Annotated in this window: 53 protein-coding genes and 1 riboswitch (2 of these 54 cut by a window edge); of the genes, 12 read left to right on the top strand and 41 right to left on the bottom strand. The window is 42.1% G+C overall.

The genetic code is table 11. The features are described 5' to 3' along the window. The 21 genes from metG to H8Z82_RS04205 all read right to left on the bottom strand — a co-directional run. Window positions 1-536, bottom strand: the 5' portion of a protein-coding gene (metG, locus tag H8Z82_RS04105; protein ID WP_019163238.1) for a methionine--tRNA ligase. It extends 1,420 nt beyond the left edge of the window; only the first 536 of its 1,956 coding nucleotides appear in the window; the start codon lies at window positions 534-536; its stop codon lies beyond the left edge, outside the window. A gap of 93 nt (window positions 537-629) precedes the next feature. Further along, window positions 630-1,085 (bottom strand): threonine/serine exporter family protein, encoded by a 456-nt coding sequence (locus H8Z82_RS04110; RefSeq protein ID WP_019163239.1) that lies wholly within the window; start codon window positions 1,083-1,085, stop codon window positions 630-632. Window positions 1,086-1,100: 15 nt separating this feature from the next. After that, the gene (locus H8Z82_RS04115) at window positions 1,101-1,859 is read right to left on the bottom strand and encodes a threonine/serine exporter family protein (protein ID WP_186994350.1); all 759 of its coding nucleotides are present in this window, start codon (window positions 1,857-1,859) and stop codon (window positions 1,101-1,103) included. Window positions 1,860-2,144: 285 nt separating this feature from the next. Further along, window positions 2,145-2,687 (bottom strand): NADH peroxidase, encoded by a 543-nt coding sequence (locus H8Z82_RS04120; protein ID WP_186994351.1) that lies wholly within the window; start codon window positions 2,685-2,687, stop codon window positions 2,145-2,147. A 219-nt stretch (window positions 2,688-2,906) separates the two neighbouring features. Next, window positions 2,907-3,335, bottom strand: a complete 429-nt coding sequence (locus H8Z82_RS04125; protein ID WP_186994352.1) for a Fur family transcriptional regulator — start codon at window positions 3,333-3,335, stop codon at window positions 2,907-2,909. Between the two features lie 277 nt (window positions 3,336-3,612). Next, window positions 3,613-4,023 carry a hypothetical protein gene (locus tag H8Z82_RS04130; RefSeq protein ID WP_186994353.1) on the bottom strand — a complete coding sequence of 137 codons (411 nt, stop codon included), beginning with the start codon at window positions 4,021-4,023 and terminating at the stop codon, window positions 3,613-3,615. 84 nt (window positions 4,024-4,107) lie between these two features. Then, a complete protein-coding gene (locus tag H8Z82_RS04135) occupies window positions 4,108-5,037 on the bottom strand; it encodes a D-alanyl-D-alanine carboxypeptidase family protein (RefSeq protein ID WP_330607848.1) in 930 nt (309 codons plus the stop codon). Window positions 5,038-5,701: 664 nt separating this feature from the next. After that, complete coding sequence (rplA, locus tag H8Z82_RS04140) at window positions 5,702-6,397, bottom strand: 50S ribosomal protein L1 (protein ID WP_019163247.1); 696 nt, start codon at window positions 6,395-6,397, stop codon at window positions 5,702-5,704. A 61-nt stretch (window positions 6,398-6,458) separates the two neighbouring features. Further along, window positions 6,459-6,884, bottom strand: a complete 426-nt coding sequence (gene rplK / locus H8Z82_RS04145; RefSeq protein WP_015540664.1) for a 50S ribosomal protein L11 — start codon at window positions 6,882-6,884, stop codon at window positions 6,459-6,461. Between the two features lie 70 nt (window positions 6,885-6,954). Then, window positions 6,955-7,470: a transcription termination/antitermination protein NusG gene (nusG, locus tag H8Z82_RS04150; RefSeq protein WP_019163248.1), complete on the bottom strand. Its 516-nt coding sequence runs from the start codon at window positions 7,468-7,470 to the stop codon at window positions 6,955-6,957. A gap of 15 nt (window positions 7,471-7,485) precedes the next feature. Then, on the bottom strand, window positions 7,486-7,695 hold the full coding sequence (gene secE, locus H8Z82_RS04155) for a preprotein translocase subunit SecE (RefSeq protein WP_019163249.1): 210 nt from the start codon (window positions 7,693-7,695) through the stop codon (window positions 7,486-7,488). A gap of 53 nt (window positions 7,696-7,748) precedes the next feature. Next, a complete protein-coding gene (gene rpmG / locus H8Z82_RS04160) occupies window positions 7,749-7,898 on the bottom strand; it encodes a 50S ribosomal protein L33 (protein WP_025578252.1) in 150 nt (49 codons plus the stop codon). A gap of 188 nt (window positions 7,899-8,086) precedes the next feature. Further along, entirely contained in the window at window positions 8,087-9,898 is a 1,812-nt protein-coding gene (locus H8Z82_RS17695; RefSeq protein WP_186994354.1) for a sensor domain-containing diguanylate cyclase, read from the bottom strand. A gap of 41 nt (window positions 9,899-9,939) precedes the next feature. Beyond that, window positions 9,940-10,677 (bottom strand): SDR family NAD(P)-dependent oxidoreductase, encoded by a 738-nt coding sequence (locus tag H8Z82_RS04170; RefSeq protein WP_019163252.1) that lies wholly within the window; start codon window positions 10,675-10,677, stop codon window positions 9,940-9,942. A 75-nt stretch (window positions 10,678-10,752) separates the two neighbouring features. Then, complete coding sequence (locus tag H8Z82_RS04175; protein ID WP_243176389.1) at window positions 10,753-12,561, bottom strand: thiamine pyrophosphate-binding protein; 1,809 nt, start codon at window positions 12,559-12,561, stop codon at window positions 10,753-10,755. Between the two features lie 9 nt (window positions 12,562-12,570). Next, window positions 12,571-13,731: a LicD family protein gene (locus H8Z82_RS04180; RefSeq protein WP_186994355.1), complete on the bottom strand. Its 1,161-nt coding sequence runs from the start codon at window positions 13,729-13,731 to the stop codon at window positions 12,571-12,573. Between the two features lie 54 nt (window positions 13,732-13,785). After that, window positions 13,786-16,056 carry a LicD family protein gene (locus H8Z82_RS04185; protein WP_186994356.1) on the bottom strand — a complete coding sequence of 757 codons (2,271 nt, stop codon included), beginning with the start codon at window positions 16,054-16,056 and terminating at the stop codon, window positions 13,786-13,788. 3 nt (window positions 16,057-16,059) lie between these two features. After that, on the bottom strand, window positions 16,060-17,361 hold the full coding sequence (locus tag H8Z82_RS04190; protein ID WP_186994357.1) for an adenylyltransferase/cytidyltransferase family protein: 1,302 nt from the start codon (window positions 17,359-17,361) through the stop codon (window positions 16,060-16,062). 211 nt (window positions 17,362-17,572) lie between these two features. Beyond that, window positions 17,573-18,967: an acyltransferase family protein gene (locus H8Z82_RS04195; RefSeq protein WP_186994358.1), complete on the bottom strand. Its 1,395-nt coding sequence runs from the start codon at window positions 18,965-18,967 to the stop codon at window positions 17,573-17,575. Window positions 18,968-19,231: 264 nt separating this feature from the next. After that, the gene (locus H8Z82_RS04200) at window positions 19,232-19,975 is read right to left on the bottom strand and encodes a glycosyltransferase family 2 protein (protein WP_186994359.1); all 744 of its coding nucleotides are present in this window, start codon (window positions 19,973-19,975) and stop codon (window positions 19,232-19,234) included. After that, a complete protein-coding gene (locus tag H8Z82_RS04205; RefSeq protein ID WP_186994360.1) occupies window positions 19,968-21,410 on the bottom strand; it encodes a sugar transferase in 1,443 nt (480 codons plus the stop codon). Before H8Z82_RS04205 ends, H8Z82_RS04200 begins: the two co-directional genes overlap by 8 nt. A 312-nt stretch (window positions 21,411-21,722) precedes the next feature. Here H8Z82_RS04205 and H8Z82_RS04210 point away from each other — a divergent pair, with 312 nt between their 5' ends. From H8Z82_RS04210 to H8Z82_RS04220, 3 genes are all read left to right on the top strand, one after another. Beyond that, on the top strand, window positions 21,723-22,862 hold the full coding sequence (locus H8Z82_RS04210) for a glucose-1-phosphate adenylyltransferase (protein ID WP_026077102.1): 1,140 nt from the start codon (window positions 21,723-21,725) through the stop codon (window positions 22,860-22,862). A gap of 1 nt (window position 22,863) precedes the next feature. Continuing rightward, a complete protein-coding gene (gene glgD / locus H8Z82_RS04215; protein ID WP_186994361.1) occupies window positions 22,864-23,979 on the top strand; it encodes a glucose-1-phosphate adenylyltransferase subunit GlgD in 1,116 nt (371 codons plus the stop codon). Between the two features lie 198 nt (window positions 23,980-24,177). Then, window positions 24,178-24,774, top strand: a complete 597-nt coding sequence (locus H8Z82_RS04220; RefSeq protein ID WP_019163262.1) for a 50S ribosomal protein L25 — start codon at window positions 24,178-24,180, stop codon at window positions 24,772-24,774. 117 nt (window positions 24,775-24,891) lie between these two features. On the opposite strand, the gene H8Z82_RS04225 is transcribed toward H8Z82_RS04220, so the two are convergent. From H8Z82_RS04225 to H8Z82_RS04255, 7 genes are all read right to left on the bottom strand, one after another. After that, window positions 24,892-26,295: an MATE family efflux transporter gene (locus tag H8Z82_RS04225; RefSeq protein WP_334298248.1), complete on the bottom strand. Its 1,404-nt coding sequence runs from the start codon at window positions 26,293-26,295 to the stop codon at window positions 24,892-24,894. 25 nt (window positions 26,296-26,320) lie between these two features. Further along, a complete protein-coding gene (locus H8Z82_RS04230; RefSeq protein ID WP_186994363.1) occupies window positions 26,321-27,607 on the bottom strand; it encodes a chloride channel protein in 1,287 nt (428 codons plus the stop codon). A gap of 153 nt (window positions 27,608-27,760) precedes the next feature. Further along, window positions 27,761-28,435: an HAD family hydrolase gene (locus H8Z82_RS04235; RefSeq protein ID WP_186994364.1), complete on the bottom strand. Its 675-nt coding sequence runs from the start codon at window positions 28,433-28,435 to the stop codon at window positions 27,761-27,763. A 7-nt stretch (window positions 28,436-28,442) separates the two neighbouring features. Next, the gene (locus H8Z82_RS04240; protein WP_019163266.1) at window positions 28,443-28,793 is read right to left on the bottom strand and encodes an Hpt domain-containing protein; all 351 of its coding nucleotides are present in this window, start codon (window positions 28,791-28,793) and stop codon (window positions 28,443-28,445) included. Between the two features lie 292 nt (window positions 28,794-29,085). Further along, window positions 29,086-30,588 carry a S1C family serine protease gene (locus H8Z82_RS04245; RefSeq protein WP_186994365.1) on the bottom strand — a complete coding sequence of 501 codons (1,503 nt, stop codon included), beginning with the start codon at window positions 30,586-30,588 and terminating at the stop codon, window positions 29,086-29,088. A gap of 213 nt (window positions 30,589-30,801) precedes the next feature. Then, window positions 30,802-31,668 (bottom strand): shikimate dehydrogenase, encoded by an 867-nt coding sequence (gene aroE, locus H8Z82_RS04250; protein WP_186994366.1) that lies wholly within the window; start codon window positions 31,666-31,668, stop codon window positions 30,802-30,804. Window positions 31,669-31,752: 84 nt separating this feature from the next. Continuing rightward, window positions 31,753-32,400, bottom strand: coding sequence for an L-rhamnose mutarotase (locus H8Z82_RS04255; RefSeq protein WP_186994367.1), 648 nt, complete (start codon window positions 32,398-32,400; stop codon window positions 31,753-31,755). Window positions 32,401-32,746: 346 nt separating this feature from the next. Between H8Z82_RS04255 and H8Z82_RS04260 the strand changes: the two genes are divergently transcribed. The 6 genes from H8Z82_RS04260 (at window position 32,747) to H8Z82_RS04285 (ending at window position 40,225) form a co-directional block, all read left to right on the top strand. Continuing rightward, window positions 32,747-34,048: an ABC transporter substrate-binding protein gene (locus tag H8Z82_RS04260; protein ID WP_186994368.1), complete on the top strand. Its 1,302-nt coding sequence runs from the start codon at window positions 32,747-32,749 to the stop codon at window positions 34,046-34,048. A 91-nt stretch (window positions 34,049-34,139) separates the two neighbouring features. Beyond that, a complete protein-coding gene (locus H8Z82_RS04265) occupies window positions 34,140-35,018 on the top strand; it encodes a carbohydrate ABC transporter permease (protein WP_186994369.1) in 879 nt (292 codons plus the stop codon). Continuing rightward, on the top strand, window positions 35,015-35,836 hold the full coding sequence (locus tag H8Z82_RS04270) for a carbohydrate ABC transporter permease (protein WP_186994370.1): 822 nt from the start codon (window positions 35,015-35,017) through the stop codon (window positions 35,834-35,836). The genes H8Z82_RS04265 and H8Z82_RS04270 overlap by 4 nt, the downstream gene beginning before the upstream one ends. An 11-nt stretch (window positions 35,837-35,847) precedes the next feature. Further along, window positions 35,848-36,918 (top strand): Gfo/Idh/MocA family protein, encoded by a 1,071-nt coding sequence (locus H8Z82_RS04275; protein ID WP_186994371.1) that lies wholly within the window; start codon window positions 35,848-35,850, stop codon window positions 36,916-36,918. Window positions 36,919-36,939: 21 nt separating this feature from the next. After that, window positions 36,940-38,751, top strand: a complete 1,812-nt coding sequence (locus H8Z82_RS04280) for a sensor histidine kinase (RefSeq protein WP_186994372.1) — start codon at window positions 36,940-36,942, stop codon at window positions 38,749-38,751. After that, window positions 38,720-40,225 (top strand): response regulator transcription factor, encoded by a 1,506-nt coding sequence (locus H8Z82_RS04285; RefSeq protein WP_186994373.1) that lies wholly within the window; start codon window positions 38,720-38,722, stop codon window positions 40,223-40,225. Before H8Z82_RS04280 ends, H8Z82_RS04285 begins: the two co-directional genes overlap by 32 nt. A 110-nt stretch (window positions 40,226-40,335) precedes the next feature. On the opposite strand, the gene lepB is transcribed toward H8Z82_RS04285, so the two are convergent. From lepB to H8Z82_RS04320, 7 genes are all read right to left on the bottom strand, one after another. Continuing rightward, entirely contained in the window at window positions 40,336-40,908 is a 573-nt protein-coding gene (gene lepB / locus H8Z82_RS04290) for a signal peptidase I (RefSeq protein WP_186994374.1), read from the bottom strand. 164 nt (window positions 40,909-41,072) lie between these two features. Continuing rightward, window positions 41,073-42,638: an aminotransferase class I/II-fold pyridoxal phosphate-dependent enzyme gene (locus tag H8Z82_RS04295; protein WP_279289711.1), complete on the bottom strand. Its 1,566-nt coding sequence runs from the start codon at window positions 42,636-42,638 to the stop codon at window positions 41,073-41,075. A 419-nt stretch (window positions 42,639-43,057) separates the two neighbouring features. Further along, the gene (locus H8Z82_RS04300) at window positions 43,058-44,311 is read right to left on the bottom strand and encodes a 3-isopropylmalate dehydratase large subunit (RefSeq protein WP_186994375.1); all 1,254 of its coding nucleotides are present in this window, start codon (window positions 44,309-44,311) and stop codon (window positions 43,058-43,060) included. A gap of 17 nt (window positions 44,312-44,328) precedes the next feature. Continuing rightward, the gene (locus H8Z82_RS04305; protein WP_019163280.1) at window positions 44,329-44,820 is read right to left on the bottom strand and encodes a LeuD/DmdB family oxidoreductase small subunit; all 492 of its coding nucleotides are present in this window, start codon (window positions 44,818-44,820) and stop codon (window positions 44,329-44,331) included. Window positions 44,821-44,916: 96 nt separating this feature from the next. Next, window positions 44,917-46,170 (bottom strand): 3-isopropylmalate dehydratase large subunit, encoded by a 1,254-nt coding sequence (locus H8Z82_RS04310; RefSeq protein WP_173743121.1) that lies wholly within the window; start codon window positions 46,168-46,170, stop codon window positions 44,917-44,919. Between the two features lies 1 nt (window position 46,171). After that, window positions 46,172-46,657: a LeuD/DmdB family oxidoreductase small subunit gene (locus H8Z82_RS04315; protein WP_019163282.1), complete on the bottom strand. Its 486-nt coding sequence runs from the start codon at window positions 46,655-46,657 to the stop codon at window positions 46,172-46,174. A 130-nt stretch (window positions 46,658-46,787) separates the two neighbouring features. Beyond that, complete coding sequence (locus tag H8Z82_RS04320; protein ID WP_186994376.1) at window positions 46,788-47,324, bottom strand: hypothetical protein; 537 nt, start codon at window positions 47,322-47,324, stop codon at window positions 46,788-46,790. Between the two features lie 269 nt (window positions 47,325-47,593). Here H8Z82_RS04320 and eutJ point away from each other — a divergent pair, with 269 nt between their 5' ends. Then, a complete protein-coding gene (gene eutJ, locus H8Z82_RS04325; protein ID WP_173743120.1) occupies window positions 47,594-48,430 on the top strand; it encodes an ethanolamine utilization protein EutJ in 837 nt (278 codons plus the stop codon). 133 nt (window positions 48,431-48,563) lie between these two features. Here eutJ and H8Z82_RS04330 read toward each other — a convergent pair whose 3' ends face one another. Together H8Z82_RS04330 and H8Z82_RS04335 are read right to left on the bottom strand one after the other, a co-directional pair. Continuing rightward, window positions 48,564-50,087: a transposase gene (locus H8Z82_RS04330; protein WP_207724616.1), complete on the bottom strand. Its 1,524-nt coding sequence runs from the start codon at window positions 50,085-50,087 to the stop codon at window positions 48,564-48,566. Between the two features lie 151 nt (window positions 50,088-50,238). Next, window positions 50,239-51,246 (bottom strand): aldo/keto reductase, encoded by a 1,008-nt coding sequence (locus H8Z82_RS04335; RefSeq protein ID WP_186994378.1) that lies wholly within the window; start codon window positions 51,244-51,246, stop codon window positions 50,239-50,241. 375 nt (window positions 51,247-51,621) lie between these two features. On the opposite strand from H8Z82_RS04335, the gene H8Z82_RS04340 reads away from it, so the two are divergent. Further along, window positions 51,622-52,335 carry a TraX family protein gene (locus H8Z82_RS04340; protein ID WP_117675050.1) on the top strand — a complete coding sequence of 238 codons (714 nt, stop codon included), beginning with the start codon at window positions 51,622-51,624 and terminating at the stop codon, window positions 52,333-52,335. A 92-nt stretch (window positions 52,336-52,427) separates the two neighbouring features. Here the strand turns inward: H8Z82_RS04340 and H8Z82_RS04345 are convergent, their stop codons facing one another. From H8Z82_RS04345 to glpK, 4 genes are read right to left on the bottom strand one after another with little or no spacing between them, the layout of a single operon-like run. After that, on the bottom strand, window positions 52,428-52,787 hold the full coding sequence (locus H8Z82_RS04345) for a DUF1667 domain-containing protein (RefSeq protein WP_186994379.1): 360 nt from the start codon (window positions 52,785-52,787) through the stop codon (window positions 52,428-52,430). A 3-nt stretch (window positions 52,788-52,790) separates the two neighbouring features. Further along, complete coding sequence (locus tag H8Z82_RS04350) at window positions 52,791-54,059, bottom strand: NAD(P)/FAD-dependent oxidoreductase (RefSeq protein WP_186994380.1); 1,269 nt, start codon at window positions 54,057-54,059, stop codon at window positions 52,791-52,793. Between the two features lie 17 nt (window positions 54,060-54,076). Next, the gene (locus tag H8Z82_RS04355; protein ID WP_186994381.1) at window positions 54,077-55,513 is read right to left on the bottom strand and encodes an NAD(P)/FAD-dependent oxidoreductase; all 1,437 of its coding nucleotides are present in this window, start codon (window positions 55,511-55,513) and stop codon (window positions 54,077-54,079) included. Between the two features lie 21 nt (window positions 55,514-55,534). Then, window positions 55,535-57,031, bottom strand: coding sequence for a glycerol kinase GlpK (gene glpK, locus H8Z82_RS04360; RefSeq protein ID WP_186994382.1), 1,497 nt, complete (start codon window positions 57,029-57,031; stop codon window positions 55,535-55,537). A 239-nt stretch (window positions 57,032-57,270) separates the two neighbouring features. Then, a riboswitch (glycine riboswitch) is annotated at window positions 57,271-57,348 on the top strand. Between the two features lie 146 nt (window positions 57,349-57,494). On the opposite strand from glpK, the gene gcvT reads away from it, so the two are divergent. Continuing rightward, a protein-coding gene (gene gcvT, locus H8Z82_RS04365) for a glycine cleavage system aminomethyltransferase GcvT (protein WP_186994383.1) crosses the window boundary here: on the top strand, window positions 57,495-57,671 show its beginning. It continues 918 nt past the right edge of the window; 177 of the gene's 1,095 nt are visible here — the first part of the coding sequence; the start codon lies at window positions 57,495-57,497; its stop codon lies off the right edge, out of view.

Here is a 57,671-nt window from a genome sequence, read left to right on the forward strand (position 1 = left end):
GGATGTGTGTTGATATAGTCGATCAGCTTGTCTGCATATTTGCTCATTTTAAAGAAGTATGCTTCCTCTTTTGCAGGCACACAGGGACGTCCACAGTCCGGACATTTGCCGTCTACCAGCTGAGATTCTGTGAAGAAGGATTCACAGGGAGTACAGTACATACCTTCGTAATGTCCCTTGTAGATATCTCCCTTTGCATACATTTTTTTGAAAATTTTCTTAACCTGTTTTTCATGGTCTTCATCTGTGGTACGGATGAATTTATCATAGGAAGTATTCATCAGATCCCAGATCCGTCTAATCTCTGTAGATACGTTGTCTACGAATTCCTTTGGAGTGATTCCTGCTTCTTCTGCTTTTAATTCGATTTTCTGGCCATGCTCATCAGTTCCTGTCTGGAAGAATACATCATAGCCCTGCTGACGTTTATAGCGGGCAATGGCATCGGCAAGAACAACCTCATAGGTATTGCCGATGTGCGGCTTGCCGGAAGTATAAGCTATGGCAGTGGTAATATAATATTTCTGTTTTTCCATTGATCAGTTTCTCCTTTATTTTCAGTACAAATTACAAATCATCATTCTTATTGTATTATAGCGGTTTATGCAGAGATTGTAAACCTCAGTTTTTCAGCGGATATGTATGCTTCTGCTGCTGTAGAGCTGACGCCAGATCATGCGGAAAACCACGGTGGTAAAAGTAATTCCGGCAGACATGCTGGCAGCGAAGAGAAGGGTATAGGTTCCTTCTTTGGAAAAGCCGGCATAGTTTCTGTGCATGAGACAGTTCATGGCACGGTAGAGGGCAGCCCCGGGAATCAGGGGTATGGTGGCAGATACCAGGAATACGGTAACCGGTGTTTTGACTATACGGGCCATCACTTCTGCATAGAGAGTTGTCAGTACCGTGGAAATAAATCCGCAGAAATAGGGGTTTGCATTGATACAGGCAGCTGCCAGATAGGTTGCCCATGACAGAAAACCACCGATAGTGGCAAATATTAATTTTTTCCCTCTGATGTTAAACAGGGCAGCAAAGCCCAGGGAGCCAAAGAGCGCTGCCATTAACTGGATAAATTCCTTCATTGTCTTAGTCCTCTTTTATCCCAATATAAATCCTGCAAAAGTAAAGCCCAGAGCGATCACCAGAGCCAGCAGTATAGATTCCATAAAGCGTATCAGTCCTGTGATAGTGTCCCCGGAAAACATATCCCTCAGGGAATTGGTAAAGGCGATTCCGGGAATCAGAAGCATAATGTTTCCGATGCTGATCAGATCTGCATGATCACCGATTCCGCTGTACACAGCCAGATTTGCCAGAAATCCTCCCACAGTGGAGCAGATCAGGGCTGTGATCAGAGAATTAACGGAACCTTTTTTCACGAAAGCTTCTATAAATTTCAGTAATACGCCGATGATCGCTGAGGCTGCCATATCCTTCCAGTCTCCGCCGAAAAACACAGAAAAGGAGCCTGATACCAAAGCATAGATCAAAAGCTGTATTCCAAAGGAATAATGTGGTCTGTTCTGTATCTGTATCAGCTTTTCCTTTATCGCCTCATGAGTGGGCTTTTCCTGACAGATCTCTCTGGAAAGCTGATTCAGCTGGTCTACCCTGTCCAGATCATTAACCATACCGGAGACCCTGCGAGTCTGGGTGCAGACCCCGAAATCAGCTCCATATATGGTGGTAACAATACTGGAGGTGATGGAAAATACATCTGCCCTCTCCGCCCCGTATGCCAGGCAGATTCTGCGAATGGTATCCTCCACCCTTCCTACCTCTGCACCGCTGACCAGCAGCTGTTCACCAATAGACATGGCACAATATAAATATTCTTCTGCTTCCCTTCGATTCATAGCTCATGCTCTCCTGATTTCTTAGACATCCCCACCCACTGCTTATTGCTTTTCGCAATTGAAGCAGAGGACTTACTTGATTCGGGTCAAGCGGATATTCGCAATCCGCTTCCCTACTTGCTCATAACCGAACTGCTCCGCAGTTCGGTTAAATCATCACAAGCTTCATTATAATAAATCCTCTGGAACAGGTCAAACGGATATTCACAGTAACGCAGCAAAAAGAAATGCCCTTGCAGGAAAAATCCTGCAGGGCATTTTTTACTGTTTTATATAGCCTTCAGATTAGCCGAAGTATCTCTTAAGCAGACCAGCGAATGCTTTTCCGTGTCTAGCCTCATCGCGAGCCATTTCGTGTACTGTATCGTGGATTGCATCCAGATTAGCAGCTTTTGCACGTTTTGCAAGATCTGTCTTTCCTGCTGTTGCACCGTTCTCAGCTTCTACTCTCATTTCCAGGTTCTTCTTTGTGCTGTCTGTAACTACTTCGCCAAGTAATTCAGCGAATTTTGCAGCATGCTCTGCTTCCTCATAAGCAGCTTTCTCATAGTACATACCTACTTCAGGATATCCTTCTCTGTGAGCAACTCTTGCCATTGCCAGATACATACCTACTTCAGAGCACTCACCCTGGAAGTTTGCTCTTAAATCAGCCATGATGTCTTCGCTGGATCCCTGAGCTACGCCTACTACATGCTCTGCAGCCCATGACATTTCAGCATCCTGTTTCACGAATTTGGAAGCCGGTGCTTTACATACTGGACAGGCTTCCGGAGCCTGCTCGCCTTCATAAACATATCCACATACACTACATACCCATTTTGTCATAATTAAGATCTCCTTTTCTTATTTTAATTTGTTTTGGTTACTGTCTTATAGATCACAGTAATATTTATTGTTTCAGAACCTGTCCCCAAAAAATTCAGGCCAGTTCCGGCATTGCCTTCTGTCTTATAAAAAACAGGTGATTTTTACTTTCGTTTTCTTTAATAATAGTAATTGTTACTGTTTTCTATGCACTTAGATTAACATACTCGATAATAAAAGTCAAGTTTTATTTTTATTTTTTTCTTCCGCCGTTTCCTTTTGCATTTCTTTCAGACAATCCTCACAGAGTCCAAAAAATCTGGCGCTGTAGTCTGTGATTTTCCCTCCAAAGTTCTCACCGGCATTGTCCATAATATGATGAATCCCCTCACTTTCCAGATCCATAATCCGGTTGCAGCGGGTACACATAAAATGGCAGTGTCGCTCCGTACATCCGTCGAAATGATCCGCACCGGCAAAGGAGGACAGCTTCTTGATCTCTCCCAGATCTGCCAGCAAAGACAGATTTCTGTACACAGTTCCCAGACTGATATTGGGATAAATCAGCTTCATATTCTCATAAACTACATCAGCCGTAGGATGGTCTGTCCTGGTTTGCAGAAATTCCTTAATAGATTCTCTCTGGCGGCTGTATTTCAAAGTAGCCACAATCTTCCTCCTTTCTGATTATTTACTGTACCAGATAACCAGCACATCATTTACGAAATAAATATATACTAATACACCATTTTCGAAATAACTGCTACCATCCTGTCCGACTGTATCTTTTACAGAAAACAGGATTTTATCTGTTCAATATTAATAATCATTACTGATATTGTTATCATATAATATCGGAGCCTTTTTGTCAAGTTATTTATAAAAAAAGAAACGGAGCCTTTTTTGACTCCGTTTTTTTATCTGCACGTACTTTATTTTGGGAAGCTTAACTGTGTTTCAACTGAAGTCGATTAACCTGATCTGCCAGAGTATTAATTTTGACCTCATTGATCATTATCCTGTTCATCCATGTAGCCGATACGTCCATCTTATTAATAAGGTTCAGATGATTCTCTGCGAGAATAGAAAGATTCCGGTCTGTTATGTTTTCCAGATGCAGCCTGAGATCCGCAAAATTATCTCTGGTCTCTTCCTCAAACCGCTCCTGGCGCTTCTCCATTCTCTCCATCCGAGAATCCAGCCCGTCCATCCTGGCATCCAATCCGTCCATTCGGGAATCCAACCCATCCATACGGGAATCCAGCCCATCCATACGGCTTTCAAGTCCATCCATACGAGTCCCAAGACCTCTGACTTCTGCCAGCACAGCTTCCAGTATTTCTCTATCTGTCACCATTTTTCACCTCCTTATAGCCCGTATCGTTCTTTTGTATAAAAATGATTATACCATCGTCCTCCCAATCCGTCCAGCAAAATCCCCTCATTCTTTACTGTCGTTCATTTTTTCCTCAATGGCCGCACCGACCCGGTTATAAACGGTCACCGCATCCTGAATATGAGGAATATTATTCACTTCACTCCCAGGTGCTCCTGCAGTGACAAAAATATATTCCCTGCCCTCAATCTCCGCAAAGCTTGCCAGACAATGTCCTGCCTCACTGGTATACCCAGTCTTACCGCCAAGTATTTTTCCACCTGTAACCGTGGAATCTGACAGATTTTTAAACATTGTACTGTAGTAAGTAATGCCATCCGGGTGGACATTGGTAATCCCCGTAGAATGCCTGGCAGTCTCAATAATCTCCCGGAACGTATCATTCTTAATACAGTATTTCATCAACACTGCAATATCCTTCACCGTACTGTAATGATCCGGATCATGCAGCCCCGTAGAATCACAGAAATGAGTATCAACCATCCCCAGCTTCTTCGCCTTCTTATTCATCAGCTCCGCAAAATCCGCCTCCGATCCACTGATGGTATCCGCCAACGCAATACAGCACTCCGCACCAGAAGGAAGCATAGCCCCATAAAGCAGATCCATAACCCGAACCTCCTCCCCCGGCTGAAACCCGGCCTGAGTAGCCCCTTCCTCATACAAACCCGCAAACATATCATCCGTCAGCGTAATCTTCTCCTCCAGATCATCCAACTCCTCAATCCCCAGGATCACCGTCATAATCTTCGTCATAGAAGCCGGATAAATCCGCTCCTCCCCATTAATCTCCCCCAGGATCTTCCCACCCCGCGCCTGCATCAAAACAGCATCAGGACTATTGATCCCGGTAATATCCACCTCCCTCAAAACCGGCTGTTCAAACTGCGCAAACCACTCCTTCACACCCTTATCCCAGCCAACCATAATCACCATGGCACAGATCACAATAACCTCCACAAACACGCAAAGCACAATCCTCCCCAGATTCGTCCCCCTGCGACTCCGGCCACTCCCAGATCTCCTCTTCCGACTCCGCTTCCTGTCTCTCACTACCAACACACTCCCCTCCCAACATTCCAAATATTACTGTTCGCTCCATTCCCAGCAACACGCTTCGCGATGCAGGAAATATGAACCTCCTTATGCAAAGCCCAAGGAGTATCGTTTGCTTCGCAAACTTAATACTTGTATAACTATACCACACCACCCCCACCCCCTGTAACCCCATATTACTACATCTCTTCCCCCATCCACACCTATTCCCCTCTATCCCATCCACATTATCTCCCCCATACCCGCCCCAACAAACTCACGATGGCGCAGCCAAAGCTGCGCCGAGCCCTCCCCCTTCATGCCCTTTGTGATGCGCAGCGCGGGGAAATGTTTGTGTCCGGACATATCTGCAGGCGTCGTCGTAACTCTTAGCTCTCGGAAATTTGCGTTATGGCAGAAAAATTCACTGTCTGAGCCCAAAAGGCGAGTTTGAATTTTTCTGCCATGCTTTTAGCAAATTCCCGAGAGCTAAGAGTTACAGACACCGAAGCCGTGTCCGGACACAAACATTTCCCCGCGCGTCCCCTTCACCAAAAAAATCCCCCCAGAGTCTTAAACTCCGAGGGGATTTCCCAAAATACATTTATTGTGCTAACTTTATAGGATTGATCTTCACACCAGGTCCCATAGTAGGAGCAATAACAACGCTCTTTAAATACTGACCCTTCAGTGTGCTAGGTCTAGCCTTAACGATAGCATCGATCAGCGTCTGGAAGTTGTCGCTTAACTGTTCTTCTGTAAAGGATGCTTTACCAACCGGAACATGAATAATGTTGGTTTTATCAAGACGGTACTCAATCTTACCAGCTTTGATATCGTGAACTGCTTTAGTAACATCCATAGTTACTGTACCAGCTTTAGGGTTAGGCATTAAACCTTTCGGTCCAAGTACACGACCAAGACGACCTACAACACCCATCATATCTGGAGTTGCAACAACAACGTCAAAGTCTAACCATCCTTCGTTCTGGATCTTCGGAATCAGGTCCTCAGCTCCAACGAATTCAGCACCTGCTGCTTTTGCTTCTTCAGCTTTAGCATCTTTAGCGAATACTAAAACACGAACCTTCTTACCAGTACCATGAGGCAGAACAACTGCACCACGGATCTGCTGGTCTGCATGACGTCCATCGCAGCCTGTACGGATATGAACTTCGATAGTTTCGTCAAATTTAGCAACTGCAGCTTTTTTAACTAAGCTGATAGCTTCTGCGGTATCATATAATGTAGCGCGGTCTACTGCTTTCGCAGCTTCCACGTATTTCTTTCCTCGTTTCATTTCTATAACCTCCTGTGGTATTTGCGGGGAATGCCCTCCCACTTACTATTTAATATTAAAATTAATCAACTACTTCGATTCCCATACTTCTTGCAGTACCAGCGATCATGCTCATAGCTGCTTCGAGGGATGCTGCATTTAAGTCTTTCATCTTAAGTTCAGCGATTTCCTGAACCTGAGCCTTGGTAACCTTAGCAACTTTTGTTTTGTTCGGTACGCCGGAACCGGATTTGATGTTTGCAGCTTTCTTAAGAAGAACTGCAGCCGGCGGAGTTTTGGTTATGAAGCTGAAACTTCTGTCTGCATAAACAGTGATAACTACAGGAATGATTAAATCTCCCTGATCTGCTGTTCTTGCATTGAACTCTTTTGTAAACTGAACGATATTAACACCGTGCTGTCCAAGAGCCGGACCTACAGGTGGTGCTGGAGTTGCTTTACCAGCCGGAATCTGTAATTTGATATATCCTGTTACTTTCTTTGCCATTTTCGGCACCTCCTATGTGGTATTGGCGGGGGTTATGTCCCTCCCACGATATTGTGTTACCTTTAATTTGTTACATCTGTTTGATTTCTGCGAAACTAATTTCTACCGGCGTTTCGCGGCCAAAAAGTTCAACATTGATTGTTGCTGTCTGCTTCTGCATATTCATGCCAGTGATGACACCAACAGTATCCTTCCAGGCACCGCCGGTGACAACAACTGTATCGCCTTCAGCGAAATCCACCTGGACATTGTCCTTCTGAATTCCAAGAGGAAGCATTTCCTCCTCTGTTAACGGTACCGGCTTGGATCCCGGTCCAACGAAGCCCGTCACACCTCTGGTGTTGCGGACAACATACCATGTATCGTCATTCATCACCATATTGAGAAGCACATAGCCCGGAAACATCTTTCTCTGCACCTGTTTCATGACGCCGTTCTTCAGCTCTGAAACCTCTTCCAGCGGAACACGAACTTCAAGGATCTGATCCTCCAGGTGTCTGTTTTCGATGGTTTTTTCAATATCGACTTTAACTTTGTTCTCATACCCGGAATAGGTATGAACAACATACCATTTCGCTTCTGACATACAATCACCTTATCCTTATTTCATTAAAAGATTAATGCCTTCGAGAATAAACGAATCCATTACGCTGATCAGTACGCAAAGCACGATTGAAACACAAACTACTACAATAGTCTGCTTGATCAGTTCATTGCGGTCTGTCCAGACAATCTTTTTGAATTCTGATTGAAGTCCCTGAAACCAACTCTTCTTCTGACTTTTGTCAGCAGATTTTCCATTTCCTTGCATAGTCTGACCTCACAATTCTCTGTGAGTAACTGTGTCATCCAGTTACCTGTGGATTACTTTGTTTCCTTATGCAGAGTGTGTTTGCGGCAGAACTTACAATATTTCTGAGTTTCCATTCTCTCAGGATGGTTCTTTTTCTCCTTAGTCATATTGTAGTTACGCTGCTTGCACTCGGTACATGCTAATGTAATCTTAACGCGCACAACTTCCACCTCCAGTGTTTTCATTTGCATGGTCATTTCTCTATTCCCCAAACCGCTGAGGACGCGGTTTTATAATGTATCCGTCATCACTTTCGGGCATAAAAAAAAGACCTAACTTCCATGTCGCTCGTCAAGTTTATCACATAATGGGCATGGAAGTCAAGCCTTTTTCATAAATTAATCCTTGATTATTCCTTAATATGCCAGGTTCCTTTTCCTGTTCTTTTTACCTCATAAAGCTCCTTATCTGCTCTGGCATACAGTTCTTGAAACGAGGTCTCACTCCTGCCTGCCAGGATGATTCCCATAGATGCAGTGATGGACACAGACTGGATGCCATCGCTGTAGGTCAGATGCAGACGCCCGGAAAGCCCCTCTGCAAAGGACTCTACTTCCCGTTCCGGCAGATTCTGGAGGAACAGAACGAACTCATCTCCTCCCAGGCGGCAAATCACATCCCGGGGTCTGCAGTCGTTCTTCATAATCTTTGCCACATCCTGGAGTGCTTTATCCCCCCACATATGTCCCAGCTTATCATTCAGGCTTTTAAAATTATCCAGATCCACGATCATAAACGCATGCACCCGCCCCACTCCCGGGGAAGTCAGCAGAATCTGCTCAATCTGCTCAATACCGGCAGCCCGGCGCAGTACTCCTGTAAGAGGATCCGACTCATTCATGGTAATATCTTCAATAGAACCTACCATACGGGCCACATTTCCCGTATTATCAAAAATATTGGTGGTCAGTACATGCAGATACCGTTTTCTGCCCCCTGACCACAGAACAAACTTATGCTCAAAGTTAGGCAGTTTATCATCAATGCTTTTTATTATCACTTCAATCTCTGCACAGGTACTTGGATTGATCTCCTGGATTTTCTTCATCAGCACAGGAATACTCAGCTGTGCCTGTCCCAGTCCCAGCTCCTTATATTTTTCATTAAGAAACTGTATCAGTCCGGTTTCCACATCATAAGTAAAGATGCAGACGTCATTATTCCTTGCTGTAACTCTGTAAGTCTCCTCACTAAGCTCCAGACGCTTGTTCAGATTCTTGATGTAGATCCTGTCATCACGGATCATCCGCAGATATATCCACACAACCACCAGAACCGCCATGATCAGCTGAAAAATCAGAAGGTACAGATATTTCTGATAATAGGTACTGGTCTCCAGAACTGTTTTCTCCTTCATGACAGTGACCACATTCAGCTTCTGGCCATTGGCCTGGACAATGGCATATTCCCTTGCCACATCATCCTCTGTTTTCGCTGCACTGAAACACACCTTCATATTCTGACTAACCCTGAATCTGATATTTTTCAGTTTTACACTGAGCTCTCTGCCGGAAAGATCCGTATACAGGTTATCACCGGAAACTCCTTCATAATCCTGCTTTACAATATAGGTACCATCCTTATCTGTCACATAGAGATCTCTGCGCTCCCTATCCTCTTCAGAATCTGTAAAAATATTCAGGCTGTCCGGAGATAAAACTCCACAGATCACACCCTTGATCTGATCACTGTTGTCATAAACCGGAACTGACAGAACCACACCGCTTTTATAAGTAGAACCATTTTTTCCGATTCCACGGTTTCCTGCCAGGCTGTCCTTAAAATACTGCTGGTTCTTCCAGCTACCGGTAAATTCAGGATTTTTCCCCTCCAGATTCAATGCACGGATATAAATAAAGTTTGTATCTTTTGTTGGGAAATTCCGTCCGATCTTTTTCTGGGTTTCCTGGCTGTTCATGGGAAGATTCTGTACAAACCTGGCTACATTCTCCAAGGTATCATAATATCTGTCCATTTTATATTGAAGCAGCCGGGCATTCTGCTGTGTCCATTCAGCTACGGACTCTCTGGTCTTATTCTTCTCCCCCCGTTTCAACGTTGCATTAAAGCAGGCCAGAGCACCGGTGCAGACTGCTATTGCCAGCAAAATAGCCACCAACAGCACCCTTGCTCTTTTTTTCTTGTTATACGGCTTCTTCACAATGCTTCCTTTCCTTCACACTCTGTGAGATAAGTATGCCCTTAAAAATAATCATAGCCTCCATGGATGTCTACAATACTTCCATTCATATAATGATTTGTCAGGATACTGTAAGCCATATCCGCCACATCCTTAATCTCGCCAAAACGGTGAAGCGCGATCTTGCGGTTAATGCGGTCGTAGCTCTCCTGGGTACGGTTCTCATGCCATGGCGTCTGAATAAATCCCGGTGCTATGGCATTGACCGTGATTCCTTTTGGCTCAAATTCCTTTACCAGTGATTTAGTAAGGAAATGAATGGCTGCCTTGGTCACTCCATATACTACAGATGAAGAATATGCCTGCCGTCCTGCGTAAGAACCCATAAAAAGGACACTACCGCCCTCTGTCATCACCGGCATAAATTCCTTGATCATAAATACCGGTATAGACAGATTGGTATTTACAATATGGTTCCATTCTTCAAAGGTATAGTCCTGAAATTTGTCATAGGTGCTGATTCCCGCATTGCTGATGAGCCAGTCTACATGTCCTGCACGGTTCTTCACCTCCTGCACGAAAGCCATCATATCCTCATAGGAAGACATATCAGCCTTCAAAATGATCAGTTTTTCCTGATCCTCCGGGCTCAAGCTCTCCCAGAATGCATTAGCCTTCCCGGCATTATGGGCATATGTGGCAAAGATCAGATCATCCCTGTCAGCATTTGCCAGTACCTTTTCCACAATCCCCCGTCCAATCCCGGAGGTACCTCCTGTAATTACAGTTACTCTATTCATAACGTATCTATCCTCTATTCTAACTCTGTCAATCTGATTGACACCCGTGCCGTTATATCCCCGGATTCCGGCAGCTTACAGTGCCATCAGATGATCATACACACTTTTCGGCGCATATGGCTGCTGGTTATGGATCGGCTCACCCAGACAGGTCTTTGGATAAGCGAAGGTTCCGTGCTCCAGCATAACTTCCAGAAGCTTTGGTCCCGGTCCCTCCATAAACTGCAGGGCCTCCTCTTTTACATCCTCACAATGCATACGGCAGGAAGGGATTCCATATGCTGCTGCCACCTTTGAAAAATCGCAGGATGCAAATCCGCATCCATCTGTAGTTCCTGCAAAAAGACAGTCAAAGTAATCTCTCTGAAGATGGCGTATCATACCAAGTGCTTCATTATTCATCACCATAATTTTCACCGGCAGATTTTCACGTTTTACCCATTCCAGCTCCTGGATATTCATCTGAAAAGCTCCGTCCCCACAGATGCAGGCAGTTGGTTTCCCGGTGGCATAGTAAGCTCCGATGGCTGCTGGAAGAGCATAGCCCATGGCTCCATGTCCGCCGGAAAAAAGCAATTTCTGGCCTTCACGGTTTTTGAAGGACTGATAACTCCACACCATATGCTGTCCTACATCCACTGCGATGGCACCTGTGTCACTGAGCATATCACTGAGCTCCCCAATCATGCGGTTAGGATATCTCTCAGGAAGGGCATCATCCACTGCCTGGAGATTCTCCTTGATCTCACTGCATACCACCATCCAGTCGCTGATACCCTCCTGCTCCCTGCAGGGCACTTTATCCAATGCCTGGATCAGGGTACCTGTTTCCGCCAGGATCTTGATCTCATTTTCTCCATTTTCGTGAATATTCCTCTGAAGATTGTAGGGGTCAAGGTCTACACGGATGATCTTGGCGCCTTTTGCAAATTCATTCACTTTGGTACCAATCTGCCTGGTACACAGAGAAATGCCGAAACACAGAAGCAGATCACTCTTGGCATTGGCGATCATGTTTGCATATCTGTGGCCATAGGCCCCTCCGATACACCCAAAATTCTGGGGATCATCATAAGCCAGAACCGACTTGGCAAGTACACTGGTAATAATCGGGATCTGACGGCTTCTTGCAAAACGGATCAGCTTTTGCTGGCTGACAGCACTGTCTACCCCATGTCCCAGCATGATCACCGGCCGTCTGGCCTGTTCCAGTTCATCACAGATTACACGAACTGCCTCATCTGTACCATGCAGAATGTGTGCAGAAGCAGTTTCCACTTCCTCTTCCATCCCAACACCACAGATATCCTCTTCAAACTCCATGTCATAAACAGGATTCTCCACTTCTCCTCGCTGGATATTCATAGGCAGATCAATAAGCACCGGTCCTCTCCGTCCCGTAGTCGCAATATGATAGGCCTTGTTCAGCTCTGTCACAATATCCTCCGCATTGCGGATCTGTACTGCATATTTTGTAATAGGCTTTGCCATAGCTACAATATCTGTCTCCTGGAACCCCTGCTGACGCAGACCCTTGATTCCGGAATATTCATAGGTATTCAGCTGTCCTGTAAGGAAAATCACAGGAAGAGAATCATAATAAGCATCCGCCACACCACTGAGGAGATTCACGGCACCCGGGCCGCTGGTAGCGTAAGCACAGGCACATTCCTCCTTTGCCTGGGCATAACCACAGGCTGCAAAAGCAGCTCCCTGCTCATTGTAGCTGGAATGGTTCTCTGTATCCGGATTTCTCTCTATAGAATCCACCAGATGGGCGATCATTGTTCCCTGATAGCCGAAAAAATGACGGATTCCTTTTTTCTGTAAAAATGCAACAACATAATCTGAAAGCTTCATAGTTTCCTCCGTTATCTGCTTCAATCTTCTGCTTTATATGATCATTCCGATCTCTTCTCTCTGAACATTCCTGCCTGTTTTCTCCAGTACATCCGTATAAATATCCAGTATCTCTATATCCTCTGCACAGATTTCACCCTTCTCCAGGCTTTTCTGCATCATCTGATAGTATGGACGGAATACCTTCTCCAGAGTCATATAATCCTCATTCTTGTATAGATTTCTGATGTAATCCTTTCGCTTCACATAAGAAAGTCCCAGGTTCATCCTTTCTCCGCAAAATTCTACATAATCCCAGCACTGATTAAAATATGCTTTCATGCCTTTGCTTTTACCCAGTCTGGAGAGATTTTTCTGCCGTTCCCTGCAGTATTTCTCAAAATCCGTACTGTCCTTCCAGAACTGCATATAGCTGACTCTGGCGCTGACTACCAGACGGGCAGGAACCATATAACGGGGTTCTGTCATATTTCGCCAGCCTTTTCCATAACTTATATTCAGATAGGTCTCCACATCCCCGGGAGCAGGAAAGGATTCCCCCTCCAGCACAACCTGACGGGTATTTTCAAAAACAGCAGAGGGATAACTGTGACTTTTTCTGCCATTCATCAAGGTATATACCTCTGTGGGATTCTCCTGCTGCTTCTTGCATAAACCATTGTAGATTCCTGCTGCCACCTGATTTCTGCCCTCAATTGCACACAGAAATTTCATCCAGGCCTTGCTCCAGGTAAATTCCCTATCCCCGACTGCATTGCCCGGTGCATGGAGCTGGCGCCACTCTGCTTCTTTTTTTATCAGACGGTTCTCCCTGTGCTCAGAAGCTGCCGGGATCCGCAGAGGCAGAATATTGATTCCCAATCCCAGATAAGCATAATCTCTGGTTCTGTCCAGATCAATGCATACTGTACTGGTGTTCTCATATCTCAGATAAAAGCCCGGAAAATATTTGTGGGTTTTCATAGATTCCAGCGCCCGGTGTTCTGCCGGATCCTCTTCCACCACCTGACAGAACCGCTCCATATCCGGAACCCGCATAAGCACAGCTCCTGACTGGGGATTCTGAGGAAAATTACCTCCCTGCACAGCGCACCAGGTAAGGCGAGGGGAAAGATAGTATTTTATATTATGCTTCCGGCAGATCTCATCTACCTCTTTCAACAGCGAAAAAATCACTTTTTGCTTTTTGTTCAACTTTATACAGCCTTTCTTTTATGGATTAATAATGTATTCAGCAGCCCCTGTTATCTACACCAGACGGGCTGCCAGTGCCTGTATCTCCTCCAAGCTTCCGTATTTACCCAGCCAGCTGTTCATTGCAGGCAGCATGTCTGCATTCTTTCCAAAATTACGGATCTGGCGGCTTCCATTATCCAGATCACTGATAATGATCCGGTACAGCTCTGTTTTCAGATAAGGCGGAACTGTATATTCCAATGCTTTCCTATAATTTTCAAAAGCTTCTCTGGTCTGTCCCTGTTTGCTGCGGATATCTCCCACCAGCTTATACACATAAGGCTTTTCCTCCTTATGAATCTGGCGGCTCCGCACCTTCTCAGCCAGCCATTCCAGCTCACTTTCCTCGCTGATGCATGCCAAATCTGCCCTGAGTGTAGCAAGCTCTCCTGGATACCCCAGACGTTTCCAGGCTTTCGCCAATGCTTTCCTGTACCCTGGATTCTGCTCTTTTTTATCACCGGTACCCATAGGCACCTCTGTTTTTTCCAGGATTTCCCTGATCAGCTTCTCAATCTGGCTCTGGGTACGGACACAGGAAATCTTTGCCAGATACCAGCCGGCACGGATATCTTCATCCTCAGGCATGATCTTCTGCCACATTTCCATGGTCTGCAGAGCTTCTGTCCGCTGTCTGCTGCCGATCATTTCCTCACAATTCCTGAGTATCTTCCCTTTATAAGGCCGGAACAATTTGTCCATTTCCAGCCACACAAATCCGTTGGCAGTATTCTCCTTCACTCTGGCATAAAGCTGTAAAGCCTTCTGTCCGTTTCCCTTCATCCACAGGATGTCTGCCAGATACTTCATAAAATATCCATCCTCCGGAAAAAACCGCAAGGCTTTCTCCAGAAACTGCTCTGCCTCCTGCAGGTTCTCCCCTGTCTTTTCCATCAGAAGCCTGCATTTAAGCTTCATCAGACCGGGATGACCGGGATATTTTTCCAGAAGCTCCTCACAAAGCTTCCTGCATTCATCCATATGCCCTACTTCATAATGCTCCAGACCTTTGCGAAACAGGAGGATATCTGTTTTCAGACTCTCCATCTCTCCTGTGAGATGGTCTGCCTTTTCCCTGATTTCCAGCATACGAAAGGCTTTGGAAATCCGTTCTGTATAAAAGAGGGTTTTTACTGCTGCCAGGAACACCTCATCCGGAATATCCACCAGCACCGGATGATAATATGCATAAATATGGTCAAAATCCTCCCTGCCAATAAAATCAGGGCTAAGCTGTGCCTTATAATATGCAACAAAAAGATTTCCCAGTTTCCGATAGGCACCCTTTTCCATCAGTTCCTGCAGATTCAGTCCGGATTCCCGGATGGCTTCCCCGAGATCTGCTGCCACACAGCCAGCCTTGTATTCCAGACCTTTGTGGCTGACCCTGTGATTCTCTCTGGCAATACGCATATTGTACAGCTTCTGTCTGATAGCATTTCTGTTCAGTCTACCCCTGTTCACACCAGACATGTAATCCTCCCGGAATTCCTTATAGGTAGCCCCTTCCACGCACACAGTCCGGTGTCCCTCACGTTCTGCATATGCCGGCATATAAGACCACTCATCTCCATAATACTGAGTCAGATATTCACTGCAGTGATTGGGGATCATTACCTTCAGCCCCTGAAAAGTCCCCTCTTTTGCCGGAAAAAAGGTCTCTTTGTCAAAGAGAGAGGGACAGCCTGCCCAACCCATGGCATAACGGTCGCAATCCTCCTCTTTGTAGGAAAACATAAGCTTCTCCAGCTTGCTCAGTGTTCTGTCTTTGCCCAGAAAAAGATAGGCATACAAATATTTCCGATACAAGGAAACAGGGATCTCCCATCTGTCACTATAGCTTGCCGAAATATTCAAAAGATCTGAATAGATCATAAAATATGTCCGGTATTTCTCATATTCTCTGTCATCGGAAGGGATAGGATCCAGTGTAAATACATCGATCACCTCTCCCGCCACATCTTTGCCTGCGATCTGGCTTCTGTGGATCGCACAGGTATCTGCCGATGCATATCTGGAATAGGAATTGGTATAATGTCTGTCTGCCTGTGAGCACTGGATGGCTCTCTCCGGCGGCAGATCTCTTTTACAGATCTCTACAAATTTCTCCCAGTCCGGTCTGGGCATATACAGATCTATGGCATCGTCCCAGGGCACAAATCCCTCATGGCGCAGGGCTCCGATCAGGGAACCTCCTGCCAGAACATACCTCAGATCATGTTCTCTGCAGATTTCATCAACCTCCTGAAGAAGCTTCAGGAGATATTTTTGTTTTTCTGTCATGAATTATCCTTTCTGATTGATCGTCTCCAGTATTTCCATCAATTTCACTGACTCATCATAAAAAAGTCTGGTGCATTCTGTTCTCTTGTCTCTGATCATAATCATCAGCTCCTGAAGGAGATAACGGAAACCATTTCCCTCGAAGTTAAAGCTATATCGTTTCAGGAATTCCTTTCCTGCAATATTTGCCTCAAAATATCCCGTATTCCACCAGTCATTGGGTACAGTAACTCTTCCGTTACTTCCAATGATCACCAGTTCATCCTCCACATCCACAGTGGTTCCGATCTCAATGGTAGCCAGCGCTGTTTTATATTTCATGGTGATCATATCATATACAAAATCTCCATTCCTGTCAGTCACTGCATTGGTATTGACCTCCAGACAATCCTTTCCCAACAGCTTGACCACTACACAGATTGCATGGATCACAGTCTCATTAAAAGGCTTTCCTCCCTCAAAATCATCCTGGGAAATGGCACATTTCACACTGACCAGATCACCCACCAGGTTACTGTGTACCAGCCATACCAGCTGATTGAATGCCCTAAGATATACTAAGGTCAGCCGTTCGATCAACACCACATGATTATCTCTTGCCATCTGGAAAAGGGTACGCAGCTTATCCGGTGAAAGAACAGCCGGACTGTCACTGATCACATATTTTCCTTTCTCAATGGCTTTCCTGATATATTCTTCCCTGTCTTTCTGCCTGCATTTGATATACACAATATCCACATCTGACAGGAACTCCTCATAATCATTCCACCAGGAGTCCAGTTCATACTTATCACAAAAATCCCTGGCAACCTCCTCTGTCTCTGAGAATACTCTCTCTACATGGACACCACTGACATATTTGGACTCCTGTACAAAGCCATTGTCCTGAATATCATCGGTGACAATTCCCATATTAAAGATGATCCCTTCACTTCTCAGCTTGGTACTGGAAATATTCTTGGTACGCTCTAGGTATACCACATCGCAGTAATTTTTCAGATAATCGAATTTTCCTCTCCAGTCAGAACCAACTACCAGAACATCAATATCATATTTAATGATGTCGCTGACCTTCTGGCCCTGATATTCTTCAATAATAATCTCATCAGCCAGGCCGGTCCTGCGTACATTTTCGATTCTCTTGATCAGACTGTCCCTCACATTAAGCTTCCCTCGCTCAATATCAAAGCTCTCGCTGGTAACACCTACGATCAGGTAATCCCCCAAAGCCTTCGCTCTTTTGATAATATTGTAATGACCCTTGTGAAACAGATCAAAGGTACCATATGTGATTACTTTTTTCATAATATAACCCCGCACTCTCCCTGTTATGCCTCTTCCGGCACTGTCCATCCGGAGGCAAACCATACTAATTTAACTCTAACATCTTTTTTGATTATAGCATAGATGAAGCAATATGTCATTCGTATGTTACAGACACCATTTATTTTTATAAAAGTATAAAAGCCCCAAAAGCGGACAATCTCTACCGCCTTCAGAGCTTATTTTCTGCATTTTATAAATGTTTATCCAGATCGTTTCCTGTACTTTCCAGGAGATCATTACTTTTAATTTTCCTTGTGGTAGCTTCCAGCTCCTCGATCAGTTCCTCCAGAGACATTTCTCTTTCAGCTTCTTCAAGTTCCTCAGCCGGCATGTCGTCCATGTTATCCTCTTCAATATCCAGTTCATAGCCAGCCACCTGACTGAAGCCCTCCTGTCTGTCTGTATCTGTGCTTCCGTTCTCCTCATCCAGGTCAATGGTCTGTGTATGTGACTTCTGCTGCTCATTACCTGTCTCCAGAGTTGCAGCTAATTCCTCAATAGCCCTTTTCCTGCGGAGCATTTCATATTTATCATCATCACTGTCATACTCCTCTTCCAGACCTTCATCCTTAACTGTTTTATCCTTCTTAAACAGGATAAAGGCAATCAGGTTCAGAATGCCTGTATAAGCCAGATCCACCGGAAGACTTCCCAGAACCAACAGGAATACCAGAGAGACCCCCAGCAGAGCCCACACATTGGTCAGTGCAGGAATCTGCAAAATAAACAATCCGTTCATCAGGATCATGATAGGATAATGGAAGAAATAAATTCCCATTGTGTGACGCCCGATATAGGTCAGGATCAGTTTCCTGTCCGGCATGATCGCCAGCATTGTATAAATAATAATAAAAGATACCAGATACATCAGCAGACGGATCACAATTCCTTCCGGATCCTCCAGCCCGCAAAGCTTATAGCTGTGATTAGCACGGAAAATGGCAACTCCCATTTCATTTGTGATCATATAATTGGGTATTGCCCACAAAAGAACTGCCGAAATAGGAATCAACAGCCATTTTTGTCTGAAACGGCGCACTGCTGTGATATATTCACTCTTCCACAGATATCCGGCTACAAAGAACGGGAAAAATACCACAATCCTGGATGCGGATAAAAAGGTGGAAAACTCCGGCCTGGTACCTGCCCATAGAGCAAAAATAATACTCAAGGGTACGATAAACCGAATCTGTCCAAATCCCTCCACTGTCAGTCTGTATACAAAAAGCGCAAGCACATACCACATAACTGTACCGGTAGGCCTGAGGATCTCATAATCTACAGACCTTCCCAGCCATATCTGTGAATACCAGGTCAGACTGTATCCCAGAATATAGGGAATCAGCAGATTCTTAACATTTTTCATAACATTCTGCGGCTTCTTGGATAGATAGCCGGATATAAAAATAAATGCAGGCATGTGGAAAATCGTAATTGCATACCAGATATACCTTACCACAATGTCTACTTTTACAAGATTAAATGCAATAATGTGATTGAATACTACCAGAAAAATAAGTAATACCTTTACATTATCTATCAGGTAGGAATACGGCACAGCCGCCCTGTCTGCTTTCAGTTTCATAATTTTATAAACTTTCCTTCTTTTTTCTGACTTTTTATTCTGTGCACATCATAACATAATTTTATAAACTTTGGAATAGAAATTTAAGGAAAGTGTTATATATGATATAACACCGTTACTGTTCACACACCACTATCCCGCGAGGTGTTTTGGCATGAATATGCCAAAATCCCGAGACATACAAGCCAAAATTCCATTGCCGCAGGCAATCTGGAATGAATTTTGGCGTTACTGTGAACGGAGTGAACAGTAACATAACACCGGTTAAAAATATTTCAGGATTCCATGAACTGCATAGGAAACAAAAAACAGGCAGCTTTTCACATGTCCATAACCGGCATAGCGGTAGACCCTGTATGTCATAGCTGCTGATTTCAGCTTGTTTCTGGATTTTCCCCCTTCACTGAGACGGTATTTCAGATAGGGCAGGTTGATCCCTCCTGCACAGCCATATTTTCGCAGGACCTTCAGCCAGGTAATATAGTCCTCATGGCTGTCATCATGCTCCATAGGAAATTCCAGGGCAGCTTCCCTCCGGATCACCACAGAAGAACAGTTGATACTGTTGTGCTTCAGCAGATCTCTGTACAGGATTTTTTCTTTTACAGGTATATACCGGCCGGTGTCTGTACCGTCTGCCTTCATCAGTTCCCTGCCTGTGGAGCATAATACATACCCTGTTTTCTCCAAAAGCTCCAGCTGAGCTGTCAGCTTTCCCTTTTCCCACCAGTCATCTGCATCCAGAAAAGCAATGTATTCCCCTCTGGCTTCCTGCACTCCACGATTCCTGGACCTGGCCGCTCCCATATTTTCTTTATTCTTTAGATACCGAAAGTCCTCTCTGCCCTTATAGGCAGACAGGACTTTCTCTGTATGATCTGTGGAACCGTCATCTATGACCAGAAGCTCTGTAGAAACTTCCTGGGCAAAGACTGATTCCACAGCCTGTTTAATATATTTTTCTCCGTTATAAACCGGCATGATCACAGATACCTGTGGTTTATTCATATTTTTTCTCCCCTCTGCTGTCCGGATCCTTCATCAGTTCCGGAACCTCTGCTGTATCTGAGATTTTTTCTGCTCCGGATGTTTTCAGGGCATTGATCTGTCTGTCATCCACGCCCTCAGAAACCTCTTTCTGGAAAAAGATTTTCACTGTCATGAAAATCAGCTTAATATCCAGCAGAAAAGAATAGTTCTCAATATAAAACAGATCCAGCTTCAGTTTATCATATGGCGTCGTATTATATTTACCGTAAACCTGGGCATATCCGGTAAGTCCGGCCTTTACCTTCAGGCGGTAATAAAACTCCGGAAGTTCTTTCTCATACTCCTCCATAATGGTCTTACGCTCAGGGCGGGGACCAACCAGGGACATATCACCTTTAAATACATTGAAAAGCTGTGGCAGTTCATCCAGGTGAAGATTTCGCAGTACATTTCCCACAGGTGTAATACGGGAATCATGTTTGGAAGCCAGCCGGGCACCGTTTTTCTCTGAGTCTACGCACATACTGCGGAATTTACAGATTTTGAATTCCTTTCCATGCAGGGTGAGACGATCCTGAAAATAGAATACCGGTCCTCTGTCGTATGCCTTCACCGCAATGGCAATGATAAGCATGATCGGAGAGGTAATAATAATTCCTATACCGGAGATCAGAATATCCAACAGCCTCTTGGCAGCCCTCTGATCTATGGAAAGGCCCATGTTTCTAGACATAAGAAGAGGGGTATCAAACAGATGTATCCTGTCACTGCCCATCAATATAATATCTGAAATCTTTGGACTGATATAGCATCGGATGGAATGGGAAAAACAATATTTCAGATAGCGGTTTCTCACTGCTGAAGGAAGATCCCAGATGATCACTCCATCATAATTTGCCATCATCCGGTGGATTTCTTCCTCACCCACACTGGCATGTACTTTTCCGCTGATATCATATTTATCTCTTCTTGAATTCATTTTGTGGATCAGGTCATCCCCCGGATCCCTGTCTCCGTAGATAACCAGTAGCTTTCTGGCACGGTACAGCCTGGAATAAATATAACGGGAGCCCCAGATCCATACAATGCAAACGATAAGCTGGATCCCTGTCATCTCTATCATTGGCCATGCTTCCAGAAACCATCTGTTGATCAAAGTAATCTGCAGATATTCCACCACATTGGTACACAGAAGTGCCAACGTCAGGGAATAAAATACATCGATCCGCTTCAGGTATCCAACCTTCAGTCCTCCGTATAACTTGGAAAACAGTCCAAACAGCAAACCATAAATAGCGATCAATACCCAGTTACCTTTACGCCAAAAAGGCTTATTGATCTGTCCTCTGTAGATGTTGTACCAGACATAGGCAAAAATTGCCATCTGAGCCAGCACAACCAGGCTGGCCAGTAAAAATATAATAAAACGTTTATAATCTTCTCTCTTACTCACAAAATACCTCTAATCATTTTTTGTACAGATTTTATAACTTTTCAGGTACCGGACCATATATTATGGCCGTCACTTTGCCCTACATTATAGCCCAAGATATATATTACGTCCACCTGTTTTTATTAATTTTGTGCATACTTACAAATCCTGATTTTTTCACTTTTCCCGGGTTATTTGTGTATAATGCATAATTTTTCTTCGAATTTTCACTTTTTCTACCGAAAATTTTACATATTTTTTTCATAAACCTCTGGTAATGTTAATTAAAAAATTGTATAATGTGTTTAGTAAAAGAAAGCGAGGGTTACTATTATGAAACAAAATAGTATGTTGGCTATGATTTTGGCCGGCGGACGTGGCAGCCGTCTCCATGATTTAACCAATAAAGTAGCAAAGCCAGCTGTAGCTTACGGCGGTAAATATCGTATCGTAGACTTTCCATTAAGTAACTGTGCCAATAGTGGTATTGATGTAGTAGGTGTGCTTACACAGTATGAATCCATTCAGCTGAACAGCTATGTTGCAGCCGGCGGACGTTGGGGTCTGGATGCCAAAGACAGTGGTGTCTATGTTCTTCCTCCCCGTGAAAAGGCTGACGAAAATCTGAATGTATATCGTGGAACCGCAGATGCGATTTCCCAGAATATCGATTTCATCGATAAATTTGATCCTGAATATGTTCTGGTTCTTTCCGGAGACCATATTTACAAAATGAACTATGACAAAATGCTGGCAGCTCATAAGGAAGCCAAAGCTGACGCGACAATCGCAGTTATTGAGGTTCCTATGAAGGAGGCCAGCCGTTTTGGTATTATGAACACAGATGAATCCGGACGTATTGTAGAATTTGAGGAAAAACCGGAGCATCCAAAGAGTAATCTTGCATCTATGGGTATTTATATTTTTACATGGAAGCTTCTTCGCAAAATGCTCATGGCAGATATCAAGAATCCTGATTCCAACCATGACTTTGGTAAAGATATCATCCCTACTATGCTTAACGATGGAAAGACACTTTATGCATATAAATTTAAAGGTTACTGGAAAGATGTAGGAACCATCGATTCTCTCTGGGAAGCTAATATGGATCTGTTAAGTTCCAAGAATGAACTTGACCTGGGTGATCCATCCTGGAAAATTTATACTGAGGATGTTACTGCTCTTCCACAGTACATCAGTGCAGAAGCAGATGTAAAGGATGCATATATCACACAGGGCTGCGCGATTCAGGGTGAAGTAAAACACTCTGTTCTCTTTACAGGTGTTAAAGTCGGTGTCGGTGCAAAGGTTATCGACAGCGTACTGATGCCAGGTGCTGTAGTAGAAGAAGGTGCTGTAGTTCAGCGTGCACTGGTAGCAGGTGGTATCCGTATCGGTAAGGGAGCTGTTGTGGGTGATTCAGGCAGCGAAAACATTGCGCTTATCGCAAAACGTGTAAAGGGGGCAGAATAATATGTATGAGGCATTTGGAATCGTAAGTTCTTCCGGGAGAAATATTTATGTAGATGGAATGCAGGATTTCCGCCCCATCGGCGCATTTTCCTTCCTTGGCAGATACAGAGTCATTGACTTTCCTATCTCCAATATGACTAACAGTAACATTGACCGTATCCAGGTTTATATTAACAATAAACCACGTTCCATTGTAGAGCACGTTGGAACAGGCCGTCATTATAACATTAACTCAAAGAGCGGCAGACTTCAGCTTCTGTTCTCTGAGCACAATAACAATAATGATATTTATAATACCGATATTTCCTGCTATATGGATAATATGGAATCTCTGAGCAGAATGAACCAGCCATATGTTGTTGTTGCTCCCAGCTATATGGTTTATTCTATTGATTTTGACCAGTTTATACATACACATATCGAATCCGGTGCAGATGTTACCATGCTTTATCACGCAGTTGATAATGCAAAGGAAGCATATCTCACCTGTAATATTCTGGAGCTGAACCGTCAGAAGGGTGTTGAATCCATCGGTGCCAACCATGGTAATAAGAAAAACCAGAATATTTATATGGATACCTGCGTTATGAAAACAGAGCTTTTCATCAGCCTGATCAAAGAAGCCAAGAAGCTTTCTTCCATGTATACTCTGGCAGATATCCTGAAAGCAAATTGCGGTACTCTGGATATCCGCGGCGTTGCACATAAGGGCTTCTTCGCAAGTATCACAGATTTCCCAAGTTACTATGATGCAAACATGAATCTTCTGGATTACAAAGCAGCTCAGGAGCTTTTCCATGAAAACTGGCCAATCTATACACGTACCAATGACTCCTGCCCGACTCAGTATTTCGATACAGCAGAAGTAAAGAATTCAGTAATCTCCAACGGATGTCAGATTGAAGGTACTGTTGAAAATTCAGTAATCGGACGTGGCTGCGTGATCAAAAAAGGCGCTGTTGTCAAAAACAGTGTTGTTCTCGCTGAAGTTACAGTTGGCGAGGGTGTTCACGTAGAAAATGAAGTAGTTGATAAATGGGCTCGACTTGTTCATGAAAAAGAAATTGTTTCCCCGGCTGACCAGCCTGGTTATATCCGTAGAGGGGATATCCTCTAAAAGGAACTTCACGGAATTTTCACAATTTAGGGATTGATTTTGAGAAATTGGGTGTTATAATACAGGTGTAACAAAGATAAGAAAGAAACAACTGAATACTTAAAAATACTTAACACCACCTGGAGCATATAGAAATGCTCATGAATGAAAGATAGTGTCAAGCGTGTCACCTCAGCTGTAAAATGGAGGAAAAGTCAAATGAATACTTTAAAAGCTGAAACAAGAACAATGGACACAAAGGCCAAGAGATTAAGAAGAGAAGGATACGTTACAGGTAATGTATTTGGCAAGGAGATTGAGGGTTCTCTTCCTGTTAAGATTGAAAGATCTAACGTAGAAAAGCTTCTCAAGACTAGCAACAAGGGCAGTCAGATTATGCTGGATGTGGATGGTCAGTCTTATGATGTACTGATCAAGGAGATTCAGTTCAATCCGTTAAAGGGACAGGTGGATGAAATAGATTTCCAGGCACTGGTAAGCAACGAGAAGGTACATTCCGTAGCTGAGGTCGTACTTGTAAACCATGATAAACTGATTGCTGGTGTATTACAGCAGCATCTGGAAGAGATTTCTTTCAAGGCTCTGCCATCTGCACTGGTTGACAAGGTTATGGTTGATGTTGGTGATATGAAGATCGGTGATGTGATCAAGGTCAGAGATCTTGCTATCGCTCAGGACAAAGATGTAGACTTGAAGACAGATCTTGATGCCGCAGTCGTATCCGTATCTGCAGTTCACGTAGATCCGGCTCTGGAAGCTGAAGAGGAAGCTGCTGCTGAGGAAGAAGCTAAGTAAATTACAAAATTATGTATTTTTAAAGGGACTTCACATTTTCATGTGGAGTCCCTTTATTGTTATCTATCTGGCAAATAATCACAATCTGTCAGATAATCACAGCTATTATACTTCTGCTTACTTCATCTTCATCAGCTCTCTTCTGGCAAAAATAATAGCCAGCGCAAATGCTGCTGCATCTGCGATCGGTCCTGCATACATAACACCGTCAATTCCCATAAACAGGGGGAAGATCACGATCAATGGCAGAAGGAATATCACCTGTCTGGTAAGAGACATAACAACACCCAGCTTTGCTTTTCCTATAGAAGTAAAAAATCCGGATGACATTGGCTGGATTCCGTTTGCAAAAGTCATAAACATATAAATCTTCAGATAGCGCTCTGCAAACTGGAAATACAGATCACTTCCTGTGCCAAAGATTCCCACGATCTGATGGGGAAACAGCTGGAAACACAGGAAAAAGCCGGTGGCAATAACTGTACAGGCAGTTACAGAATACCTATAGGTCTGACGCACCCTGGAATATTTTTCTGCCCCATAGTTAAATCCCCAGATTGGCTGACAGCCCTGGGAAATTCCGATACAGATGGCCATAAATACCTGATTTACTTTGGAAATAACACCAACACAGGCAATGGGAATATCACTTCCATATATAGAAGCTGCCCCATAATACCGCAGAATATTATTCAGAACGATCTGCACCAGAGCCATTGCAATCTGATTGATACAGGATGCCAGACCCAAGGCGGTAATAGCTTTCAGATAATGTAACCGTGGCTTCAACATGGATTTTTCCAGGTACATTTTCCTGAATTTCCAGAAGTACACTACAACCAGAATTCCGGATACAACCTGCCCGATCACTGTAGCCCAGGCAGCTCCCTTAATTCCCCATCCAAATCCAAAGATAAACAGAGGATCCAGGATGGTATTGATCACTGCACCTGCTGTTACGCAGGCCATAGAATAGGTGGGACTTCTGTCTGCCCTGACAACATGATTTCCTCCCACAGATAAAATATAGAACGGAAGCCCCAATGCTGTGATTCCTGTATAATCCACAGCATAAGGCATAACATCCTTCGTTGCACCGAACAATGTAAGAAGGGGCTTCAGAAACAGCACCACGATCACACATAAAACTGCACCACTGATCGCCAGAGAAGAAAGAGCAGTCCCGGCAATACCACTGGCCTTTTTTTCCCGTCCTGCCCCCATTTCCAGATTATAATTGGAAGCTCCGCCGATACCCAGGAGCAGTGCCATGGCTGTGGCAATGGTAGTCACCGGAAATGCCACATTGGTAGCTGCGTTTCCCAGCATTCCCACTCCCTGTCCGATAAAAATCTGATCCACAATATTATACATTGCACTGACCAGCATACTGATGATCGCCGGAATGGCAAATTTTCTGATCAGGCCCCCTACCGGCGCTGTGCCCAGAGGATTTTCAGCCTGTATATTTTCCTTGTCCTTTTCCAAGTAAATTCCTCCTATTCCAGCGGATAAAATCATCCGCTTCGATACTTGCTTGATTCGGTTAGAACCTTGTGTGCCTGTTCACATATTTCGCTTTATATTTTGAGTACACAATGGTCTGATCCTTATACAGTCCATAATATCCGGAAGCAGCATAGCTTATGGACACCGCAATCAGGTAAAAAGACACTCCACGGAAACCAAACATCTCAAAAGCAATCAATATAGAAGTAATCGGACAGTTTGTTACCCCACAGAATACTGCTGCCATACCACAGGCTGCACAGATTGAGGGAGAAAGTCCCAGCAGGTTTCCCATCACACATCCAAAAGTAGCCCCCACACAGAAAGAGGGAACAATCTCCCCTCCCCGGAAACCTGCACGCATGGTCAACGCTGTAAGAATGATTTTCCACAAAAATGCAAATGTATCTGTCTGTCCGGTCTCTACTGCCTTAGCGATCAGCTCTGCACCGGAACCCATATATTCATCTGTTCTCAGAAGCAGAGTAACTGCAATCACCAGACACGCTCCCACAACTACACGGATGTATGGATTTTTCAGCCATTTTGCATACAGACCTGCCACAGCATTCAGCACCATACAGAATATAATGCTTACAACCGCACATCCCACAGCTACTATCACCATTTTCAGTCCTGTTTCCAAAGACAAGGCCGGAATATCCACCACATGAAAGGATTCCGGTGTAACACCCATGCCCGCTGCAAACTGAGAGGCAATCAGAGAAGCAATCATACAGGGCATAAGAGCTGTATAATACATAACACCCACACTGACTACCTCCAGTGCAAACACAGCTGCAGCCATAGGTGTACCAAATAATGCAGAGAAAGCCGCACTCATACCACACATAACGATCACATGGCGATCTTCCTCATCCAGATGAATCCACCGTCCCAGCTGATTGGCAATACTTCCTCCCAGCTGGATCGCAGCTCCCTCTCTTCCTGCGGAACCGCCTGCCAGATGTGTCAGCGCTGTAGATATAAAAATCAAAGGTGCTGATAAAAGAGGCACATCATCCTGAGACCGGACTGTAGACAGCACCTGGTTGGTTCCTCCGTCCTCCTTACCAATTTTCTCATACAAGAATACAATGATCAGACCCATCACCGGAAGCAGAAGAAAAATCCATTCATTTGCTTTCCTGTAGGCAGTTACCCCTTTCAAAGCAAAGGAGAATAATGTACTTGCTGCCCCTGTGACACAGCCAACCACTGCCGCCAGAAGCAACCATTTCACCAGATTCCCCACATCCCGTTTTATCTCCTGACCATAATATGACAGTTTTTCTTTTACCTTCTGTTCTTTTTCTTCTTCCATTTTCCTCAATACCTTTCCGCATACTGTTTACTTCCTATTTTACTATAGTTCAGCAAAAAATCCTATAGAATTCGCAAGTCTTCCTGCTATTGCCGTGGACAGAATGTATCTACTTTTCAAACGAACAGCAGGAAAAAACGGCATTTACAGATTTTATTCTCTGTAAATACCGTCTGTATTTAAGAATTCTATGCATTCCTCTATCTGGTCACAGTAACAGATACACTGCTCCTGCATCTGATGAACAAATCGCCGGTTGCTTTCATCATACACTCCGATCACAGGAAAACCAGCTTCACGTGCTGTACAAGCCGCATAAAATGCATCCTCAAATACCAGCGTCTCTTCTGGTTTACACCCAAGAGCCTGTGCCGCCTGCAGATAAATCTCAGGCTCATCCTTTCCCGCACCGATCTCCGAACAGGTAAGCACTGTCTGAAAATACTCTGCAGCCCCTGTCCTCTCCAGAGCTGCCAGCGCAAGTTCTCTGTTTCCGGATGTAGCAACTGCCATTGGAATCCCATGATTTCTGAACCAATCCAAAATCTTCCTTACTCCAGGCTTCAAAGGCGCTTCCAATCTGTAAAAATCATCTACGATTTTCAACACCTCATGAATAATCTCAGACTCTGATTTCTCCAGATGATATTCTTTGCGCAGATAAGACGCACCCTGCTCCAGACTCATGGCATATATTTTATCACCCAGACCCTTTTCACAGGTAATTCCCAGACTTTCCAGATAAAGCTCTCCAATATTATGCCATACCGGCATGGAGTCCAGAAGTGTACCATCTACATCAAAAATCGCACCCTTACTTTTCATCATCTGTAAATCAGTCTCCCAACATGCGGATTGCTTCTGCAGTCTTATTGTACTGCTCTTCTACTTTTGCAAAAAGCTCCTCACAGCCCTCTGTATCTCTGCCTCTAAGCTTCTCTGTAATATCAAAGCTTGGCTCATATAAATTATCAAATCCCAGATTCTGACATACTCCCTTCAGAGTATGGGCTGCACGGAAAGCCATTTCTCCGTCCTTCTTTGCCAAACCATCCTTCAGCATCTGAAAGCTTCCATCTTCCAGAAACTTCTTTGCAAACTTCCTGATCAGTGCTTCATTTCTCAATCTGCCCAGCACATCTTCGTAATCTGCCCCCATCTGTTCATAACACTCTTTGATTGTCATTTGAATTTCTCCTTAATACTTATTAACCCATTCCGAGTTATACATTTGTTATAATGTCCTTAAAACATCTTTGTTATTTTATCAGTTGTCTTATTTTATCACACCATATATTCCTTCACAAGTACAGCGCCTCCAAAAGTATGCAAAAACATGTTAAAAATATGTAAAAAATCAGCAAAGAGACATCTGTACATACATATCCTACATACAAATGCCTCTTCTATGTTCTTATTCAGAATCATATTTCTACAGGTCTGCACTCACAGCCTTACCTGTCCTGAACAATTATATTTTATCTGAAAAGTCCCTGCTCCATAAAATATTTGATAAATGGATTTTCATCCTCCTCAGAGCCTTCCTCTTCCTGGTCTTCAGAGTCTTCATCCTCTGAACCGCCAAATGCATCTTCTATGGATTCTTCATCCTTACTGTTCTTCTTGCTATTCTTCGTTCCGTCCTTATTATCACTGTCTTCATCAGTGGTATTCTTATCCAGGGTTACTTTCACAGTATTTTCCTCATATCCGGAACCTCCAGGAACCTGCACGGTAAGTTCAACCTCCTCGCCTGGTTCATAGTAAGCCAGATAAGAAATCAGCTGTTCAATGCTGCTGACTGTTTTTCCCTCAAATTTAGTGATTACAGATTTTTCCTTCAAGCCAGCCTTCTCAGCAGCACTTCCATCCATAACCTGGTATACATAAACGCCAGACGGAATATCATATAATTGTACAGCCCGAGAATCTACCGTCTGTCCTTTGATGCCAAGTACACCATGATCCTCATCATCCAGTTTATTTCTGGCTGTCTCATTCATCAGATTCTCAAGGATATCTGTTACATCAGAGATAGCAATGGCATATCCCATACCTTCAACCGCTGTGGATGCAAGCTTTGCAGAGTTGATACCTACAACTTCACCATCCATATTCAAAAGTGCACCACCACTGTTTCCAGGGTTGATAGCGGCATCTGTCTGGATCAGGTTTACTCCGTCTGTACTTGAATCATCTGTGCTGCCGTCTGTAACTGTATTGTTATCAGAATCCATTTTGCGGTTCTTTGCACTTACAATACCGGTAGTAACAGACTGTCCGTATCCTAATGCATTACCGATGGCAATTACCTGTTCTCCAACCTTCAGATCATCAGAGCTGCCGATCTTGGCAACAGAAATTGCATCCTCTGTGTCAGAGTCAATATCATCAATGGATACAGCTACAACTGCCAGGTCTTTTTCCTCATCAAAGCCCTTTACAGTAGCTTCTGCTGCAGTTCCGTCTGCAAAAGCTACAGATAATGTATCTGCTCCCTCTACTACATGATAGTTAGTAGCGATCAGATATTCATCGTCATTTTTACCTACAATAATACCGGAACCACTGCCCTCTACCTCCTGTTCCTGCTGTGGGGCATATCCGTACATTCCGTACATTCCATAATAGGTCTGAACCTCCTGAACAGATTTTGTTGTAATAGATACAATGGAAGGAAGTGCTTCTGCTGCAATGTCAGATACATCCAGGCTTCCCTTTGCTGTATCACTCTTCTTGGAATCTGATTTGCTGTCATCCTCTTTTGCATCATCCTTATCTGCTTTCTTTTCTGATTTTGCATAAGTAAGCTTAGCGTCATTTTTATCTGCTGCCTGCACGGTAGTCTCCCCTGTCAGTGCGCTGAATCCCTCAAAGCTTCCTGCTGCCACACCACCTGCAAGAACTGCACACAGGCTAAGTGTCAGACCTTTCTTTACAATTTTTCTGATTTTATCATTATTTTTATCCTTATTCATCATGGTTAAGTCCCTCCTGATTCTCAATTACCCGTTTCAGTGTCTGTTCACTGCAACTCTCTGTTTCCTTTTGATGGTTCTAAGTATAGGGATGATTTGTGTTGAATGTGTGGGAAAATTGTGTTTAATCTGTGACATATTATGGTACTGGCTCCCCTTTCACCGGTATCATATAAAAAGCGCCCTCATGGACGCTTTTTATCTATTCTCATAGCCTTAAGAAAAGTACTTTTCCTTTATAATTTCTACCGGCATATCCTCTCCGGTCCAAAGCTTAAAGGAAGCAGCTCCCTGATACAGAAGCATATACATACCATTGCCGGTTCTGCACCCTGCCTCCTTTGCTTCACGGAGCAGTCTGGTTTCTTTTGGATTATAGATTACATCAAATACAAAGAGATCCTTGTGGAACATGGAGGTATCTATAATGATAGTTCTGTCTGTATTCGGTGCCATTCCCACGGAAGTACCGTTTACCAGGATTGCGCTGTCTGCGATAGACGCACGGAGAACCTCCGGATCTTCATAATCATGAAGTGTCACTTTACATTTTGTACGCTCATTTAATTTGGCAACAATCTCCTCTGCTCTTGTGAAAAATCCATCCCTCACATTAAATACATTGATCTCTGCAACTCCATCCAGTGCAGCCTGTACCAGAATGGCAGTGGCAGCACCGCCGGCTCCCAGAAGTGTCATCTTTTTGCCGATAATATCCACACCATTCTCAGCAACTGCTCTCATAAATCCTACACCGTCTGTAGTGTATGCAGTCAATACACCATTATCATTTACAATGGTATTGCATGCACCGGAAATCTCTGATGCAGGAGAAACCTTATCTGCCAGCTTACACATAATGTTCTTGCCCGGCATAGTGATATTCCAGCCTCTGGCGCCCATAGTCCTCAGTCCCTGGACTGCCTCCGGCATTTTTTCCTCCGGCACGTCAAATGCAAGATATGTATAATCAAGTCCCAGCTGGTCGCATGCCTCATTGTGCATTTCCGGAGAAACACTGTGCGCAACTGGGCTTCCAAGTAAACATAATAATCCTGTGTGTCCTGTAATATGTTTTGACATAATCTGTATTCCTTTCCGCATTTTATTCGTAATTCAGATTATACACGATTTAAAGTGATAAAGCAAGTCTGTGAAAACAAACTATTAATTGTGCCATGCCAGCCTTCTGCTTGCAGAATGGCATTCTCCTGTCATCCAGTCTACATCATTGGTGATCCAGTCCATGATCCCCAGCTGTCTGGTTTCCCAGGCTACAGTTGCCTCATGCTCCTCCGGTGTCTCATCTCGCTCCATAGTCGTGTCAATTTCATCATATCCAAAGATATATCCACCTGCACTCCAGATACTGAAATTGCTGTCCGGGCCCGGATCCACAGTATCCCCTCTCTGTGCGATCAGTCCGTCATGTCTCGCCTTATATTCTTCTTCGCAGCCATCCTTCAGCTTTGTCATAAACATCCTGTGACGGATCAGCTCCTTGTTTTCCCTGACAACTCCAAAGTTATGATACATCAGACGCATATTCTCTCCCGGAGTAGAAATCCACTGAAAAGTATCCTGGATTTCCCCTGTCAGTCTGTCCTTTACTGACTTCTCTTCTGCATTGAGCACAGCACCGTCTGCTTTCTCATAATACCCAAAGATCAGCTGGTCTGCATTCCAGATACTGAAATTTTTAATCTGGTTTCTGTCCAGAAAACCGGTAAGCTCCGGCCAGATTTCCCCAAGCTTCCGGCGATATGTATTCATCTGACCATCCTTCACTTTCATGGCAAACGCATGTCTTTCCATAATATAAAACCCTCCTAAAATGTAACAAAAATAATACTGTAGCCACAGGTACAGATTACCTTCAGACTACAGTATTATTCTACCACAGATTTACAGATATTCTATTTTTTTTTATTCTTTCACTGCACCGGAGGTCATTCCTCCCACAATATATTTCTGACCGATCATATACACAAGGATAACCGGAATACTTAAATCCCTGTATTTTTAACTTCCAGTTTGCAAGAGTAAATCACTCTCAAATTTTCCATATATTATTTTATTTCTCTCCATTTTAAATATATCAAAATGACTATATACTTATTTTACTCGATAATCATTTTTAATAAAAAGGAGGACAAAAAGTATGACAACAAAAACAAAAAAACTGGCAGCATTACTCATGAGCGGAATCATGACACTTTCCATTGCTCCAGTTGTACATGCCGACGATAAGGTAGAGCTTACCGGCATGGTACAGCAATCCAGGTGGTACTCAGGATTACAGAACATGGTTGAGAAACTGGAGGAAGAGGAAAATATTTCTATCGAATTTGAAGTTGTTCCAGATGACCAGTATGATAACCTGATGAAAATGAGATTAAATTCTCATGAAGCTCCAGATCTGATTGCTTATCAGTTTGCAGATTTATTTGCCGCTGTAGATCCTGAAGAATTTTTTGTTTCATTAGATGATGAAAGCTGGGCTTCCAAAGTAAAAGCTCCCGAACTGACAGAATATAACGGAAAACATTACGGTTATTGTTTCGAAGCATCCAACGGTTTTCAGGGACTTATTTACAACAAAGATGTTTTTGAAGCAAATGGAATAACAGAACTTCCAAAAACCTTAGATGAATTTTATGCTGTCTGCGACAAATTAAAAGAAGCAGGAATTGTTCCTATTGCGATGCCATCAGATACCTGGGTTCCACAGATTTGGATGACCTCTGGTATGTCACGAGCACTTGGAAGTGAAGATGCTTGTGAAGATTTTGCAAATAAAATTTTAACAAATCAGGCAAAATTTAATGATTATCCAGAAATGGCTTCTGTAATTGACGAATACTTAGAATTGTTTAAAAGAGGATACGTGAATGATGATTATATGACAGTAAGCTATGATGAAATTCTGGGACGTCTGGCAAGCGGAGAAACTGCAATGATCTATGGTGCGACAGAAATTTTAACTTCCATTGAAGAATCTTACCCTGATGCCAATCTGACTATTTTTAATCCTCCAGTAGGCTATGATGATAAAGATGTCCTGGCATATCTTCCTACAGCAATGGGACTTGCTGTAAATAAAGATACTGAAAACCTTGATACTATTAAAAAAGTGTTTGATCTGTGGAGTACTCCGGAATATGGAAATTTATATTTCCAGTCTCGTCCAGGATTCCCAAATATTGAAGGAATTGACGGAAACGAAGGTGCAATGAATCCAGATATCCCTAAAATCTACAACGAATATATGGAAGAAGGAAGAGTAGTCGCACAGATGAATCAGTACCTTGACACTCTCCAGCCACTGTTTGGAAATACAATTTGGGTTTACTATCTGGAAGCTCCATCTAAAGGAAATATGGATGGAAAAGCTGTTCTGGACCGTTTCCAGGAAGATGTAGATAAATTTATGACCGAAAAAGGAGCAGAAGGTTGGAAATAACACAATCTCTGAAGTCTGATCAACAATATTAATTCAAAAGAAAGGGACTGAGGCAGAGAGCTTTAGTCCCTTTCTGTTAAGGAGATCTAATATGCCCAAAAAAAAGAAATCAATTTATCCTTTATGGGTGCTTATTCCAGCGCTTTTGATATACACTGTTTTTTCCGTTGTTCCCATTGTGATCAGTCTGGTATGTTCTTTTACAGACTGGAATATGGGCCGATTGTATACACCCGCATTTAATGGAATTGCCAATTACATCGAACTTTTAAAAGATCCTGTTTTTTTGCGTTCTATTGGCAATACCTTTTTGTTTGCATTGGCAACTACTATCTTAAAAACAGTAGTAGGCTTTCTTCTTGCGCTTGTTATGGTAAAGAAAATACCCGGAAGAGGAATTATGCGAACTATCTACTATGCTCCCTGTGTAATTAGTATTACGGTTGTCGGAGTGTTATTTAAATCTATTTTAGCAAATAAAGGATTACTCAATAATGTCCTTCGAGCCATAGGATTAAGCAGCTTAACTCATGATTGGCTTGGAAGTTATGGCACTGCTATTGGAAGTGTAATTTTGGTAGAGACATGGATGTGGGCAGGATTCAATATGTTCATTTTCATTTCCGGTCTGCAGGCAATTCCTGAGGATTACTATGAAAGTGCTACCTTAGATGGTGCCTCTGCTTTTGCAAAACTGAAAAACATTACGCTTCCTTTAATTGTTCCGTCAATGACCGTTGTTGTGACACTGAGTATTGCTGGTGGTTTAAAAGTATTTGATATTATTTATGTACTTACAAATGGAGGTCCAGGTTTTGACACACAGGTTCTGGCAACTTATACCTATCAATCCTTCAGTCTCGGATTTCTTGGGGAATCATCAGCCGGAAGTGTCATTCTGGCAGTTATTGTAGTAATCATATCGTTTACTATGAATCGTTATTTTACGAAACGAGAGGTAGAAATGTGAAGAAAAAACACGCAGGAAAATGTATTCTTTTTTTATTCATGGTTGCTTTGGCATTGTTATACGTAATACCATTTTTTATGATGGGATTGGGTTCTTTCAAAACCCAGGCAGAAGCAGCAAGATTTGACCTTGCCTTGCCATCAAAATGGCTTTTCTCCAATTATACTCATGTATTGGAATCTGGAAAAATATGGCTGGGATATCTTAACAGTATTATTATTACTGTTCCCGTAACGGTGATTTCCGTTTTTTTAGGAGCAATAGCCGGCATTGTCATTTCCAGACGAAATGACAAATTATCGCAGGGAATTTATTATTATTTTATCTTTGGTCTTACATTGACCTTACAGATTGCATCTATTTTCTTTTTGTTGCAATATTTACATATATATGGTACTTTTTTCTCTGTAATCTGTATCTTTATTTCATTACGGATTCCTTTTACTGTTATGACATTCTGTAGCTTTGTAAAGGGAGTACCACGAGAGATTGATGAAGCATCCATAATGGACGGTTGTAATTTTTGGCAAATGACTATTAAGATATTATTTCCAATTTTAAAACCAATCATGGTAACTAACATTGTAATTACCGCTATTGATGTATGGAACAATTTTATGATTCCGTTATTCTATTTGGGATCTGCAAAAAAATCAACTATCTCCATGGTAATTTACAGCTTTTTTGGACGCTACAACAGAGACTGGCAATATGTGTTTGCTGCATTGATGCTGGTCGTATTACCAATGTTAATCTTTTTTATAATTCTTCAAAAACATATTATTGCCGGTATGACAGCCGGTGCTGTGAAAGGATAAGGTGAAAACAGATGAAAGCAAATTATATGGTTATTGGATATGGTTGGAGAGCCGATTTTTATTACCGGATTGCAAAACTTTTACCAAAACAGTTTTCAATATGTGCCGGTGTATTACGTACAGAGGCTCGTGCAAAAGAAGTTGCATTAAAGGAACATATTTTTACTACCGTTGATTTAGACGAAGCACTTTCTCAAAATCCAGATTTTGCAGTCCTCTGCGTTCCACGGGAAATTGCAAAGGATTATCTCGTACAATTAATGGAAAAGGGAATTCCTGTACTCTGCGAAACACCTCCTGGAAAAAATGTGGCTGAATTAAATGAATTATGGACACTGTCCCAAAAATATAATGGTCGTGTACAAATCGTAGAACAATATTTCCTCCAGCCTTATTACGCAAGTATATTAGATATTATCAGGCAGGGATATTTAGGCACAACCTCCAGCGTTATGTTATCTGCACTTCACGGATATCATGCAGTTAGCATATTCCGAAAATTTCTCGGTATTAAATACGAAAATTGTATCATTCAGGGAAAGAAATTCTGGTCAGAAGTAACTGCTACCAATGGTCGAAATGGTTTTGATGAAAGTGGAACCATTATTCAGGAAGACAGAGACTGGGCTTTTATGCAATTTGAAAATGGAAAAAACGCCTTTTTAGATTTTGAAGGTGAACAGTATTTTTCACAAATTCGTACACGACGTTGGAATGTTCGGGGTGTTCGAGGTGAAATTAATGACAATACTGTAAGATTTCTAAATGCATCCAATCAACCAATAGAACAGTCGCTCCAAAGAGTAGACGTAGGCATAAATAATAATAGCGAATGGGCACATAAGGGAATTCTATTTTTAGATAAACAAATTTATCAGAATCCTTTTTATCCCGCAAGAATGAATGATGATGAAATTGCCGTAGCGTCTTGCCTTGCATGTATGAAAAACTTCACAGAAAACGGAACAGAATTTTATTCATTACGCGAAGCACTTCAGGATACTTATTTATCTTTTATGCTTGAGCAGGCAATTGAAAGCGAAAAAACAGTAAAAACAGAAACACAGCCCTGGGGCTTTTAAGAATCACAGAGGGGTGAGGACTTGAAGAAATATCAATTTCAAAAGAGAATTTTATTGCGCAGCATTTTCATTATGCTAATACTATTTATCATACTAACTATGGTATTTTCCAGTTATGTCATCAAAACCAGCACAGCAGAATTCGAAGAACAAATTGATGTTCAACTTCGAGGAATCACCACTCAAATTGATAATACACTTCGGCTTGCCGATGATATTGCTCTGCAAATTGCTGCAAATTATCAAATTATTGATGCATTCAGCGGACTTGAGGAATATCACGATGAAAAAAACTATTTTGTTGAAAATACAGATGTTGATTATACTATAAAACAACATCTGATTTCTTATATGCTAAAGCAAAATATTCTAAAACGTATCAGTTTATTTAATTCCAATCAGGATATCACTTATGTAGGAAAAGCTGTGGATTTTGGATATTTGAAAAAAGATTGTCCGAACCCTGATATTTTTACAGATACACAATCTTATTTCGCAGATCAAAAAGGAAAAGGCAGTTTATTCCGGGTCGATTCTTCTGATCCTTACATGCGAGAAATATCACCAACAATTTCCGTGCTGCGTGAAATTAAAAACTATCAGTTAATACCTTCCGAATGTCTTGGATATACACAGGTTCAAATTCAGATTGATAGTTTCGCACGTCTTGGAAAACTCCTTGGAAAAGAAACGGAATGTTTTATTTTAGATCAGAAAAATGACCATTTATTATATTCCTTTCAAAGTGATCGCAAAGAATCAGAAATAAAAACACTTCTGAGACAAACTAACAACCTGCGAGGAGGATTGTACTGTAAACTCTGGGACTCTGAAAAATATGGAATAAAAGTTCTGATTGTATCGAAAAACACAGGCCTGATTCATAGTCTTATGTCTACTTTTACCTGGGGAATCTTTCTACTTTTTTCTTTAATTACTATCATGATTTTAGCACAAAAAATTATTATCCAAAGGACAACTGAGCCCATTGTTCAGATGTGTGAAATGTTAACCGGATTACAGGTTAATAAAAATTTACAGGAAATACCTCTTGTGATCTGTGATGAAACAGATGAATTAAGGCAGTTAAATAATGCATTTAACGAATTGATAAAAAATTTAAAACTGTCCATGGAAAAAGAAATGGCCAGCAAAGTAAACGAAATACGGTGCCAGATGTATGCATTACAAACACAGATGAACCCTCACTTTATTCATAACATCCTGACAATTATTTCAGCAATGTCCAGTACTTCCGAGTGTGAAAAGATACCGGAAATCTGCGAGAAACTTTCAAGTATGATCAGATATAATATCAGTTCTTCCGAAGGCTTTGGAAATTTAGATGGTGAGATTTTACATGCTGAAAACTATCTTGAACTAATGAAAATACGATACGAAGATAAATTCCAATATTCAATGTCCTATGTAGGTGAAATCCAAAACTGTCATTTACCCAAATTTATCATTCAACCGCTTCTTGAAAATTGTTTTGCACATGGCTTTCGAAATAAAGAATTTCCCTGGCAAATTAATATTCAAATCTATTGCACCGAAGAATGTTGGGAAGTACAGATTCAGGATAATGGATCTGGAATCTCTCCGCAAGAACTGGAAAATTTAAAGTTAGAATTATTTAAGATGCGTAGTCGCGATGTAAGGATGCTTATGAAAGAGATGAAAATCGGCGGTTTGTCTATAAAAAATGTTTATATAAGATTGTATCTTACCTATGGAAATCATATGCTTTTTGATATACAAAGCAATCCTAACGGAACTTGCATTACAGTTGGAGGGAACTATGAAAATACGTGTAATGGTTGTGGAAGATGAGCCTCCAATTCAGAGGAGTATCTGTCAAAAAATAGAAGAAACCAATAAAAACTTTACTGTAGTAGCCGCCATCGACAATGGGAAAGATGCACTACAATATCTGAAAGAACATCCTGTTGATGTCATGTTTGTAGATATGAATCTTCCCATTGTAGGCGGTAAAGAATTACTGGACTTTTGTTCTAATGAAGAGCTATCGGTATTGCCTGTAGTTTTAAGTGGATATACAGATTTTGAATATGTAAAATGCGCAATAACTAACCATGCTATTGATTATTTATTAAAGCCCTTAAAGGTCCAGGAATTAAAACTGGTATTAGAAAAAATAGAAGAAAAAATCCAAAAACAGTACCTCAAAGAAAAGGTCCAAAATCTGACAGATGCAGTAAGAGGACTTGAAATGTTTCCAACAAAGGAAATACCTTCAGAAGTGAATTCCTCATACAGTATTCTACTGGTCTCTCTTGGCATGTGTCTCTATGAAAATGAAAGAAATTATCAGGAAATCTTTAAAAACATGGATCTGGAAAAAGCATTTTCACTTATTGTTCCTCCTGAAAACTTCTGGCTTGTAGATGGAAAAAGCATTAATGAAAAATTAATCTTTATTCGCAAAGACAGTATTCCCGATACTAATCATTTGAATCAATTTTTTAGAAAAGTAAAATGTTCTGATATTATTGTTACGGTTGTATATTACAAAGAAACCGTAGAGCTTCCTGATATTTTTTCAACATATCATTTGTTACAAAAATACACCCGTGAACATATGATTTTTTTAAAAAATTCTGTTTTAATTTACAGTTCTGAAGAATTCAGACAAGATTTTTCTGATCTCAGAAATAAAATTGACCGTCTGATACTTCAGTGTAAAAATGCAAATATTGATAACATAATCGAATCTTTTGCTCAATTGCTTCACTTACTTACTATGCGTCCAATCATCCAAAAAGAAGCCTTGCGCAACATCAAATACTTTGTATCTGAAATATATAAATTATATCCTGGAAACAGAGAATTTTTTGAAGTTGAAGAAGATATCCAGTTTATTCTGGAGAATTATTATAGTGAAAAAGAACTACTTAAGGAGTTCAATTTCTTGTTAAAAGATATTTTTGGAATCGCAATGTATGACTCCGGAGACAAGAAAATAATTGCTTTAAAAATAAAAAACTACTTGGACGAAATGTTTCGAACTAATATTACCAACCAATTACTGGCAGCTCGTTTCGGATTTGTCCCATCGTACATAGTTAGTATTTTTAAGACCTATTATGGTTTAACCCCAATGGATTATCTGGTAAAAAAAAGAATTGATGAGTCCAAGTTCCTTCTGGCAAATAGTTCGTTAAAAATTAAAGAGGTTGCCAATGAAGTGGGATACGAAGATTCTCTCTACTTTTCAAAGGTTTTCAAAAAAATCACAGGTGTAAGTCCTAAAGAATATATCCGTTCAGAAAAAATTGATTCATAAAAATATTTTTTAATTCAACTAAAAAATCGCAGAACAAAACTGCCGACAGATTTTCTCTTTCGGCAGTTCTCTTAATATTACTCATATCACTATAATTTTTACAATTATCCTTATTTCACAGTTCCCATCTTATTCAGAGGCCAGTATCTCACAGCCACCTGTGCCTCAATGGCATCCTTTTCCACAAAAGTATTTGTCCAGTATCTGGAATCCATACTGTGATTACGATTGTCCCCTAACATAAAATAGCAATCCTCAGGTACTGTATAGGGTCCAAAGCTGCCTTCCGGTGTTTCCGGACAAAAGCTGTCATCCAGCGGCTCTTCAGAATCGTTAATATACACTTTACCATCTACGATATTAACAGTCTCACCCGGGAGCCCGATCACTCTTTTTACAAAAAGCTGTGAAGGATCATCCGGATATTTAAAAATCACAATATCAAATCTCTCCGGCTCCTTATTCTTATATGCCAGTCGGTTTCCAAATACTCTGTCACCTGTCATAATAGTCTGTTCCATGGAACCTGACGGCACTCTTGCATTAATATACACGAAATGTCCCAGCAGAAATGCGATTACAAAGACAACAAGAATAATCTTTGCATAATCCCAGATCTCCTTCCACACAGATTGTGCAGGCTGTTGCTGTTGTTCTTCCTGGTTTTTCTCCTCGTTTTCCATTATCAGTTTCACCTCCAGAAAATTCATAACTGTTTACAGTTTAACACATTACAGCTGAAACTACTACTTAAAATTCTATAAATTTATAAAATCTCCTTCCAAAAAAGGTACAAAATGTTTCACGTGAAACATTTTGTACCTTGTGTCATAAACAGACCTTTCTATCAAAGGGACTGATGGTAAGTACTCAGGAAATCCTTTAATTTACCTGCTGCCTCTTTCAGCACTTCAATTCGCGGCAGGTAAACTACACGGAAATGATCCGGCTGTCCCCAGTTGAATCCACCTCCATGAACCAACAGGATCTTCTTTTCCCGCAAAAGATCCAGAGCAAATTTCTCATCACTGACAATACCGAACTTCTTCACATCAATCTTCGGGAACATATAAAATGCAGCCTTGGGCTTCACAGCCGTAATTCCAGGAATATCTGTCAGTGCATTGTAAATATATTCTCTCTGCTCATAAATACGTCCACCCGGAACAATATAATCATTTACACTCTGATGACCACCCAGAGCAGTCTGTACAATAGACTGTGCCGGCACATTAGAACAAAGTCGCATATTGGAAAGCATCTTCAGGCCCTCAATATAGTCTGCTGCAATACGCTTATTTCCACTTAAGATCATCCAGCCGATCCTGAAGCCTGCGATCATATGAGATTTGGACAATCCACTAAAAGTTACACAAAACAGATCCGGTGCCAGGGATGCAATGGAAACATGCTCCTGACCATCCATAACCAGACGATCATAAATTTCATCAGAAAAAATGATCAGCTGATGCTCTCTGGCAATATTCACAATTTCCTGTAGCACCTCTCTCGGATATAAAGCGCCCGTAGGATTATTAGGATTGATCAGCACGATTGCCTTTGTTCTGCTTGTAATCTTTTTGCGGATATCATCCATATCCGGATACCACTCAGATTTCTCGTCACAGATATAATGAACCGCCTTACCTCCTGCCAGAGTTGCACAGGCAGTCCAAAGTGGATAATCAGGAGAAGGGATCAGGATTTCATCTCCATTATCCAGCAATGCAGACATACACAGATTGATCAGTTCACTGACACCATTTCCTGTATAAATATCCTCCACACTGACATTTGGGATTTTCTTCAGCTGTGCATACTGCATGATCGCTTTTCTGGCTGAAAAAAGACCTTTGGATGCGGAATATCCCTCACAGTCTGTCAGCTGGTCACGCATATCATAAATAACCTCATCCGGTGTGCGGAAGCCAAAAGGTGCAGGGTTTCCGATATTCAGCTTCAACACCTGTGTTCCGGCAGCTTCCATACGACTTGCTTCCTCTACTACCGGTCCTCTCACATCATACAATACATTATCAAGCTTTGATGATTTTTTAAACTCGCGCACTTTTCGTCCCTCCTCAACTGTCTGCTCCATGCCTTCAGCTCCTTTTTCACTGCTTCCATCAAGGTCTTCCGGATGCTTTTCAGCTTCCGGTGTCATTACTTCCGGATTCATTCGTTTCTCTGCATCTCCATTTCCCATCAACCATTCTTCTGTTACATCCAATACCCCGGAAATAAAATGCAGGATTTCTGCTCTGGGAATCGTCTTGCCACTGAGATACTGACTTACATGACTTTTTCCAAGCTTCACACCCTGCTCCTGAGCACAGCGCACCAGATCTACCTGTTTCATCTGTTTATTATTTAAAGCCTCTTTCAGCCTTTCTGCAAATGTATGATTCGCCATATTTTTCTCCCTTTCCTTTCGAAAAAGTCCGGCGGATAAAATCATCCGCTTCGCTACTTGATTTGGTTAAATGTAGCAGTTCTTCTATTGCCCATAAAATACTATCTGCTGAATAGTTACATTACAATAATGTCAAAGTTCAATAAGCATTATTTTGAACTTTATATATTTTCGCCTCATGTAATTGAACTCAGTATATCATCTCATTTTCAAAAATTCAACACTTATTTTTGTATTTTATGGCCTTATTTTTTTGTTCAATTTCATCTTATATATTTCTAAATTCATCAACAAAACCAGTATCATCATATTGAACTTAGCTCAAACAAAAAAGCACCTCCGATACAAACCGGTACAATAATGTACTGTTCCTTGTATCTGAGGTACTCCTTATTATTTACTCAATGATCTGTCTCCGTTTATTCTCCCATAACCGGATTCACAATCTTTCCAGCTACAGCACAGGAAGCTGCTGTTCTGGGAGATGCCAGATAAATCTGAACTTTTGATGTTCCCATTCGTCCCAGGAAATTACGGTTATTGGTGGCTACCACACGCTCTCCGTCTGTGAGGATACCCCCGGCACGTCCGCAGCACAGTCCACAACCGGGATGTGTGATCATAGCTCCCGCCTCAGCCAGAATATCCAAGATTCCCATATCTGCTGCCTGTCTGTAGATCTTGCGGCTGGCAGGTGTGACGATCAGCTTCACATAATCTGCCACTTTCTTTCCCTTCAGAACCTCTGCCGCTGCCTGAAGATCCTCCAGACGTCCGTTGGTGCAGGAACCGATAAATACCTGATCAATCTCTGTACCCTCCAGTTCCTCTACAGGGCGAATCTTATCTACCTGGGAAGGACATGCCATAACCGGTACAAAATCTTCGGCACGATAGGTCAAAATCTTCATATATACAGCATCCTCATCTCCTGCCAGGCTCTTCTGAAAATCATCCAGTTCAATTCCACAGTACTCTGCTGTTTTCTCATCCGGTGTAAACAACGCACATTTGGCCCCTGCCTCTATTGCCATATTTGACATCGTCATACGACTTGCCACAGACATATTCTTCACTGTACTTCCGGTAAATTCCAGTGATCGGTAGGTTGCACCTGCTGCTGTAAGATCACCGATGATCCGCAGGATCACATCCTTGGACATTACATTTTCCGGAAGTTCTCCATCGATCACAATCTTAATGGTCTCAGGAACCCGGATCCACATGGTACCGGTTCCCAGGATACTTGCCATCTCTGTATATCCGATACCTGAGGAAAAAGCACCCACACAGCCATAGGTAGTAGTATGGCTGTCTGTACCAAATACCACATTTCCGGGCTTCACATAACCAGCCTCCGTCATCAGCTGATGACAGATTCCGTCACTTCTATGTACATTTTTCATTCCAAATTTCTTTGCAAACTCATCTCCCACATGGAAATGTCTGGTATCGTCCAGCTGACTGGCCGGAACCAGATGATCATAGATCAGCACAACTTTATCCGGATCCCAGAGCTTTGTAAATCCCATCTCTTTGAACTTCTCTGCAACAAAAGGAATGAAAATATCGTGGATCATCACTCTGTCCACATTTACAGTCACGATATCTCCCGGTTTTACCGCTTTTCCCACATTATTTCTAATAATCTTCTCAATAACTGTCTCGCCCATTTGCTTCTCCCTTCCTCTTAATCCAGACCATTCAGCTTACGCATAGCCTTTACCAGACCGCCTGCCCGGATAATATCCATGAGATTCTCCGGCAGAGAAGCAATTGGGTACTGTTTGCCATTGTAATCTACATGCTCATTCAGCACTACAGTTACCTCATCCCCCTCCTTGATCTCATCATAGAGGGTTGGCTGTTCAATCAGCAGAAGTCCGTTATTAATTGAGTTGCGGAAAAAGATCCGGGCAAAGGATTTTGCGATCACGCACTGGATCCCCAGTGCCTTGATAATCTCCGGTGCCTGCTCTCTGGAGGAACCGCAGCCAAAATTTTTGCCTGCAACAATAATGTCACCCTTACGGATCTGTCCAGCCAACTCCGGACGGAGCGGGCTGAATCCATACTGCTTCATATCATCTATTGTTTTCAGTGCCAGATACTCAGTAGGGATAATGATATCTGTATCAATATCATCTCCAAGTACCCACACCTTTCCTGTGAATTTTTCCATAATATTTACCTCATTTATGTCAATTGGATAAAATCATCCGCTTTGCTACACAGCTCTACGCCGAATAACTGCTCCGCAGTTTATTCAGTTAAAATACTACTTAACTTCACTGGCCAGAGCAATTTTACCTGCAATAGCAGATGCTGTAACAGTAGCTGCTGATCCCAGATATACCTTGGAGCTTGGATGTCCTGCACGGCCTTTGAAGTTACGTGTTCCTGTACTGATCAGCACCTCGTTTTCACCGATAACACCCTGACAGCTTCCCCAACAAACACTACAGTTCGGGTTCATAACAATTGCTCCTGCATCCATAAAGATGTCCAGCAGTCCCTCCTTTAATGCCTGTCTGTAAATGGTCTGGCTTGCAGGTACCACCAGGAAACGAACACCCTCAGCAACCTTTTTACCTTTAATAATCTCAGCACCTACCCTGAGATCTTCAATACGTCCATTGTTGCAGGAACCAAGAAAGGCTTCATTAATCGGAATTCCACAGGTTTCCTCTGCAGGAACTACGTTATCCACAAAATCAGGCTTTGCCACTACCGGGCGCACCTTGGACAGATCAAAGGTATATTCTCTGGCATAAACTGCATCCGGATCACTGTGGAATACAGCCTTCGGCTCACGACCATGCTCCTTCAGATATTCCATTGCCTTCTCATCAGCCTCAAAAATACCTGTCTTTGCACCGGCTTCTACTGCCATGTTGCAGAGAGCCATTCGGTCACTGATGCTTAATGTTTTTGCACCTTCACCTGTAAACTCCATAGCCTGATAATTACATCCGTTTGCCCCGATCTCACCGATAATGGTAAGGATCAGATCTCTGGCATAAACACCCTCCGGTAATTTTCCCACAAGATTAAACTTCACAGATTCCGGTACCAATACCCAGGAGGTTCCTGTCACCATACCATAGAGGAAATCTGTACATCCAACACCTGTACCAAAAGCACCCAGTGCACCGTAAGAGCAAGTATGGCTGTCTGCGCCAAAGATCAGCTCACCCGGACGTACATAATTCTCGATCATAACCTGGTGGCACACTCCCTTGCCTTCCCAGAAATCAATATGATTTTCCCTTGCAAAATCCCTCATTTTTTTCTGGGATGCGGCAGTTTTCGGGCTGTCAGAAGGTACATTGTGGTCTACAATAAATACCAGCTTTTTTGCATCTGCAATATGAGGATTTTTTAATTTATTGTTGTACATATCCACTGTCAGATGTGTAGTTCCGTCATTGCTCATCAGGCGGTCCAGCTTTACCGTATGGATATCACCCGGTTTTACACTGTCTACTCCCGCAGCTGCAGCAATGATTTTCTCTGCGATTGTCATTCCCATCTTATTTTTCCTCCTCTCGGTTCAGAGAGGCGATCAGACCACCCTGATTTAAGATTCCCTGCATATATTCCGGCAATTTGGTACAGGAATATATTTTGCCCTTCGCTTCTGCTGTTCCCTCAGACATATGGAGCACCATTTTGTCCCCTGTCTGAACTTCATCCGGGAGATCTTTACAGACAATTGCCGGAAGTCCGATATTAATGGCATTTCTGAAAAAAATCCTGGCAAAAGATTTGGCAATAACAGCCTGTACACCCAAAGCCTTCAGCACACCAGGTGCCTGCTCTCTGGAGGAACCGCAGCCAAAATTCTCTCCGCCAACCACAAAATCTCCAGGCTTTACCTTCTTTGCAAAATCCGGATCCAAAGATTCAAAGGTATGTCCTTTCATCTCATCCAGATTTGGAAGCAACAGATACTGTGAAGCAATGATCTGATCTGTATCCAGATCATTATGAAATTTAAAAATTGTTCCCTGTTCCATAATATATGATTCCTTTCTGATATATTCATTGTACACTCATTCCCTGACACTTTTTGTCAGACAATGTAAAAATTCTTTTCCTATTCTAACACAAAATACTGCTGAAAGAAAATAAAAGATATCACGTTCTTCATTTATATGTTCTGGTAAAAATATCCAAATATTCTCTTTCCACCTCTTCAAAGGGACGTACCTCATAAGTCAGGTCAATATGAAGCCTTGGTGCCTCTGTCTGCTGTTTTTCTCCCAGAAGGATTTCCAGATCATACCAGAGCAGTGCATGATCGATTTCGTCCAGCCGGGTCTGCTCTTCCTCTGTCAGCGCAGAACCCAAAAACTTCTTATAAATCATACAGAGCAGCTGTTCTTCCCATATCTGATACTCAGGCAGCTCTTTTTTAAACGGTGAAGGTACATCCGACATATAGCATTCACTGGCGTCATGAAGCAGACAGGCCAGAACCATACGGTCAGACAAGCCTCTGGCAGCAGCCTCTTTTGCACAGCAGATACAATGTTCTCCCACTGACCAGAAAGTCTTTACATGACCATTTCCCCTGCAGATCAATGAAAGAGCATGTGCAATATCCTCAATCCGGATCAGCTCCGGATCCGGATTGGTTGGTTTAAAATGATTTCCCGTATAGGTTGTTATATATTCACTCATGTTGTTCCTGCTTTCTCACATTTAAGTATAAAAGTCATTATAATTTATTTTTGTTCTTTTTCCAACCCGCATTTTTGCATTAACACAGTCCATTTATAATTCATAAAAGCAGATATTTTTCTTTAGCAAATCTTACATAAAAGCCTGCAGATTGATATCTGTATTTTATTGCTTTTTTATAATATATCTTTTATAATGAGAACTATGGTAATGATAATTCTGCGAAGTAGAGCATCTTCGTAATATTGATAGAATATCAGGAGTATACAATGGAATTAAAAAACAGAACCTTATCAAATTTCGCCGAGCTTGTACGCACCGGTGAATGTAAAAATTTCAAAGGCCGACTGAAAGTAGGCGTGGATCTTGGTACTGCCAACACTGTTCTGGCAGTTGTAGACAATACCAATCGTCCCATTGCCGGCATATCTGCACCTTCCCGCGCAATCCGTGACGGTGTAATTGTTAATTTTTATGAATCTGTTCAGCTTGTCACAAAACTGAAAGCTGAACTTGAAGAGAAATTAAAGACTGAGCTTCCTTATGCGGCAGCAGCCATTCCACCCGGAGTCTCTCAGGGAAGTACCAAAAGCATCCAGTATGTGCTGGAGGGCGCTGGCTTTGAGGTTACGAATATCGTAGATGAACCAACCGCTGCAGCGGCTGTACTTAAGATCACAGATGGTGCTGTAGTTGATGTAGGCGGCGGCACCACGGGAATCAGTATTCTCAAAGATGGCAAAGTAATCTATACAGACGATGAGGCTACCGGCGGCAGTCACATGACAATGACAGTGGCAGGACATTACAATATTCCCTACGAAGAAGCTGAAATTTTAAAAACCGATCCTTCAAAGGAAGATGAAATTTTCCCTGTGATCAAAGCTACTGTAGAAAAAATGGCTACCATCACTCAGAAATTTCTCAATGGTTACCAGGTTCCTGCTGTATATGTTGCCGGAGGTTCCGCCAGCTTCAGGGATTTCACGGCTGTATTTGAGAAAAAGCTGGGACTGCCTGTTTATCGTCCGGTTCATCCGCTTCTGGTTACTCCGCTGGGAATCGCTTATTACTGCGATCTTCCTCCGGTCACACATAAAAAATAATTATTATTTAAATGGGCGTGTGAAAAAACGAGAGTTTTTTCATGCGTCCTTTTGCTTATGGATGTAATAGTAGTTATATTACATAAAAAAGGGTATAGTTCCCCTTACCCCATAAGAATGCTATTATGAAATCCTATGCGGCAGTTGCACCTTTTTTCTGTTTGTTGTGATATTTATAAAGATTGTGTCCGATAGAAACAAGAAATACTTCGAGCAGTACAGATTTTATTCCTCTTCGGACAATTCTTTTGTACCACCGATCGTTTTTCATGATACCAAAAGTACCTTCTGCCTGGATGGATCTGTTCATCCTCAGAAGTGCTCCCTGGATACTTTCGAGATTTTCTATCACTTCCTGATGCATCGCTGTAAGTTCGCGGTTGATCCGAACAGTACGGTTTTTATCTGTCTTTTTACATTGTTCTGCGTATGGACAGCTGGAGCAATCTTCACACTGATACACTTCTTCCTGACGCCCATACTTGTTTCCCTTTACGTTTTTTTGATACTGAAGGTAAAATCTTTTCCCGTTTGGGCAACGCATAATCCCGTCTTTCCCGATTGGAAAATTTACTGCACGAAATGGATCTTCATGATACTTCTTGTCAGTAGTCTCTTTCTTGAACATAGGGAACTTCATATATTTTTTCATTCCATGCTGCTCACAGAAGATGTAATTATTGTAAGAACCATATCCGGCATCTGCCACTGGGTATTTCGGATAAAAGCCATATGTCGTATAAAACTTGTTCATCAATGGAATAAAACAATCCATATCTGAGCGATACTGATTTACATCGACAACAGCAATGTACTCATCTGCAACACCGACCTGTACATTATAGGCTGGAAGCAACTGGTCATTTCCCATGTAGTCTTTCTTGATTCGCATAAAAGTGGCCGAATGGTCTGTTTTTGAGTAGCTGTTGCGCTCTTCTCCGCAGATCTTTATTTTTTCTACATATTCTTCCAACTTGGTTGTATACTCCCTGAGTTTTTCATAATGACGCTGCTGCGTAGTTTTACGATGTCCTCTACCATGAACAAATATCGTTTCATCAATCTGCCAGGCTTCAGCATACTGCTCGGCAGCTTCTTTTAAATACTCTGGTGCATACTCACTATTGATACAAAGCTTTATCCCTGTACATGACAGCTCTTCATTGATTTCCTTAAAGAGTTCAGTAATCTTATCAAAGAGCCGGTATCTGGATTTTTCTGTGGCTTTTTTCCACACCCAGGAATATTTATTTGCATTTGCTTCAAACTTGGAACCATCGATGTATAGATGTTGGAGATCCACATGTTCTGTCTCGAAGATTTTTTTGTTTATGTCTCGAAATATTTCTTCAATGGAATCAGCAAGCACCTCATTAATGAAGTAGCCGAAGGTACGATAAGAAGGGGTTTGATGGTCCATAAGATACGTAAAGCGGAGATTGACTTTACACTGATCCTCCAGCTCACGTAACGATATATAGCCATTCGCCATAAATCCAAACAAAACTGTCTTCAGCATACTGACCGGGGCATATCTAAATCTTCCTGTATAATGTTGCGGAATATTTTTCAGATATTTCTCCAGTTCGATTTCTCCCATAAATCTGTCAAAAGTCAGCACTGGATCACAGATGTCCAGATAATCTTGAATTAGCATTGGCAAAACTGCCTGTTTTGGGTTAGAATAAATTATGTTATTAATTTTTTTCACAAGTTAATTATAACAGAAAGAAAGACCTTGAGTTCATTATAAACTCTTGGTCTTTCTTTTTTCAGGACTATTCTTTTTTCACAGCCCCTTTCATTGATTAAGAATTAACGATATCATCAATCTTCTTAAGTTCTTCATCTGAAAAATCAGTATGTCCGATTATCTTGATATTATCAAGAATCTGCTCAGGTTTTGAAGCTCCAATCAGGACACTTGTTACTTTATCATCTTTTAGAATCCAGCTAAGAGCCATCTCGGCAAGCGTCTGTCCTCTTTCCATAGCAATTTCGTTAAGTGCCTGAATCTGGGAAAGCTTTTCTGATGTAAGTGCAGTCTCATTAAGAAATCGTCCGTCAGTGGCAATTCTGCTATCAGCAGGGATACCATTGAGGTAGCGCTTCGTAAGAAGTTCCTGTGCGAGAGGAGAGAAAGCTATGATACCTTTTCCAAGCTCATAGGCAGTGTCCTTAAGCCCGTTATTCTCAATTGTTCTGTCAAAAATAGAATAACGGTTCTGGTTGATTACGAAAGGACATTTCAAATAGGTTAGGATTTCTGTAGCCTTTTTAAGTGTGGGACCATCATAATTTGAAAGACCTACATAAAGGGCTTTTCCACTTCGAACGATAGAGTCAAGAGCACCCATAGTCTCCTCAAGTGGTGTCTCAGGATCCATTCTGTGATGATAGAAGATATCGACATAATCAAGTCCAAGTCGCTTAAGACTCTGGTCCAGGCTTGCAATAAGGTACTTGCGGCTTCCCCAATTACCATAAGGTCCTTCCCACATATCAAATCCGGCCTTTGTGCTGATGAGCATTTCATCTCGGTATGGATGAAGTTCTTCCCTGAAAAGCTTGCCGAAATTGCGTTCTGCACTGCCATAAGCAGGCCCATAATTATTGGCAAGGTCAAAATGAGTGATTCCATTGTCAAAAGCGGTAAAGCACATCTGCTTCATATTTTCGTAGACACTTGTATCACCAAAATTGTGCCAGAGTCCAAGTGAAACAACAGGCAGCTTCAAGCCACTTTTACCGCAGCGGTTGTAAACTATTGTGTCGTATCTTTTTTGCCTGCAATGTACATGTGTATATACCTCCATGATTATATCTTTCTGCTACACTTAGGATATCATATTTTTTCTTCAATTGCATCCAGCTCTTCATTTCATCCTCTGTTTTCGCTGTATGCTACTGCAATTTCTCCAACAATTCCAGATGAAGTTTCTGCACCTTAATCTTTTGTTTTTGTATATTCACTCTTTGAGTGGACTTTCCTCCTTCGATTTTCTTTAAAGCTTTATGCTTCATAAACTCTTCTTTTATATAGTTTTTTCAAAACAACTATAGTAATATAGAGTTATCACAATCTTAGCTTCCTACTATTCAACGGTTCCTTTTCGCCATATCCAGTGGGGTGGGTAAAGATGACCCAATAAGTGAATGTAATTGAAGAAATTAAAAAAAGGACTATTTTTATGAACAATATAAAAGAAAGAATAAAAATATTTTCAGGGGCGCAGCTTAAATACATTGCTTTTCTATCTATGCTTATCGATCACACAAACAAAGCGTTAATCTATCCGAATTTGGATGGAGGAGCATTGAATCGGTTGAGTGACTTTTTTGATATTTTAGGAAGAATCGCATTTCCAATATTCATCTTCCTTCTCGTGGAAGGCTATTTCCACACAAAAAATAAATGGAAGTATTTAATTACACTTCTTGTATTTGGAGTAATATCAGAAATTCCTTTTGATATGTGTACAACAGCTACATTTTTTGAAGCCAACTGGAACAATATTATGTTTACGTTAGCCTTGGTGCTTGCCATGATCTGGCTGATTGATGTACTCAAGGAAAAGATGGCAGCATTGCCGAAAGCTTTATGGTATTTCGTATCATTTCTCATTGTGACAGTATTGTGCTTTGCTGCAATGAATCTGGGATTAGATTATGAACACCATGCGGTGCTGATTGGATATTTCTATTATATTTTTCATGACCGACAGGCACTTGCGATTCCATTTTCCTATCTTTCCATGTTCAAAGAACCATGGGCTTTGCTTGGATTTGGCCTGACACTTACTTATAATGGAGAACGTGGAAAACAGAATAAGTGGTTTAATTATCTTTTTTATCCAGTACATTTGCTGATTTTAGGAATTATAAGAATGTGTCTTAAGATTTGAATATGAAATTTTAAAAAGGACTTTTCTTTTAAAATGAACGAAAAGTCCTCTTTTTGCGTAGATGACTGTTATTTCACAGCCCCATTTATATATCATTCTACATTTTTGGTTGCAACAATATCCACACCGGTATCCGCCACATTTTTAAGAATGATATCTCCAATATGAACAGGTGCCGGGACTTGAATGCCTTTCAGGGCTCTTACACATTCAAAGATCTTATCTTTAGGAATATCCTCTTTTGTTTTTACTGATACCATAGGAATGCTGCCCCCTGATACACGTACAGTAGAGGTCACGATCCTTGTAGGGTCAGTCACTTCTTTTCTGGCATATACATCACCGCGCTTACAGGTATTTCCAGTGACACTTACCACCTCTTTGCCATTCATCACAACAGTAAGAGGACAGCCCATGGGACAGCCGATACATGTCAGTTTTCTCTCTTCCATAGTTTACGCCTCCTCAATCTTAACTGTGATGGTCTGAAGATCAGGATATTTCAGAAGCTGCTCTTTTGTCAGCTTAATCTCTTCCATTTCTCCTGGTGCAACAACCGGACGTTTTTTGTGGATCACTCTTTCTTCATCAAAATATGCACTGATGTAGCAGTTTGTATAAACACCGCCCACACGGAAGCGCACGGTCAGATTCTCATCCATACGGTCTGTATGGATGGTTCCCGGAACTGTGTATCTGACACCTTCAACCGGATTTATCCTGATCTCTTTTCCCTCTGAGCTTCTTTCATTTCCCAGTTTCACATATTCAGCAGCATTTCTTCCGGCAGTTCCGGCTTCTTCAGATACAAAGTCAACCAGGTCATGTACGTGCAATACATTTCCACATGCAAATACACCTTCAATATTTGTCTCAAGGCTTTCGTTTACTTTAGGTCCTGATGTTACAGGATTCATATCCACACCCATACCTCTTGAGAGCTCATTTTCCGGAATTAAACCTACGGAAAGGAGAAGAGTATCACAGTTGTATTCTTCCTCAGTTCCGGGGATTGGCTTTCCGTGATCGTCTACCTGTGCCAGTGTAACACCTTCCAGCCGTTCTTTTCCCTTAATATCAACAACTGTATGGTTGAGCTTCAGCGGGATTCCGTAATCATACAGGCACTGAACAATATTTCGTTTCAGTCCGCCGGAATAAGGCATCAATTCTGCAACTACTTTAACCTTTGCACCTTCCAGTGTCATTCGTCTTGCCATGATCAGACCAATATCTCCGGAACCAAGGATCACAACTTCTCTTCCCGGCATATAGCCTTCAATATTTACCAGTCTCTGTGCTGTACCTGCTGAGAAAATACCTGCAGGGCGATAGCCCGGGATATTCAGTGCTCCTCTGGAACGTTCGCGGCATCCCATTGCCAGAACAACTGCTTTTGCCTGGATCTCAAAAAGTCCTTCTTCACGGTTCATTGCAGTGACTATCTTCTGAGAGCTGATATCCATGACCATTGTGTTTAATTTATATTCAATGTCCAGTTCTTTCACCTGTCCAATAAAACGTTCTGCATATTCCGGTCCGGTCAGTTCTTCTTTGAATGTATGAAGTCCGAATCCATTATGGATACACTGATTCAGAATCCCGCCAAGCTCCCGGTCTCTTTCAAGGATCAGGATACTGTCAACGCCGCTTTTCTTCGCAGAGATCGCAGCTGCAAGTCCTGCCGGTCCTCCTCCGATGATAACAATATCATAAGCTTTCATGATTCAATGCCTCCCTTTTATAACGAATCCTTATTATTATCTGTGACAATTCTGGAATTTCCACCGGATTTCGTAATATCAAACATGCTCACATGTCGTTCTCTTGCCAGGATCTCCATTGTTCTCGGGGAACAGAAGCCATCCTGGCAGCGTCCCATACCGGCTCTTGTTCTGCGTTTTACTCCATCCAGTGATTTTGCTCCCAGAGGTCTGTTAATGGCATCCATGATCTCACCTTCTGTTACCATCTCGCAACGGCAGATAATATTTCCATACTCTGGTTTTTCTCTGATCAGTGCGATTCTTTCTTCCTTGCTAAGGGTATTGGGATCAAGAATCCTTTTTCTTGTTGCGATGAAATCTTCCTTTTCTTCCAGGTTCATTTTTTCCTTCAGGATCTGTGCAATCATTTCCCCGATGGCCGGTGCACTGGTAAGTCCCGGTGATTCGATACCTGCACAGTCGATGAAACCTTTTGCATCTTCCACTTCACCAATCAGAAACTCATTTCCGTCCTCATGTGCACGAAGTCCGGCAAATGAAGTGATAACCTGACGGAGCGGAATATTTTTTACATTCATTTCTGCTTTAGCGATCACCTGGTCCAGACCTTCTCTGGTGGTGTTGGTTCCCTCTTTATCATCAATATCAATTGCGGTTGGACCAAGGAGCAGATTTCCGTGGACTGTGGGTGCCACCAGAATACCTTTTCCGTATTTTCCCGGAAGTGCGAAGATAGTTTTACTTACATGGTTTCCTGCGCTCTTATCAAGCAGACAGTAATCTCCACGCCGGGGTGTGATATGGATCTTCTCCTCACTTACCATATTATGGAATCTGTCTGCATAAACACCGGCTGCATTTACCACGTATCTTGTCTGGAAAACTCCATGATCTGTATGAACCTCCCAGCCCTTATCTATTGGTTTAAGATCCGTAACTTCTGTATCAAATTTAAATTCCACACCATTGGCATTTGCATTCTCTGCCATTGCCATATTCATACCAAAAGGACATACAATACCGGCTGTAGGTGCATAAAGCGCAGCGTAAGCCTGATCGGAAATATTCGGCTCCATTTCCTTCAGTTCCTCACGGTTAAGAATCCTTAACTCCTTAACTCCATTTGCAATGCCTCTGTTATACAGTGCCTGAAGATTTGGCATATCTTCTTCATGCAGACATACAACCAGAGAACCATTTTTCTTAAACGGAAAATCCAGATCCCGGGAAAGCTGTTCCATCATCTGATTTCCCCTGACATTCAGTTTTGCCTTCAGTGATCCTTCAGCAGCATCATAGCCGGCATGGACAAGAGCACTGTTTGCCTTGGAAGTGCCGCAACATACATCCTCTTCTTTTTCAATTACACAGGCTTTTATTTTGTATCGTGATAGCTCTCTTGCTGTTGCCGCACCTGAAACTCCGGCTCCGATAATTATTACATCATACATTCCCAGATCACTCCTTAATCACTAATCCTCTTTTGCCCATCCATAAGCGTATTTGACAGCCTTGTTCCAGCCCTTGATACGTTTTTCTCTTTCTTCATCAGAAATCTTCGGCTCAAACGTTTGATCAATTGCCCAGTTTTTAACAACATCTTCTTTACTTGTCCAGTATCCCACTGCCAGACCTGCAAGATAAGCAGCACCCATTGCTGTTGTCTCCACACATTGAGGACGGTTAACCGGTGCATTGATAATATCAGACTGTGTCTGCATCAGGAAATCATTTGCGCTTGCTCCTCCATCAACCTTAAGTGCTGCCAGATCAATCCCTGAGTCTGCTTTCATTGCTTCCAGTACATCATTTACCTGATAAGCAAGAGATTCCAGGGTTGCACGGATAATATGATATTTGTTAACTCCACGTGTGATTCCTACAATAGTTCCTCTTGCATACTGATCCCAGTGCGGTGCGCCAAGTCCGGTAAATGCAGGTACCACATAACATCCGTTTGTATCTTTTACTTTCTTTGCCATGTATTCTGAATCTGCTGCGGACTCAATAATACGAAGTTCATCTCTCAGCCACTGGATCGCAGCACCTGCTACAAAGATGGAGCCTTCCAGCGCATAATTTACTTTTCCGTCCAGTCCCCACGCAATGGTTGTTACCAGACCATTTTTTGAAAAGATTGGTTTCTCACCGGTATTCATAAGAAGAAAACAGCCTGTTCCATATGTATTTTTTGCTTCTCCTGCATTGAAACAGGTCTGTCCGAATAAAGCAGCCTGCTGATCTCCGGCAGCACCTGCAATTGGGATAGGTCCGCCAAGGTAAGATATATCTGCCTCTCCGTATACACAGCTTGAAGGTTTTGGTTCAGGCAGCATACATTTGGGGATATCCAGCTCTGCAAGGATCTCCTCATCCCATTCCAGTGTGTTGATGTTGAACAGCATCGTGCGGGAAGCATTAGAATAATCTGTTACATGAACTGCACCTTTTGTCAGTTTCCAGATCAGCCAGGTCTCAACTGTACCAAATAGTAATTCCCCTCTCTGCGCCCGTTCTCTCGCACCCGGCACATTGTCCAGGAGCCATTTTACCTTTGTTCCTGAGAAGTAGGCATCAATAACAAGACCTGTTTTTTCTCTGAATTTATCAATGAGTCCTTTTTCCTTCAGGCTGTCACAATATTCAGAAGTTCTGCGGCACTGCCACACGATGGCATGATAAATTGGTTCGCCAGTCTCTTTATCCCATACAATCGTAGTTTCTCTCTGATTCGTAATACCGATTGCTGCAATATCTTCAGCGGTTGCCCCGATCATATTCATTGCTTCAACAGCTACACCAAGCATACTTGCCCAAATCTCATCAGCATCATGTTCAACCCATCCTGGTTTTGGAAAATACTGTGTGAATTCCCTCTGTGCAACGCTGCACAATTCTCCCTTTTCATTAAACAGGATGCATCTGTTACTTGTTGTTCCTGCATCCAGAGCCATTACATATTTAGCCATTCTTTTTCCTCCCTTTCATGGTCTCCTTTATAATGATTGTATTATATAAGATAATTTCTAACAAATCCAGAATAACGCACATGTCAAAATTTATTCTTTTTTATAACATTATACTATTAATTTTGTCCAATATAAAGAAAATATGTTTCAAATTTTTAGTAATTTTTTAATAAAAGTCTATATTTTCTGTTGACGTTTTTGGTATTTTATGTTAGCATGAAGGCAATTCAAGATATCGAATGACGAAACTGGGAGAGACGCAAAATGCGCGCCGAAGGGGATGAAGAACTCTCAGGCAAATGGACCAGTTTCCGACGAACCTCTGGAAAGCAACATAAAGTTGCACCGAAGAAGCAACCGATCACAAAATTTCGGGTAATCTTTCAGGTTAAGATGACAGAGCGCAGAACAAGTATTTATTTGTTCTGCGCTTTTTTATGTATATGATAAGGAGGAATCACCTATGGAAAAAACAACACCGCTCTATGCCACCCATCAGGCACACGGAGGCAAGATTGTTCCTTTTGCAGGATATCTTCTTCCCGTCCAGTACCAGACTGGCGTGATTGCCGAACATATGGCAGTCCGGGAAGCCTGTGGTCTCTTTGATGTATCCCATATGGGAGAAATTCTTTGCGAA

It is taken from the genome of Blautia difficilis (assembly GCF_014297245.1).
Taxonomy (GTDB): domain Bacteria; phylum Bacillota; class Clostridia; order Lachnospirales; family Lachnospiraceae; genus Blautia_A; species Blautia_A difficilis.

What these genes read in the sequence shown, in the direction of transcription:
- H8Z82_RS04240 (WP_019163266.1), bottom strand. Translation starts at nt 28,793, where the DNA reads ATGACAATCAAAGAGTGTTATGAACAGATGGGGGCAGATTACGAAGAT.
- H8Z82_RS04115 (WP_186994350.1), bottom strand. Translation starts at nt 1,859, where the DNA reads ATGAATCGAAGGGAAGCAGAAGAATATTTATATTGTGCCATGTCTATT.
- rplK (WP_015540664.1), bottom strand. Translation starts at nt 6,884, where the DNA reads ATGGCAAAGAAAGTAACAGGATATATCAAATTACAGATTCCGGCTGGT.
- H8Z82_RS04320 (WP_186994376.1), bottom strand. Translation starts at nt 47,324, where the DNA reads ATGAGTGAATATATAACAACCTATACGGGAAATCATTTTAAACCAACC.
- H8Z82_RS04170 (WP_019163252.1), bottom strand. Translation starts at nt 10,677, where the DNA reads ATGAATAGAGTAACTGTAATTACAGGAGGTACCTCCGGGATTGGACGG.
- H8Z82_RS04300 (WP_186994375.1), bottom strand. Translation starts at nt 44,311, where the DNA reads ATGGGCGAGACAGTTATTGAGAAGATTATTAGAAATAATGTGGGAAAA.
- H8Z82_RS04195 (WP_186994358.1), bottom strand. Translation starts at nt 18,967, where the DNA reads ATGAAACTGAAAGCAGACAGGGCGGCTGTGCCGTATTCCTACCTGATA.
- rplA (WP_019163247.1), bottom strand. Translation starts at nt 6,397, where the DNA reads ATGAAACGAGGAAAGAAATACGTGGAAGCTGCGAAAGCAGTAGACCGC.
- H8Z82_RS04275 (WP_186994371.1), top strand. Translation starts at nt 35,848, where the DNA reads ATGAAAGCAAATTATATGGTTATTGGATATGGTTGGAGAGCCGATTTT.
- H8Z82_RS04335 (WP_186994378.1), bottom strand. Translation starts at nt 51,246, where the DNA reads ATGGAGGTATATACACATGTACATTGCAGGCAAAAAAGATACGACACA.
- H8Z82_RS04310 (WP_173743121.1), bottom strand. Translation starts at nt 46,170, where the DNA reads ATGGGAATGACAATCGCAGAGAAAATCATTGCTGCAGCTGCGGGAGTA.
- H8Z82_RS04265 (WP_186994369.1), top strand. Translation starts at nt 34,140, where the DNA reads ATGCCCAAAAAAAAGAAATCAATTTATCCTTTATGGGTGCTTATTCCA.
- H8Z82_RS04225 (WP_334298248.1), bottom strand. Translation starts at nt 26,295, where the DNA reads ATGATTTTATCCGCTGGAATAGGAGGAATTTACTTGGAAAAGGACAAG.
- glpK (WP_186994382.1), bottom strand. Translation starts at nt 57,031, where the DNA reads ATGGCTAAATATGTAATGGCTCTGGATGCAGGAACAACAAGTAACAGA.
- H8Z82_RS04285 (WP_186994373.1), top strand. Translation starts at nt 38,720, where the DNA reads ATGAAAATACGTGTAATGGTTGTGGAAGATGAGCCTCCAATTCAGAGG.
- H8Z82_RS04110 (WP_019163239.1), bottom strand. Translation starts at nt 1,085, where the DNA reads ATGAAGGAATTTATCCAGTTAATGGCAGCGCTCTTTGGCTCCCTGGGC.
- eutJ (WP_173743120.1), top strand. Translation starts at nt 47,594, where the DNA reads ATGGAATTAAAAAACAGAACCTTATCAAATTTCGCCGAGCTTGTACGC.
- H8Z82_RS04330 (WP_207724616.1), bottom strand. Translation starts at nt 50,087, where the DNA reads ATGCTAATTCAAGATTATCTGGACATCTGTGATCCAGTGCTGACTTTT.
- H8Z82_RS04305 (WP_019163280.1), bottom strand. Translation starts at nt 44,820, where the DNA reads ATGGAAAAATTCACAGGAAAGGTGTGGGTACTTGGAGATGATATTGAT.
- secE (WP_019163249.1), bottom strand. Translation starts at nt 7,695, where the DNA reads ATGCAAGGAAATGGAAAATCTGCTGACAAAAGTCAGAAGAAGAGTTGG.
- H8Z82_RS04220 (WP_019163262.1), top strand. Translation starts at nt 24,178, where the DNA reads ATGAATACTTTAAAAGCTGAAACAAGAACAATGGACACAAAGGCCAAG.
- H8Z82_RS04350 (WP_186994380.1), bottom strand. Translation starts at nt 54,059, where the DNA reads ATGAAAGCTTATGATATTGTTATCATCGGAGGAGGACCGGCAGGACTT.
- aroE (WP_186994366.1), bottom strand. Translation starts at nt 31,668, where the DNA reads ATGTCAAAACATATTACAGGACACACAGGATTATTATGTTTACTTGGA.
- H8Z82_RS04260 (WP_186994368.1), top strand. Translation starts at nt 32,747, where the DNA reads ATGACAACAAAAACAAAAAAACTGGCAGCATTACTCATGAGCGGAATC.
- H8Z82_RS04355 (WP_186994381.1), bottom strand. Translation starts at nt 55,513, where the DNA reads ATGTATGATGTAATAATTATCGGAGCCGGAGTTTCAGGTGCGGCAACA.
- H8Z82_RS04185 (WP_186994356.1), bottom strand. Translation starts at nt 16,056, where the DNA reads ATGACAGAAAAACAAAAATATCTCCTGAAGCTTCTTCAGGAGGTTGAT.
- H8Z82_RS04120 (WP_186994351.1), bottom strand. Translation starts at nt 2,687, where the DNA reads ATGACAAAATGGGTATGTAGTGTATGTGGATATGTTTATGAAGGCGAG.
- H8Z82_RS04235 (WP_186994364.1), bottom strand. Translation starts at nt 28,435, where the DNA reads ATGATGAAAAGTAAGGGTGCGATTTTTGATGTAGATGGTACACTTCTG.
- H8Z82_RS04130 (WP_186994353.1), bottom strand. Translation starts at nt 4,023, where the DNA reads ATGGTGACAGATAGAGAAATACTGGAAGCTGTGCTGGCAGAAGTCAGA.
- H8Z82_RS04295 (WP_279289711.1), bottom strand. Translation starts at nt 42,638, where the DNA reads ATGGCGAATCATACATTTGCAGAAAGGCTGAAAGAGGCTTTAAATAAT.
- H8Z82_RS04230 (WP_186994363.1), bottom strand. Translation starts at nt 27,607, where the DNA reads ATGGAAGAAGAAAAAGAACAGAAGGTAAAAGAAAAACTGTCATATTAT.
- H8Z82_RS04340 (WP_117675050.1), top strand. Translation starts at nt 51,622, where the DNA reads ATGAACAATATAAAAGAAAGAATAAAAATATTTTCAGGGGCGCAGCTT.
- glgD (WP_186994361.1), top strand. Translation starts at nt 22,864, where the DNA reads ATGTATGAGGCATTTGGAATCGTAAGTTCTTCCGGGAGAAATATTTAT.
- H8Z82_RS04255 (WP_186994367.1), bottom strand. Translation starts at nt 32,400, where the DNA reads ATGGAAAGACATGCGTTTGCCATGAAAGTGAAGGATGGTCAGATGAAT.
- H8Z82_RS04315 (WP_019163282.1), bottom strand. Translation starts at nt 46,657, where the DNA reads ATGGAACAGGGAACAATTTTTAAATTTCATAATGATCTGGATACAGAT.
- H8Z82_RS04345 (WP_186994379.1), bottom strand. Translation starts at nt 52,787, where the DNA reads ATGGAAGAGAGAAAACTGACATGTATCGGCTGTCCCATGGGCTGTCCT.
- nusG (WP_019163248.1), bottom strand. Translation starts at nt 7,470, where the DNA reads ATGTCAGAAGCGAAATGGTATGTTGTTCATACCTATTCCGGGTATGAG.
- H8Z82_RS04245 (WP_186994365.1), bottom strand. Translation starts at nt 30,588, where the DNA reads ATGATGAATAAGGATAAAAATAATGATAAAATCAGAAAAATTGTAAAG.
- H8Z82_RS04200 (WP_186994359.1), bottom strand. Translation starts at nt 19,975, where the DNA reads ATGAATAAACCACAGGTATCTGTGATCATGCCGGTTTATAACGGAGAA.
- H8Z82_RS04210 (WP_026077102.1), top strand. Translation starts at nt 21,723, where the DNA reads ATGAAACAAAATAGTATGTTGGCTATGATTTTGGCCGGCGGACGTGGC.
- H8Z82_RS04190 (WP_186994357.1), bottom strand. Translation starts at nt 17,361, where the DNA reads ATGAAAAAAGTAATCACATATGGTACCTTTGATCTGTTTCACAAGGGT.
- lepB (WP_186994374.1), bottom strand. Translation starts at nt 40,908, where the DNA reads ATGGAAAACGAGGAGAAAAACCAGGAAGAACAACAGCAACAGCCTGCA.